Consider the following 54,693-nt stretch of genomic DNA (forward strand, 5'->3'; position numbering starts at 1 on the left):
GCCTGCGCGTACACCTGGGCCGTGGCGAAGGCGATCTCCCGCGCGTACACCAGCAGCGCCTCGCGCAGCACGTTCTCGTCGCCGGGCGCCACCACCTCGTCGATGGCGGACTCCATCACCTCGATGGTGGTGCGCACCATCTCCACGGTCTGCCGCAGCGTGATCGCCCTGGTCAGCTCACGCGGCGCGGTGCCGAAGACGTCGGTGGAGATGGCCTGCGGGGCGTCGGGGTGCCGGAACCACTCGGTGAACGCGGCGATGCCCGCCTGGGCGACCAGGCCGATCCAGGAGCGGTTCTCCGGGGGCATGGCCCGGTACCAGGGCAGCGTCTCGTCCATCCGTGCGATCGCCTGTGCGGCGAGACTGCCGGACGAGCGCTCCAGCCGCTTCAGCGTCGCGGCATGCGGATGGGCGGGGCGTGCTGAGTCTGCGTTGGTGCTGGTTTCGGGTTCGGGCACGGGGACAAGACTGCCTTATCCGGACGGGAGGGCGTCGCCCAGGGTCGGGCCCGGCCCGGGGGATCGGGCCGCGGGCACGGGGCGGGCAGGGCCTACCGTGGGGTGCGTGATGGACGTACGGCGCGCGCACGAGCGCTACCAGGGCGGCGATCCGGCGGCCGGCATCGAGTCCCGCCACGCCTTCTCCTTCGGCCCCCACTACGACCCCGGCAACCTCCGCTTCGGGGCGGTGATCGCCTGCAACGAGGAGCGCCTCGCGCCCGGCGCGGGCTTCGACGAGCATCCGCACAGCCACACCGAGATCGTCACGTGGGTGGTGGAGGGCGAGCTGACCCACCGCGACTCCGCGGGCCACGAGACGGTGATCCGCCCCGGTGACGTACAGCGCCTGAGCGCGGCGTCCGGCGTCCGCCACGTGGAGCGCAACGCGGGCTCGGCCCCCCTGACCTTCCTCCAGATGTGGCTGGCCCCGCTGGAGCCCGGCGGCGAACCCTCCTACGACGTCGTCCGCGGCATAGCGGACGCCACCCCGTACGCCCTGCCGGAGGCGGCCTCGATGCTCCACGTCCGCCGCCTGGCACCGGGGGAGCGCACGGCGGTACCGGACGCGGCGTACGTCTACGTCCATGTCGTACGCGGTGAGGTGACCCTGGGCGGCGAGCTCCTGTCCCCGGGCGACGCGGCCCGGATCACGGACGCCGAGGGCATCGAGGCCCGCGCGTCCGCTCCGGCGGAACTGCTGCTGTGGGAGATGCGGGGCGCCTGAGGCGGACCGGGGGTGGTGCGGCCCCCTCTTTTTTCTTCTTCAGCACAGGGGGCCGCACCGGTGCGGCGTCGAGTGGCGCCTTGGGACATCCATGATGCGGGATCGCGTGCAATTGCAGAGCAGAAGTGCCGTTTCCCCCTCAATGGGGTGAACACACACGCTATGAGGGCCGCGGAGCGGGTGGCGGGGCGTAGCGCGCGGTGGCGAATCTTCTTATTGTTCCGTAATCCCATGATCACATAGCGTGGAGGGGCTGAGTGCGGTCATTCTGACGGTCCCTTCCTGAGGGTGCTTCAGCACCACCTGACGGAGGGCCTGTTAGCCGTTCACTCACAGAAACCGAGTGCGATGTCGAGTAAGAAGGTGGTGGCCGCTGTCGTACTGGCGGCGGCCCTCACGTGGAGCACGGTGATGACCGTGCTGGGGCACGCGGCCGCCGCGGCGGTCCTGCTGCCCTCCCTGGGCCTGCTCGTGCAGCAGGTCGTCCAGGCGGTCACGGCGTCCGACGGACGAGCGCGACCCGCCGACGTCCCCCCGTCCCCGTCCGAGGGCCCGGCCGGCGGGCACGGCGGTCAGGAGGCGCCGCGGTGATGTCGTCGTCCGATGCCGCCCAGCCGCGGCCCCACAGCGCCAGACGGGGCCGCCCGCCGGCCCCCATCTCCCCGGCCGCGGGCCCGCTGCACCGCGCCTGGCTCGAATCCGTCCGCAGCGTGCACCGCACCAGCGGCCTGACCCTCGACGAGCTCGTCGACCTGTCCGGCTACTCCAAGACCCGGATCAGCGAACTCCTGCGCGGCAACGGCTACTACCCCGCCTGGGAGATCACCTTCAGCGTGATCCGCGCCCTGGGCATACCCGCGGCACCCATGTGCCGGCTGTGGGCGGCCGCCGCCCGTGAGGCCGACAAGGGCCCGGACTGGATCCGCCACTGCATCGAGCAGGTCGCCCACGAGGCGGAGCATCCTCCGCTGCCCTACCAGGTGTTCACCGACACCATGCACGAGCCCTACCTGGCCTACGCCCGCGCCTGGCTCCTGACCGAAAAGCGGGCCCGGGGCGTCGTCGCGGAGGCCAACGACATCCTGTGGCTCCGCTGGGACGAGGCCACGGCCAGCGCGAACCTCAACCGCTACGCCTGGCGCCTGCTGCGCTCCCGGGTCATGCTCCGCACCAACCGCTGGGAAGGCCGCCCCGACCTGCGCGCCGCCGTCTTCGCCACCCGGGAGATCCGCACCAGCCACGACCCCGGACACATGATCGCCCTGTCCGAACTGATCGACCTCTTCGCCGCCATCAGCCGCCTGCCCGACGACCAGATGGACGTCGCCGTGCTGCGCCACCTGTGCGGCATCCCCGACCGGACCATCCCCGACGTGCTCGGCCTGAGCCCCGCCATCGCCCGCGCCGTCGACCACCACGCCCGCGCCACCGTCGAGGCCCTCCTCGACGCCCCCGACACCCGGGAGTGACCCCGACCGCCATGTCTGCCATCGACCAGCTCCTCGCCCGAGCCCGACTGCACCACGGCTCCGACGTCCCCGACGACACCGTCCCCCACGACGACGGCACCCGCCCCGCCCCGCTGCCGGCCGCACACCCGCCCGCCGGCGACGGACGCACCGACCCGGCCGCCGCCCGGCAACTCCACACGCTGTGCGAAACGGCCGTCGTCGCGCTCACCCCCGACGTCCTGGCCTTCTTCACCGACCAGGTCCCCGACCACCACAGCGCCTGGCTCCTGGGCTGCGCCCTCCACCTCGCGGGCATCGAGGACGGTGCCCGCTTCTGGTGGCAGTACGCCGCCGGCGACGGCCACCCCCCGGCCTGCTACACCCTCTCCCTGCACCACCGCATCCGCGGCGAGCAGCACGCCGCCGCCTTCTACGCCCGGCAGACCCACCTCGACCGCACCCCCGAGGCCGGTGAACCGGAAACCCTCACCGTCGCCGGAGCGTGCCCGCCCACGGAAATACGCTTCGACGCCGGACTCTCCACCGTGCTCCGCATACTCAGCGAACTCGCCACCCCGGGCAACCGCCGCCGCCCCCACCGCATCGACGCCCTGACCAACTACGTCGCCGACACCGTCACCTCGCACTACCACCGCCACCCCACCATCGAACTCCCCGTCCCCGAACCCCGCTTCGCCGACCGAATCGACTTCCTCCTCACCGCCGTCCCCCCATGGGCCACCCGCAACCACCACTCCCCACGCCCCCCTGCCCCAGCCCCCGCCCTCCCCGTCCGCCCCTCACCGACCACCCCACCGAGTCCCCACAACACCCGCATGACAGGCAAGAGGGCCATAACGGCCCAGCGGTGACCCGTGCCGCCATGGACACCCAGGCCGGTCGTTCGTCCATCTGAACCGAGGTCCGCGGATTGGTGTCGGTGGTCGGTCCGCCGCCCGGTGGCAGCGGTGCCGTGCGGTTTCTCGCCGAGCGGCGCCGGTGCGGTGGCGGTCGGGGGGGGTGAACTGGCAAGTTGCGGGGGCGTGTTGGTGTCTGAGTTGGTTTGCCTGGGGGATGAACCCGGCGCTGTGGATCTCCGTCTTAGCGGTCGCAGACCGTCCAGAGGGCCGACGGGACCAGAACGGTCCGGTTCGGTTCCATTCATAAGGAGAGACAAATGAAGTCGTGGCGTTCGCGTATCGCCGTCGCGTTGGGTACCGCCGCTCTCGCCCTTCCGCTGGCCGCGGGTTCGGCCTCCGCCGCCGAAGCCAACGGGGGGCTGTACCACCCGATCAGCGGTACGCCCAATTATGCCGAGTGCGTGGTGGACGGATGGAATGCCATCGCCTCCGGGCGCTACTCCGATTACCTCTGCGTCTGGGAGGACCCGTACTGGAACCTGTACGTCGTGGACGCCGACCGGCCCATGTGACGGGCACAGTCGTACCGCGCCGACCGGTGGCCCTGAGGGTCGCCGGTCGGCACCACTTGGGTCCGGCCCCTTTCATAAGGAGAGACATATGAAGTCGTGGCGTTCGCGTATCGCCGTCGCGTTGGGTACCGCCGCTCTCGCCCTCCCGCTGGCCGCGGGTTCGGCGGCCGCAGTCGAGGTCGATCAGTGGGGTTATCACAAGATCGCCGGGTGGCGCGACAAGCTCGCCTGTGTGGAGGACGGGCAGTACGCCCTCAGGCACGGGTACCAGAACTACTACTGCGCCTACGAGAACGGGTTCTGGGTGCTGTGGGCCCTGCCCGTTCCGGATGCGCCGCCGACGCGTCCCTGACGGCGCGGTCGTCTCGGGCCTTGTCCGGATCTCGCCTCGGACAAGGCCGTGACCAGGCCGAACAGCGGGGGAGTGTCCGGGACGGCGTCCTGTTCTTGATCCGGGCGTCGCCGGGCCGACACGCTCATCGGGTTCCAGCCACCGGATTGACGGGAGCCCGACGATGAAACTGTTCCGACCCGCTTCGACGGCGGCCGCCGCCGCGGCCGTCGCGGCAGCCGTGGCCTTTGCCCCGACCCCCGCGTACGCCGACGACGGGTGGACGTGGATCACCTACTCCGGCTCCTCGCCCCGCGGCGGCTGGGGCTACAGCGTCGTGACGACCGGCTCGATCATGGAGCAGCTCACCTGCGACGCGGGGGAAAAGGACGGACTCCGTACCGTTTCCCAGCTCACGAGGCCGGACGGGTACGTGGTCACTCTGCATGCGGCGAACGGCACGGGGTCGTGCGCCGAAACCTCCTTCTACGCACAGAACGGCACCTACGTGCTGAAGGTGTGCCTGCGCGACGGAGCGTTCGGCGCCGATCGCCACTGCGACCGGAACTCCTTCTCCTACCCCTGAGCCGCCGGCCGGCCTCAGCCGCGCAGCTCCGCCAGTACCGCGTCCGTGAACGGTGGCCAGACCTCGGTCGCCCAGGGGCCGAAGGCGCGGTCGGTGAGGGCCACGCATGCCGCGCCCGCGTCGGGGTCGATCCACAGGAACGTACCCGACTGGCCGAAGTGGCCGACGGTGCGCGGGGAGGACGAGGTGCCCGTCCAGTGCGGGGACTTGCCGTCGCGGATCTCGAGGCCGAGGCCCCAGTCGTTGGGGTTCTGGTGGCCGTAACCCGGCAGGACACCCTTGGTCCCCGGGTACTGCACGGTCATCGCCTCCGCGACCGTGCGCGGGTCCAGCAGGCGCGGGGCCTGGACTTCGGCGGCGAAGCGCAGCAAGTCGTCCACCGTGGACACGCCGTCCTTGGCCGGCGAGCCCGCCACCGAGGTCGCCGTCATCCCCAGCGGATCCAGCACCGCCTGCCCCACGTAGTCCGTGAACGGGATCTCCGTCGCCTTCGCGACGTGGTCGCCGAGCTGCTCGAACCCGGCGTTCGAGTACAGGCGCCGCTCGCCCGGTGCCGAGGTCACCTTGTGCTCGTCGAAGGCCAGCCCCGAGGTGTGCGCGAGCAGGTGGCGGACCGTCGAGCCCTCCGGGCCCGCCGGTTCGTCCAGCTCGATCGCGCCCTCCTCGTACGCCACCAGCACCGCGTAGGCCGCCAGCGGTTTGGTGACCGAGGCCAGCGGGAAGCGGTGGGCGGCGGGGCCGTGCGTGCCCAGGACGGTACCGTCCGCCCGTACGGCACCCGCCGCGGCGGTGGGAACCGGCCAGTTCTCGATCAGCGCGAGGCTCTTCAGCGACATGCCCCCGAGCCTAAGCGGTGGCCGCGCGGGCACCGCCGGGGGCCCGGACCGGCGAAGCGTCCGTTTCCGGCCCGCGCCGCTTGCCTGGAGTGCACTCCAAGGTTCTAGCGTGGGTCCATGACCGTGACGGAGACGGAGACGGAGACCACGGACACCAGCGCCGACAACTGCGCCGGACCCCCGCAGGGCGACCGGCGGCCGGACGGCGCGGACCGGTACACGATCAGCGAGGTCGCCGCTCTCACCGGGCTGACGGCCCACACCCTGCGCTGGTACGAGCGCATCGGACTGATGCCGCACATCGACCGTTCGCACACCGGACAGCGTCGCTACAGCAACCGCGACCTCGACTGGCTCGCCCTCGTCGGCAAGCTCCGCCTGACCGGAATGCCGGTCGCGGACATGGTGCGGTACGCGGAACTCGTCCGCGCGGGCGAGCACACGTACACCGAGCGCTTCGAGCTGCTCAAGGAGACCCGCGAGGACGTGCTGGCCCGGATCGCCGAGCTCCAGGGCACGCTCGCGGTACTCGACCGGAAGATCAGCTTCTACGCGGACGCGGGGCGGGCCCCGGTGTCTGAGAGGACATGATGACCAACGGCACGATCGGCACGGCGGCACTGGGCGACGGCGGACCGGAGGTGGGCGTCCAGGGCCTCGGCTGCATGGGCATGAGCTTCGCGTACGGCCCGTCGGACGCGGATGCCTCACGGGCGACGCTGGAACGCGCCCTCGAACTGGGCGTCACCCTCTACGACACGGCCGACGCGTACGGCGCGGGCGACAACGAGCGGTTCCTCGCCCCGTTCTTCGCGGCGCACCGGGAGGAGGTGCGCATCGCCACCAAGTTCGCCCTGTCCATCCCCCCGGACGACCCGAGCAGGCGGATCATCCGCAACGACCCGCCGTACATCCGCCGCTCGGTCGAGGCGAGCCTGCGGCGCCTGGGCGTCGATGTGATCGACCTCTACTACATGCACCGGCGCGACATGAACGTGCCGATCGAGGAGACCGTCGGCGTCATGGCCGAGCTGGTGCGCGAGGGCAAGGTCCGGCAGCTGGGCCTGAGCGAGGTCACGGCCGGCGAACTGCGCGCCGCCCACGCGGTGCACCCGATCGCCGCCGTGCAGTCGGAGTGGTCGCTGTTCAGCCGGGACATCGAGGCGAGGGTGGTACCGGCCGCACGCGAACTGGGCGTGACCCTCGTCCCGTACTCCCCGCTCGGCCGGGGCTTCCTCACCGGCTCCTTCACCGACGCCACCCAGGACCTGACGGACGACGACTTCCGCCGCACCATGCCCCGCTTCACCGGTGACAACGCGGCGGCCAACGCGGCCCTGCTGGAGCCGGTCCGCACGGTGGCCGAGGCCCACGGCGCCACCCTCGGGCAGATCGCCCTGGCCTGGGTCCACCAGCAGGCGGCCGTCCACGGCCTCCCGGTGGTCCCCATCCCGGGCACCCGCAAACCGGCCCGCGTGGAGGAGAACACCTCGGCGACCCGTATCACGTTGACGGAGCAGGAACTGGCCCTCCTCGAACTCATCGCCGCGAAGGTCGCGGGCCCCCGCTACGCGAACATGGCGTTCACCTCGGCGGGCAGGGAGTAGCGGAAGGGGTGCCGCTCCGGCGGCACCCCGCTTGGGGGGAGCCTCACAGCTCCGCCAGCAACTCCGCCTTCTTGGAGGAGAACTCCTCATCGGTCACCAGCCCCGCCTGATGAAGCTCCCCCAAGTGCCGGATCCGCTCGGCGATGTCCGCGGGGTCGCGGCGCGCACGCGCCGTGGGTATCGCCGGCACCGGCGCACAGCTGCGCAGCGCCGCCAGCACGGCCGCCGCGAACGGCAGTGACTCGTGCACGGGCCCGTACCCGAGCCCGAACACCACCGCCGCCGGGTCCTGGTCGGGCTGCGCCGGCGGAGCCCCCGCGTCCCGCCGCAGCAGCCGCAGGTGTCCTTCGAACACCTCGGGCGACCGCCACTCCACGCCACTCAGCTCACCGACGGGGAAACGCTGGTCCCCGGCCTTCCACTTGGCCGACGACGCGCCCGTCCAGAACCACCGGAAGGACACCGCCTTCCCGTCGAACGCGGCCTTCCCGTCGTACGCCTTGAACTGCAGCGGCACCCGGGGCGCGGCCACCAGATGGCGTTCGGAGGGGCCGGACTCGGTGAGGCGGGCGCGCAGTTCGTCGGCGTAGTACTCGGCGAGCGTCTCGCGCTCGCCGGGCAGCACCAGCCGGTAGGGGTCGCTGCTCTCCTTCAACTGCCCCGCGGCCGCCTCCATCAGCGGATCCGCGCCCGGCCGCAGCTCGGCGCGCAGCACCACCGTGCCGCGTTTGCCCGGGGTGAGGGTCACCCCCTCGATCGCCTCCAGCGGCACCCGGCGCTGCCCGAGTGCCTGGAACAGCTTGGGTGTTCGAATCCCCCGTTCGTAACGGATGAGCACGGAGTCGGACTCGAACTCCCAGGCGGCATGAAATCCGGCCAGTACATCACCCATGCGGCTCATCGTATGCGGCACGAGCTTCTCCGTCCCCTCCCCGGGCATACCGCAGTATCTCCGTCTCTACGCGCGTCCGGTAGTGGTCGTACGGGACAAACCTGCCCGGCAGACGCCGTCCTCCCGCGCGCAGGAGACCGTGTCATATGCGCCAACGCCGATCCCGGCGAAGTTGCGCAGGCTGTCCGTGCCGGGCACGAAGTACCCGGCGTGACCCTTCGCGTCCCGCGCCGACAGCACCCGCGCGCCGAAGCCGTCGGCCACCGGGTCGGCCCCGTGGCCCAGCCCGCCGAGCTCCAGGTACGGCACGTCCTGGATCCAGTCGTCGGCGTCGCGCATCGCCCACACCCGCGCGGAGGTGCGTAGCTGGGAGGCCTTCTCGGCCCGCATGCCGGGGCTGCCGGCCACCGCGATGTCGGCCACCCGCCCCGGCAGGGAACGCGCGGCGACCCCGCACACCACGGAGCCGTAGCTGTGGCAGAACAGCGCGACCGGCGCGGTCCCGGGCAGGGCGCGCACCAGCGCGTTCAGCCGCCGGGCGCCGTCCTCGGCGCGCATCGCCGTGGCGGCGTCCACACCGATCCCGCTGGGGGTGGTGTAGTCGGCCCAGGCGATCACGGCGGTGCGGGTGGCGGGGACGGCGTCGCGCTCGGCCGCGTACAGTGCCTTCGCCATGCCGACGGGGGCCGAGTACCGGCCGTGCGTGCGCTGGAAGGTGAGCAGGTCGGTGTCGACGCCGGGGACGACCACCGAGACCCGCTCGGCGTCCCGCAGATCGCCGAAGACCTCGGCGACCCGGCCCTGGCCCGCGGGATCGAAGGCGAGGATGTTCCGGCCCGGGCGGGTCAGTTCCGTGAGCCGGTCCAGCCGGCGGGCGGCGTGGTCCTGGCCGGCGGGGGTGAGGCGGCTGTCGTGCACGCGTTCGAGCTCGACCTCGCGGGCCCGTTCCAGCGCGATGCGGTTGGCGTGGTAGCGCAGTTCGACGGGTGCGCCGTTCATGTTGCCGACCGCCAGCGGATAGCGGTGCGCGAGACGGTCGCGCTGTCCCTCGGAGAGGGAGGCGAAGAACCGGGCCAGCCGCGCGGGCGCCGACTGCGGGTCCGGCAGCCGGTGGCCGGCTATGCGGCCCTCCTCCCACGCGGTGAGCGACGCCTGGAGCGGGGCGGGGTGGCGCTGATGACGCGACGCCGTCCAGCCGGTCGTCGCCAGCATCACGAAAACGACGGCGAGCGCGAGCAGCGCGCGCCATACGTTCAGCGGCTGGGAGGTGTCGAAGGAAGTCACTGAAGGGACACACTAGGAGAACGGGAGTGTCTCGCGTGAATCAAGTGACCGGTATCACGTTTCGGTGCGCCGCCTCGGGGATCACTCCGTACGCCAGTTCCCCGCGAGGGCCGGGCCCATATGGTCCAGGCAGGTCGTCATCAGCTCCCGCATGGCCGTGACGGTGAAGTCGTCACCGGCGGACCAGCGCCGCTCCGCCACGCGGATCACTCCGCCGACCGCGGCCACCAGGATGCGCGGCCGGGGGTCGGTGTCCACGTCGAGCCCCTCGCGCTCGGCGATGATCCCGGCCAGCTCCTCCTCCAGCTCGGTCGCGCGGCGCAGATGGGCGGCGAGCAGGGCGGGCGTCGACTCGATGACCCGGTGGATGCGCAGGTGCAGTTCGAGCGGGACCAGTTGCTCCACGGCCTCGTTGATGGTGTCCCAGCTGTCCAGCACGGCCCGGCGCAGTGCCTCCAGCGGCGCCTCGCCCGGCGGGCGGGCGCGCACCGCCTCCACGACGTGCGACTCCGCGAGCCGGGGGACGAAGAACGCCACGTCCTCCTTGCTGGCGAAGTAGCGGAAGAAGGTGCGCTGCGAGACGTCGACGGCCGCGGCGATGTCGTCGACGGTCGTGCCCTCGTACCCGCGCGAGGCGATCAGCTCCAGCGCGGCCCTGACCAGCGCGTCCCGGGTGCGCTGCTTCTTGCGCTCCCGCAGGTTCGGCCGCGGCAGCGTGCCCACGGCGGCCCCGGCCGTCTTCATGTGCCCCTCCTTGAACTGCCCTCGCAGTTCAGGCTATACGCGAGTGTTGTGTCAGTCACCGACTAGTGAACTGGTTTGTCAACTGTCAGCCGCTGACATTAGCCTCATCGCATGACTGGTCAGACCACCATCGACAAGGCGGGCCCGGACGACGGGCCGCCGGCCGCCCCCTCGGGCGCGACGCCGGGCACGGGGCTGCGCGGACATCCCTGGTTCACCCTTGTGACCGTGGCCGTGGGGGTCATGATGGTGGCCCTGGACGGCACCATCGTGGCCATCGCCAACCCGGCCATCGCCAGCGACCTCGGCGCCACCTTCGCCGAGGTGCAGTGGATCACCAACGCGTACTTCCTCGCCCTCGCCGTCTCCCTGATCACCGCGGGCAAGCTCGGTGACCGCTTCGGCCACCGGCAGACCTTCCTCATCGGCGTGGTCGGCTTCGCCGTCGCCTCGGGCGCGATCGGCCTGTCCAACAGCATCGGGCTGGTCATCGGCTTCCGGGTGCTCCAGGGCCTGTTCGGCGCCCTGCTGATGCCGGCCGCGCTCGGCCTGCTGCGGGCCACGTTCCCGGCCGAGAAGCTCAACATGGCGATCGGCATCTGGGGCATGGTCATCGGTGCCTCCACCGCCGGCGGCCCCATCCTCGGCGGTGTGCTCGTCGAGCACGTCAACTGGCAGTCGGTGTTCTTCATCAACGTGCCGGTCGGCATCCTCGCCGTGGCGCTCGGCGCGTGGATCCTGCTCGACCACCGCGCGGAGAACGCCCCGCGCTCCTTCGACGTGCTCGGCATCGCGCTGCTGTCCGCCGCGATGTTCTGCCTCGTCTGGGCGCTGATCAAGGCTCCGGAGTGGGGCTGGGGCTCCCTCGGCACCTGGTCGTTCGTCATCGGCTCGCTGGTCCTGTTCGGGCTCTTCGCCCTCTGGGAGACCAGGGTCGGGGAGCCGCTGATCCCGCTGGCCCTGTTCCGCTCGGTCCCGCTGTCCGCGGGTGTCGTGCTGATGGTCCTGATGGCCATCGCCTTCATGGGCGGCCTGTTCTTCGTCACCTTCTACCTGCAGAACGTGCACGGCATGAGCCCGGTCGACGCCGGACTTCACCTGCTGCCGCTCACCGGCATGATGATCGTCGGCTCGCCGCTGGCGGGCGTGCTGATCACCAAGGTGGGGCCGCGCATCCCGCTGGCCGGCGGCATGGCGTGCACCGCCCTCGCCATGTACGGCATGTCGACGCTGGAGAAGGGCACCGGCAGCGGCGTCATGTCGCTCTGGTTCGCCCTCCTCGGCCTCGGCCTCGCCCCGGTCATGGTCGGTGCCACCGAGGTCATCGTGGGCAACGCGCCGCTGGAGCTGTCCGGTGTCGCCGGCGGTCTCCAGCAGGCCGCCATGCAGGTCGGCGGCAGCCTCGGTACGGCCGTGCTGGGCGCCGTGATGGCCTCGAAGGTGGACCGGGACCTGGAGGGCAACTGGGCGGAGGCGGGCCTTCCGCCGCTCACCCCCGAGCAGGCCGGGAAGGCGTCCGAGGCCGTTCAGGTCGGTGTTCCGCCGGTGACGGAGGGCACACCCGCCCAGATCGCCGCGAAGATCACCGATGTCGCCCACGACACCTTCCTCTCCGGCATGAGCCTGGCGTCCCTGGTCGCCGCCGGAGTCGCCGCGGTGGCGATCCTGGTCGCGTTCCTCACCAAGCGCGGGGCGAACGCGGAGGCCGGCGCGGGCGTCGGCCACATCTGACGGACCGTCGTGTGACGCGGTTTCGCTCATCAGGGTGAACCGATGCGGTGATCCCGCCCCTTCACCGGGCGCCGCAGGTCACATTGGGTCACGTCCTCCGCAGGGCATGGAGGACGCCGGCTGCGGCGCGCTGCTGGAGGGGGGCAGCGCGCATGCAGCGGCCTCAGGCGGCGTACGTACGGCGTGAATTCACCGCCGATGCGGGGGTACCCGCCATGTCAGCCAACCCTTCAGGGAGTTGATGATGGCGAGCTTCGGACACGGAACGCGCAGGCACCCCCGCACACGTGGCCGGACGTGGTCACGGTCCGGGCCGGATCGCGCGACGCTCGGGATCATCGGAGCCATTTGCGCCGTCGCGGGCTTCTTCGTGCTGGGGATCGTCCTCGGCCCGGCCGCGATGGTCTGCGGATGGCTCTCCATGGGCCGCAGCTGGGCGGGTTCCCGCTCACCTTGGGCTCTGGTCGCCCTGGTCCTGGGCGCCATCGACACGCTCCTGGCCCTCCTCCTCCTGACCGGAGCGGCCGGCCAGGGCTACGCCATGCTCTGACCACAAGAGGGCAGAAGGGGGCCTCCGGCACACCACCGAAGGCCCCCTTCCCAACGAGCCAACGACAGGACAGCCCACCTAAGGGGCGCGGGGAACCGCGCGACACCCCCGCAGCAGCCCCCTTCCTGCGGCGCCCCTCCCGCTACCGAGCCGGCGGTAGTACAGCTCACCTGAGGGGCGCGGGGAACTGCGCGCCCGGCCCCGACACCCCCGCAGCAGCCCCCTTCCTGCGGCGCCCCTCCCGCTACCGAGCCGGCGGTAGTACAGCTCACCTGAGGGGCGCGGGGAACTGCGCGCCCGGCCCCGACGCACCCGCAGCCGCCGCTCTACCGTCGGCCCCCCTTCCTGCGGCGTCCGCGCGCCACCGAGCCGACGGCAGGACAGCCCACCTGAGGGGCGCGGGGAACTGCGCGAAAACAGAACCCCCGCACCCGCAGTCGCCCACCCCGCCCCCGCCGGAGGCGCTACGCGTCGCCCCCCGCCGCCCCCGGATCCGCCGCCGCGACATCCAGCAACTGGTACCGGTCGATCGCCTGCTTCAGCACCGACCGGTCGAGGTGCCCCTCCCGCGCCAGCTCCGTCAGCACCGCCACCACGATCGACTGCGCGTCGATGTGGAAGAACCGCCGGGCCGCCCCGCGCGTGTCCGCGAAACCGAAGCCGTCCGCGCCCAGCGACTGGTACGTCCCCGGCACCCAGCGCGCGATCTGGTCCGGCACCGACCGCATCCAGTCGGACACCGCCACCACCGGCCCCCGGGCCGACGCCAGCTTCCGCGTCACGTACGGCGTGCGCTGCTCCTCCTCCGGGTGCAGCAGGTTGTACCGCTCGCAGTCCACCGCCTCGCGCCGCAGCTCGTTCCAGGAGGTCGCCGACCAGACGTCCGCCTTGACGTTCCACTCCTCGGCGAGGATCTGCTGCGCCTCGATCGCCCACGGCAGCGCGACCCCGGACGCCAGGATCTGCGCCGGGAGCGAGCCCGAGGGGCCCTCGCTGAAGCGGTAGAGGCCCTTGATGATGCCCTCCGCGTCCACGTTCTCGGGCTCGGCCGGGTGCCGGATCGGCTCGTTGTAGACGGTCAGGTAGTAGAAGACGTCCTCGCCGTGCGGATGCTGCTCGTCCCCGCCGTACATCCGGCGCAGCCCGTCCCGCACGATGTGCGCGATCTCGTAGCCGAAGGCCGGGTCGTACGCGACGCACGCCGGATTCGTGGACGCCAGCAGCTGCGAGTGGCCGTCCGCGTGCTGGAGCCCCTCACCGGTCAGTGTCGTGCGCCCCGCGGTCGCGCCGAGGACGAAACCGCGGGACATCTGGTCGGCCATCTGCCAGAACTGGTCACCGGTGCGCTGGAAGCCGAACATCGAATAGAAGACGTACACCGGGATCAGCGGCTCGCCGTGCGTGGCGTACGCCGATCCGGCGGCGATCAGCGAGGCCGTGCAGCCGGCCTCGGAGATGCCGTCGTGCAGCATCTGCCCGTTGGGCGACTCCTTGTAGGCGAGCAGCAGCTCCCGGTCCACGGACTCGTACTGCTGGCCGAGCGGGTTGTAGATCTTCGCACTCGGGAAGAACGAGTCCATGCCGAACGTGCGGTACTCGTCCGGCGCGATCAGTACGAACCGCCTGCCGATCTCCTTGTCCCGCATGAGGTCCTTCAGGAGCCGGACAAAGGCCATGGTCGTCGCGATGGACTGCTGACCGGAGCCCTTCTTCACGGTCGCGTACGTCTTGTCCTCGGGCAGCCGCAGCGGCTTCGACCGCACCACCCGCGTCGGCACATAGCCGCCCAGGGACCTGCGGCGGTCGTGCATGTACTGCATCTCCTCCGTGTCCGGGCCCGGGTGGTAGTAGGGCGGCAGACCGGATTCGAGGTCCTTGTCGGAGATCGGCAGGTGCAGCCGGTCCCGGAAGTGCTTGAGGTCGTCGACCGTCAGCTTCTTCATCTGGTGCGTGGCGTTGCGGCCCTCGAAGTTCGGACCCAGCGTCCAGCCCTTGATCGTCTTCGCCAGGATCACCGTCGGCTGGCCCTTGTGCTCCAGGGCCGCCTTGTACGCCGCGTAGATCTTGCGGTGGTCGTGACCGCCGCGCCCCAGGTGCAGGATCTGGTCGTCGGTCATGTGCTCGACCATCGCGCGCAGCCGGTGGTCGTCGCCGAAGAAGTGCTCACGGATGTAGGTGCCCGACTCGGTGGCGTACGTCTGGAACTGCCCGTCCGGCGTGGTGTTCATCTTGTTGACCAGCACCCCGTCGCGGTCCTGGGCCAGCAGCGGGTCCCAGGTGCGGTCCCAGACCAGCTTGATCACGTTCCAGCCGGCGCCCCGGAAGACCGACTCCAGCTCCTGGATGATCTTCCCGTTGCCGCGCACCGGGCCGTCGAGCCGCTGAAGGTTGCAGTTGACCACGAAGGTGAGGTTGTCCAGGCCCTCGCGCGCGGCGATGGTGAGCTGGCCCAGCGACTCCGGCTCGTCCATCTCGCCGTCGCCCAGGAACGCCCACACGTGGGACTTGGAGGTGTCCGCGATCCCGCGCGCGTGCATGTAGCGGTTCATCCGCGCCTGGTAGATCGCGCCGATCGGGCCCAGCCCCATCGACACGGTCGGGAACTCCCAGAAGTCGGGCATCGACCGCGGGTGCGGGTAGGACGACAGCATGTAGGGCGCCTTGGACTTCTCCTGCCGGAAGCCGTCCAGGTGCCGCTCGCTGAGCCGGTCCAGCAGATAGGCGCGGGCGTAGATGCCGGGCGAGGCGTGGCCCTGGAAGAAGACCTGGTCGCCGCCGTCGCCCTCGTCCTTGCCGCGGAAGAAGTGGTTGAACCCCACGTCGTACAGCGACGCGGAGGACGCGAAGGTGGCGATGTGGCCGCCGACCCCGATCCCCGGCCGCTGCGCGCGCGAGACCATCACGGCGGCGTTCCAGCGCGTCGCGTTGAGGATCTTGCGCTCGATCTCCTCGTTGCCCGGGAAGAACGGCTCGGCCCGGGTCGGGATCGTGTTGACGTAGTCCGTGCTGCGCATCTCGGGGACGGCCACGCGCTTCTCACGGGCACGTTCGATCAGTCGCAGCATCAGATAGCGGGCCCGCTCCCGGCCGCGCTCGTCGACCGCGGCGTCGAGGGAGTCGAGCCACTCCTGTGTTTCCTCGGGATCGAAGTCAGGAACCTGACTCGGAAGGCCGCCAATGATGATCGGGTTGCGATCGGATGCGGAAGCCACGCTGTTCCTTACCTGTCAGAGGGCCGTGAAAGGGCCGCCGTTTCGCTGATACGGCCCGGTTTGCGCCGCTCCCCATGGTCCACCCCGGGGCCGCCGACGTCATCTCTACCGGGAGGTAATCCGCTGGTGCGGCCACTACGGTGGGTACGGGGCTCGTCCATTCGAGTCTTCGTACACATGGACGGTTCCCAAAGGGCCAAACGGGGCACAAAGGTGTGGTGTGTGTCACTGCGGGCCATGATGGTGTGCCTGGAGTTGCGGTGACCCGGCCAGGATCGTCACCGTTTCGGCGGTCACCACGGCCGGGTACTTGCGCGATCCGTCCCGCCCGTGTGGACTACGGCCAATGCTTCGCGCACGCGCGTGGCTGAGATATTCCCAAGACATGATCAGGAGGCAACCCGTGAGCGCGACCGCGGACCACGCGGAGGAGCGGACGAACCCTGCCGCCAGGCTGGGGTTCCAGCCCGGGCAGGTGGTCCAGGAGATCGGCTACGACGACGACGTCGACCAGGAGCTCCGCGAGGCCATCGAGGGCGTCATTGAGAGTGACCTGGTCGACGAGGACTACGACGACGTGGCTGACGCCGTTGTGCTGTGGTTCCGCGACGACGACGGCGACCTGACGGATGCGCTGGTGGATGCCGGCACGTACATCGAAGAGGGCGGCGCGATCCTGCTCCTCACGCCGAAGACCGGCCGTGCGGGCTACGTCGAGCCGAGCGACATCTCGGAGGCCGCCACCACTGCGGGGCTGACGGCGTCCAAGAGCGTCAGCGTCGGCAAGGACTGGAGCGGCAGCCGGCTGGCGACGCCCAAGGCGGCCAAGTCCAAGCGGTGAATCACCCCCGGACGGGTCGGCCGCCACAGGCGTCGGCCCATTCGCGGGGCTGTCGTACTCCCTGCGTAGGGTGGGCGCAGTGAACCACCCCGAAGGGATGAACACGACGATGGCGATCCAGGTCGGCGACAAGGCCCCGGACTTCGAACTCAAGGACAACCACGGGGCCACCGTGCGGCTCTCCGACTACCGAGGCCGCAAGAACGTGGTGGTGCTCTTCTACCCGTTCGCCTTCACCGGTGTGTGCACGGGCGAGCTGTGCGAGGTCCGCGACCACCTGCCGCAGTTCTCCGACCGCGAGACCGAGGTGCTCGCGGTGTCCAACGACTCCATCCACACCCTGCGTGTCTTCGCCGAGCAGGAGAATCTGGAGTACCCGCTGCTCAGCGACTTCTGGCCGCACGGCAGCGTCTCGCGGGCCTACGGCGTCTTCGACGAGGACAAGGGATGCGCCGTGCGCGGGACCTTCATCATCGACAAGGAGGGCGTCGTGCGCTGGACCGTGGTCAACGCGCTGCCCGACGCCCGTGACCTGACCGAGTACGTCAAGGCGCTCGACACCCTGTGATTGTTCGCTTCCAGGGTCTGCGAGCTCCGGGAACCCGTCACTAGGATCTACTCGTTGATCCGACATCGAACGCACTACGGGGCACCCCGCCCCTGGACACCAATGGAGGACTCGTGGGAGTCAGCCTCAGCAAGGGCGGCAACGTATCGCTGAGCAAGGAGGCGCCGGGCCTGACCGCGGTCATCGTCGGACTGGGGTGGGACGTCCGTACCACGACCGGCACCGACTTCGACCTGGACGCAAGCGCCCTGCTGCTGACCAGCTCGGGCAAGGTCAGCAGCGACGCCAACTTCGTCTTCTTCAACAACCTCAAGAGCCCGGACGGCTCCGTCGAACACACCGGTGACAACCTCACCGGTGAGGGCGAGGGCGACGACGAGCAGATCAAGGTCAACCTGGCCGGTGTTCCGGCGGAGATCGAGAAGATCGTCTTCCCGGTCTCCATCTACGACGCCGAGAACCGCCAGCAGTCCTTCGGCCAGGTGCGCAACGCGTTCATCCGCGTCGTCAACCAGGCCGGCGGCGCCGAGATCGCCCGCTACGACCTCTCGGAGGACGCCTCCACCGAGACCGCGATGGTCTTCGGCGAGCTGTACCGGCACGGCGCTGAGTGGAAGTTCCGCGCCATCGGCCAGGGCTACGCCTCGGGCCTGCGCGGCATCGCGCAGGACTTCGGCGTGAACGTCTGAGCGTGAACGTCTGAGACATCGACCCGGGCGGCGACGCCCGCATCGGGCCGCCGCCCGCGGCCGCACCGCCCGGCGCCGCACGGTTTACGTGCGGCGCCGGACGCGCAGAAGCACCTGAGAACCATCACAACGGAGGGGGACCAGCAGTATGGGCGTCACGCTTGCCAAGGGAGGAAACGTCTCCCTGTCCAAGGCCGCACCCAACCTCACGCAGGTCATGGTCGGTCTGGGCTGGGACGCGCGCTCCACCACCGGAGCACCCTTCGACCTCGACGCCAGTGCGCTGATGTGCGCCGGCGGCCGGGTCATGGGGGATGAGTGGTTCGTCTTCTACAACCAGCTCAAGAGCCCCGACGGCTCCGTCGAACACACCGGTGACAACCTCACCGGTGAGGGCGACGGCGACGACGAGTCCCTGCTGGTCGACCTCTCGAAGGTGCCGCAGCAGTGCGACAAGATCGTCTTCCCGGTCTCCATCCATATGGCCGACGAGCGCGGTCAGGCCTTCGGCCAGGTCAGCAACGCCTTCATCCGTGTGGTGAACCAGGCGGACGGCCAGGAGCTGGCCCGCTACGACCTGAGTGAGGACGCCTCCACCGAGACCGCGATGATCTTCGGCGAGCTCTACCGCTACCAGGGCGAGTGGAAGTTCCGTGCAGTGGGGCAGGGGTACGCGTCGGGGCTGCGAGGCATCGCTCTAGACTTCGGAGTCAACGTTTCGTAAAGCCGACTACGGCAGCGGGGGAGACCCGTACACACACCTGGGGTAGCCAGTGGTTCTGAAAACCTTCGGCTGGTCGTTCGCGGTCACCGCGCTCGGCCTGGTCGCAGCGATCCTCTTCGGGGGGTGGACCGCCTTCGGAATCGTGGCGATCCTCTCGATCCTCGAGATCTCGCTGTCCTTCGACAACGCGGTGGTCAACGCCGGCATCCTGAAGAAGATGAATGCCTTCTGGCAGAAGATCTTCCTCACCATCGGCATTCTGATCGCCGTCTTCGGTATGCGGCTGGTCTTCCCCGTCGTCATCGTCGCCGTCAGCGCGCAGCTCGGGCCGATCGAGGCCGTTGACCTCGCACTCAGCGACAAGGATCGCTACCAGGAGCTCGTCACCGACGCGCACCCGGCGATCGCCGCGTTCGGCGGCATGTTCCTGCTCATGATCTTCCTCGACTTCATCTTCGAGGAGCGGGAGATCAAGTGGCTGGGCTGGCTGGAGCGCCCGCTGGCCAAGCTCGGCAAGATCGACATGCTGTCCGTCTGCATCGCGCTCATCATCCTGCTGATCTCCGCCATCACCTTCGCCACCAACGCCCACCAGCACGGCGGCGCGCATGTGGACAAGTCGGGCACGGTCCTGCTCTCCGGTATCGCGGGTCTGATCACCTACATGGTCGTGGGCGGCCTCTCCGGATTCTTCGAGGACAAGCTCGAAGAGGAGGAGGAACGTGAACACGAGGAGGAGGAGAAGGCCGAGCGGGAAGGCAAGCCACGCTCGGCGGTCGCCCTCGCCGGCAAGGCCGCGTTCTTCATGTTCCTCTACCTCGAGGTGCTCGACGCGTCCTTCTCCTTCGACGGTGTGATCGGTGCCTTCGCCATCACCAACGACATCGTCCTGATGGCGCTCGGCCTCGGCATCGGCGCCATGTACGTCCGTTCGCTCACGGTCTACCTGGTCCGCCAGGGCACCCTGGACGACTACGTGTACCTGGAGCACGGCGCGCACTACGCGATCGGCGCGCTGGCGATGATCCTGCTCGTCACGATCCAGTACGAGATCAACGAGATTGTCACCGGCCTGATCGGCGTCGTCCTGATCGGTGCCTCCTTCTGGTCCTCCGTGCGCCGCAACCGGGCGCTGGCGGAGGCGGAGGGAAAACCCGAGGAGAAGACTGAGGTCTCCTCGGGGGTGTGACAGCCCTCCGGGTGAGGAACGCTCTCGACGGGGCGGCCACGAGGACCACTCCTCGGGGCCGCCCCGTCGGCCGTCCGCGGCACAGGCGTGCCCGGCGGCCGGGGCGGGGGCCGACAAGCGGACTTGGGGCGGGAATGGGTTTCCTGGACGGACTGCGGCGCGGCAGCGAGAGCGCCTTCGACTCGGGCAACGCGGCCACCAACGCGATCGAGCTGACCAAACGGCACGCTCAGGTGTCACTGACCAAGCAAGGGGCGGCCACCGGCCATCTGCGGATCAATCTGAGCTGGCGGATGCGCACCTCCGATTTCGGCGGCCCCCAGCGGGAGAGCTTGCTGCGCCACCCCTTGAAGGCGCTCAAACCCCCGGAGGTCGTCGGCCACAGCCAGTCCATGGTCAACGTCGACCTCGACCTGGGCTGTCTCTACGAGCTCCAGGACGGCGCCAAGGGCGTGGTCCAGCCCCTGGGCGGTCTGCTCGGCGACGTCAACGCGCCGCCGTACGTCAAGCTCAGCGGCGACGACCGGTTCGGCTCGGCCTCCGGCGAGACGATGTACGTCAACCTCGACCACCGCGAGCAGATCAAACGCCTGCTGATCTTCGCGTACATCTACGACCAGACCCCCGCGTTCGACCGGACGCACGCCGTCGTCACGCTGTACCCGAGCAACGGCCCCCGGATCGAGATCGGCCTCGACGAGCGCCACCCCCAGGCCCGCTCCTGCGCGGTGGTGATGATCGAGAACGTCAAGAACGAGATCCTCGTCCGCCGCGAGGTGAAGTTCGTCTACGGCTTCCAGGCGGAACTGGACCGGTTGTACGGCTGGGGCCTTCAGTGGGGCCGGGGCTTCAAGAGCAAGGCCGGCCGCTGAGCGGACCCTCGCTGCACCGGTCCGTGCCCGCTAACGGCCGATGAACTGCGGTCCCTGCGGCGGGAGGCGGAAGTCCGGGTCGGGGGCCGCCGGGGCCGGCGGCGGGTAGCCGTAGCCCGACGGGGCTCCCGCGGCGGCCGTGGCGGGCGCGGGCGGGTAGCCATGGGCGGGCGGGCCGGCCGGGTGCGGGTAGCCGTAGGCCGGCTGCGTGGCCGGGGGCTGCTGCGGGGGATAGCCGTACGCGGGCTGGGACGGCACGCCCGCCGACACCCCCGCCGGCTGCTCCGGCGGCAGCGGCGCGGACACCTCGGGCGGCACGAGCGGGGCCTGGCGCTGGGTCGGGGCCTCGGAGGAGGACGCGTCGGCCTGGTCCTGGGTCTGGATCGTGGCGGGCGCCTGCTGCGTGGCGTCGGCCGGCTCGGGCCCGTCGGCCTCCGACTCGTCCACCGAGATGCCGAAGTCGGTCGCCAGCCCCTCCAGCCCGTTGCTGTAGCCCTCGCCGAGCGCGCGGAACTTCCAGCCGTCCCCGCGCCGGTACAGCTCACCGCAGATCAGCGCCGTCTCCTCGCCGGTCTCCGGCTTGATGTCGAAGTACGCCAGCGCCTCCCCTTCGGCGGCCTGGGCGTCGTACAGCAGGATGCGCAGCGCGCGCACCTGGTCGAAGGCGACGCCGTCCGCCGACGCGACCAGCAGGATCCGTCCGACGCCGGCGTCGACACCGGCGAGGTCTGTCTGGATCGTGTCGGTCAGCCCCTCGGCCACGCGCTTCTTGCCGAGCCGCCACACCTTCCCGGACGGATGCCGGGGCTGGTTGTAGAAGACGAAGTCCTCGTCGGAGCGCACACGGCCGTCGAGACCGAGGAGCAGCGCGGAGGCGTCGACGTCGGGCACCCCCTGCCCGGGCGACCAGCGCAGCACTGCGCGTACGGTGGTGGCCTCGAGAGGGACGTTCGACCCCTTCAGCATCGCGTGCGTCATGGGATCATCCTGCCCTCTCCGTCCTGGTCACGACAACGCGGGTGGGAACCGCTACGGCTGGGTTACCAGATGTTCATGCCGGGTGGGAACCGCCGACATGGATATCTACGTACTATTACCGGCCACCTTTTGACACATATCACTGATTCCACTAGGCCACGGGGGAGTTCCATGCGTCACTTCGGGCACATCGCCCCTGCTGTGCGGAAACGTCTTTTCCATCAGGAGCCGGGGGAGTTCACACACGATTCCCCGGCCCGGATGCTTTCCGCCGCGCTGGGGGCCACGCTCTACAGTCCGGCCACCAGACCCCGTCTCGCGGACGACGTGGTCAAACAGGCCGGGCGTGGCGTGGTCTCGATGGTGCTGTGCCTGGAGGACTCCATCAACGACGCCGACGTCGCCGCCGGCGAGGAGAACCTCGTACGCCAGTTCGCCGACCTGGCCGCGCGCCCCGGAGCGGACCTGCCGCTGCTGTTCATCCGTGTCCGGTTCCCCGAGCAGATCCCCGACCTCGCCCGGCGGCTCGGTCCCGCCGTCCGGCTGCTGTCCGGATTCGTCCTGCCGAAGTTCACCGCCGAACGCGGCCTGCCCTTCCTCGAGGCGCTCGCCACCGCCGAGTCCGAGACCGGCCACCGGCTGTTCGCGATGCCGGTCCTGGAGTCCCCCGAGCTCCTCTACCGCGAATCCCGCATGGAAACCCTCGAGGGCATCTTCCGCGCCGTCGACAAGTACCGCGACCGCGTCCTCGCCCTGCGCCTGGGCGTCACCGACTTCTGCTCCTCCTACGGCCTGCGCCGGGGCCCCGACATCACGGCCTACGACATCCAGGTCGTCGCCTCCGTCATCTCCGACGTGGTGAACATGCTGGGCCGCGCCGACGGCACCGGGTTCACCGTCACCGGGCCGGTCTGGGAGTACTTCCGGGTCCAGGAGCGCATGTTCAAGCCGTTGCTGCGGCAGAGCCCCTTCCACGAGGTGCAGGCCGTCGCGCTGCGCCAGAAGCTCATCGAGCACGCCATGGACGGCCTGCTGCGCGAGATCTCCCTGGACCGGGCCAACGGACTGCTCGGCAAGACCGTCATCCACCCCTCCCACGTGCTGGCCGTGCACGCACTGTCCGTGGTCAGCCACGAGGAGTACAGCGACGCCCAGGACATCCTGCGTCCGGAACGCGACGGCGGGGGTGTACTCAGGTCGGCGTACACGAACAAGATGAACGAGGTGAAGCCGCACCGCGCCTGGGCCGAGCGGACCCTGCTGCGGGCCGAGGTCTTCGGCGTGGCCAACGAGGACATCGGCTTCGTGGAACTGCTCGCGGCGGGGCTGGGCGACTGACCGGGATGGAGAACGCGGTGAACACATGGTCCGGCAGCTGGGTCACCCGGCGGCTCGGGGTCGAGCTGACCGGCGACGCGAGCCTGCCCGACCTGCTGGGACTGGCGCTGCGCCGCAACCCCAAGCGGGCCCACCTGCTCGTGTCCAACGTCCTGGGCAAGCACGTCCCCCAGTCGCCGTCCGTCGTGTACGGCCACGGTGCCGCCCTCGGCCGCAGGGTGCGGGAGCTGCTGGGCGACTCGGCGGCGGACGCGGTTGTCCTCGGCTACGCCGAGACCGCCACCGGGCTCGGCCACTGCGTCGCCGACGGACTGGGCACGGCGCCGTATCTGCACTCCACCCGCCGCCCGGTCGCGGGGACGGCGACGGCCGGAGGCTTCGAGGAGTCCCACTCCCACGCCACCTCCCACCTGCTGCTCCCCGAGGACCGGCGGCTGCTCGCCGGGGACGGGCCGCTGGTCCTGGTCGACGACGAGTTCTCCACGGGCAACACGGTGCTGAACACGGTGCGCGCGCTGCACGCCCGGTATCCGCGCACGCGGTACGTCGTCGTCGCCCTCGTCGACATGCGCTCGCCCGAGGACGCCGGGCGGCTGGAGGCGTTCGCCCGGGAGATCGGGGCGCGCGTCGACCTGGTGACGACCGCGTCGGGCACGGTGCGGCTGCCGGACGGTGTCCTGGAGAAGGGCCAGGAGCTGGTGGCGCGCTACGAAGGCGCCACGGACGGTGGCGATGCGGATGCGGGCGCGCCGGGGCCGGTCGCGCGGTTCCCCGCGCCCCTGGGCGGGGCGCCCGACCGCCGACCTGGAAGCGCCGGGGAACACCAGCACACGTCAGGGGCGCGGGGAACCGCGCGATCAGCCACCGACGGCCCTCACCCGGACGACAGGCCCGCCCACGACGACCCGCACCCGGACCTTACGGCGACGCACGTCACCCGCGTGGACCTGAGCTGGCCCCCCTGCCTCCCCGACGGCGGCCGCCACGGCTTCACCCCCGCCCACCGAGCCCGCCTCGAAGCCGCCCTCCCCACCCTGGCGGCAAACCTCACCCACGCCCTCCCCGCGACGGCGCACCGCGTCCTCGTCCTCGGTTTCGAGGAGCTGATGTACACCCCGCTCCGCCTCGCCGCCGAGCTGGAGCGCACCGCCGGCCTCGACGTGCGCTTCTCCACCACCACCCGCTCACCCGTCCTCGCCGTCGACGACCCCGGCTACGCGATACGCACCCGCCTGGTCTTCCCCGCCCACGACGACCCCGCCGACGGCCCCGGCGAGCGCTACGCCTACAACGTCGCGGGCGGCGGCTTCGACGCGGTCGTCGCCGTCGTCGACTCGGCCGCCGACACCCCCGCCCTGCACGCCCCCGGCGGCCTCCTCGCCCGGCTGGCCGCGCACACCCCGCACGTCCTCCTCGCGGTCGTACCGTCGTACATACCCGGAGCCCAGGACGTCCCCGAAAGGCCCGCCCCCATGCTGCCCGAGCCCCTCAGAGGCCCCGCCTTCTCCTCGTACGCGCCCGAGGAGGTCGGCTGGCTGCTCCAGGACCTCTCGGACGTGACGCTGGAGGCGCCGACCGAGGAGCGCGAGGAGGCCATCCAGAGCGGCGGCGCCCACTACGCCGAGTCGCTGCCCGTGGAGTACCAGCCCAGCGAGCAGTACCAGGAGCTCTTCCACACGGCGCTGAAGGAGTCGGCGGCCCGCCTGGCCCACGCGGTGGGCGTGGTCACCGAGACCGTCCTCGCCGAGCGCTCCCCCCGCCCGGTGCTGGTCTCCCTGGCCCGCGCGGGCACCCCCGTCGGCATCCTGATGCGCCGCTGGGCCGGGCACCGCCACCAGCTCGACCTGCCGCACTACGCCGTCTCCATCGTCCGCGGCCGCGGCATCGACGCCAACGCGCTGCGCTGGCTGGCCGCCCACCACGACCCCCGTGACGTCGTGTTCGTCGACGGCTGGACCGGCAAGGGCGCCATCACCCGCGAACTCGCCCAGGCGATCGAGGAGTTCGAGAAGACCGGGGGCGGCACCGGCTTCGACCCGCAGATCGCGGTGCTCGCCGACCCCGGCTCCTGCGTACGGACCTACGGCACCCGCGAGGACTATCTGATCCCCTCCGCCTGCCTCAACTCGACCGTCTCCGGCCTGATCTCCCGTACCGTGCTGCGCGCCGACCTGGTCGGCCCGGACGACTTCCACGGCGCCAAGTTCTACCGCGAACTCGCCGGCGTGGACCTGTCCGTGGCGTTCCTGGATGCCGTCTCCGCCCGCTTCCCGGAGGTCGCCGACGCGGCCTGTGCCGAGGCCAAGGAACTCCGCTCCGCCGACCGCACGCCGACGTGGGAGGGCTGGGCGGCCGTCGAGCGCATCAGCGAGGAGTACGGCATCCACGACGTGAACCTCGTCAAGCCGGGCGTCGGCGAGACCACCCGGGTGCTGCTGCGCCGGGTGCCCTGGAAGATACTGGCCCGCACCGGGGCCGGCCGTGACCTCGACCACGTCCGCCTGCTCGCGCGCCAGCGGGGCGTCCCCGTCGAGGAGGTCGACGGCCTGCCGTACACCTGTGTGGGGCTGATCCACCCCCGCTACACCCGGGGCGCGACCGGCGCCGACGGCAAGGCGGTGACCCGCTGATGCCCGCCGTCGTCGCCAGCGACCTCGACCGCACCCTCATCTACTCCGCGGCGGCCCTCGCCCTGACCATGCCGGACGCGCGGGCGCCGAGGCTGCTGTGCGTGGAGGTCCACGAGGCAAGGCCCCTGTCCTTCATGACCGAGACGGCGGCCCAGCTCCTGACCGACCTCGGCGACCAGGCCGTGTTCGTCCCCACGACGACCCGCACCCGCAAGCAGTACCAGCGCATCAACCTCCCCGGCCCGCCGCCCGCGTACGCGATCTGCGCCAACGGCGGCCACCTGCTGGCCGACGGCGAGACGGACCGGGACTGGCACACCCGGGTGCTCGCCCGGCTGGCCGACGAGTGCGCCCCGCTGGCCGAGGTGCAGGAGCACCTGCTGCGGACCGCCGACCCGGTGTGGCTGCGCAAGCACCGCGTCGCCGAGGACCTGTTCGTCTACCTCGTCGTCGAGCGCGAACTGCTGCGCGAGGAGTGGGTGAAGGAACTCGCCGTGTGGGCGGAGAACCGCGGCTGGACGGTGTCCCTCCAGGGGCGCAAGATCTACGCCGTGCCCAAGCCGCTCACCAAGAGCGCGGCCATGCGCGAGGTCGCCCGCCGCACCGGCGCGGACCTCACCCTCGCGGCCGGCGACTCGCTCCTCGACGCCGACCTGCTCCTCGCCGCCGACCGGGGCTGGCGCCCCGGCCACGGCGAACTCGCCGAAGCCGACTGGACGGCCCCCGCGGTCAGGGCCCTCCCCGAACGGGGCGTCCTGGCCGGCGAACGCATCCTCCGCGAGTTCCTGCGAACGGTCCGCAGCCCGCACTGACCGCGCACCGCGACCCGAGCGGGCTGCGCTGCAAGACGACGTGCAACCACGCCCGGTGGCCAGGCCCCGGCACGCACGGTCCAGGGCGGCGGCCCGGAAGCGGCGCCAGGGGGGCTCAAAGCGGGGCGCGGTCCCATGCGGGAGGCAGCGGCCAGGGGTTCGCTCGACGCGGCGGCCCGGGAGGGGCCGGGAAGCGGCCCCTCGGCGGTGGCTCAAGGCGGGGCGCGGCCCGGTGAGGGCCCGGAAGTGACCCCCAGGGCGCCCCAGGCAGGGCGGGATCCGGCGGCGGTCCGGGAGCACCCCCCGGAAGACGGCCCCGGGGCGGTGCCGGCCAGGGCGGTCGTCCGGGGGTCAGGAGGATTCAGGGGGCGTCCGGGGGTCCGGGGGCACCCGGGGTCAGCCGCAGCAGCCGCCGCCGCAGCAGCCGCCACCGCCCGTGGAGGGGGCCGGGGCCGGGGCGGAGGTGGTGCCGCCGACTGCGACCGTGGACAGGAGCTTGACCGTGTCGTCGTGGCCGGACGGGCAGGCCGCGGGTGCGGCGGACTCCGCCATGGGACGGCTCAGTTCGAAGGTGTCGCCGCAGGTCCGGCAGCGGTATTCGTAGCGAGGCATGGGCACAGGTTAACCGGGCAGGACCGCGCCGGTCAGTGCGCGCCGCCGCGCTCCTCGCGGATCTGCGCCACCACGCGGCTCACCGTCGTCCGTACCGCCTCCGTCTCCGTCAGGAAGTGCCAGTAGTCGGGGTGGCGCCCCTCCAGACCGGCGACGGCCCGCTCCAGCCGGGCCACGGAGTCGTCCAGGGGCCGGGCATGGCGCGGATCGGGGGTGGTGCGGCCGGCCATCGCCAGACGCTGGGCGTCCCGGATGGCGAACCGGGTGCGCTCGATCTCCTGCTCCGGGTCCTTCTGCACGGCGTTCAGCCGTTGCAGGCGGTCACTGGCGGCCGACACGGCCTCGTCGGTCGTGTTCAGCAGCGCCCGCGCGGTCGACAGCAGCGACGTCGCGTCCGCCCAGCGCTGCTCCTCGCGGGCGGCCCGGGCCTCGGCGAGCCGCTCCTCGGCCCGGCGCACGTTCTCCCCGGCCACCTCGGGCACGTTCTGCAGGTCCTGCCAGCAGGCGGCGGTGAACCGGCGGCGCAGTTCGCTCAGCACCGGTTCGACCTGCTCGGAGCGGGTGGTGAGGGCCTGCGCGCGGGTGCGCAGGGAGACCAGCCGGCGGTCGATCTCGGCGGCCCGCTCCGGGAGCCGCTCGGCCTCCGCACGGACCGCCTCGGCCTCGCGGGTGACCCGTTCGGCCCGCTCCAGGCTCTGCGGCACGCCGTGCTGTCCGGCGCCCTGGTTCAGCTTGGTCAGCTCCGGGGAGAGCGCGGCGAGCCGGGCGGCGAGGTCGTCGGCGCGCAGCCCCGAGCCGCGTACGGTGTCGAGGGCGTTCGAGGCGGCCAGCAGCGACTGCCGGGCGCGTTCGACGGAGGGCGCGAGCCGGGCCAGCTGGGTCTCCGCCGTGCCGAGGAGAGGGCCGAGCCCTTCGGCGAACCGGTCGAGCTCCTGTCTGACCCGCCCGAGCTCCTCCTTGGCGGCGGTCAGTGCGGCGCGCGCCTGCGAGGCCGCCGACGCCTCCAGATCGTCCCGGTCCAGGTCATGGGCGTCGACGGCGCTGATGTACTGGTGACTGGCCTCGTCGATGCGCCGCCCCAGCGCCTCGAAGTCGGAGACGGCGCGGCGGGCGGCGGGGGAGGCGTCGACGGCGGTGATCGTCTCGATGGAGATCCGCAGGTCGCGCTGGGCGGTGTCGAGCTCGTAGAACGCGGCCGCCGCCGCGTCCTTGGCGGCCTGCGCCTCCGCCCGCTGGTTCTCGGCCCGTCCGCCGAACCAGCGCCGGGTGCCGCCGCCGGCGAACGCGGCGGGCAGCGCCAGCGCCGCCACCAGCGGCAGCCCCACCAGGGTGAGCGCGTCCCGCAGCGGGCCGGGTGCCCGGCGCGGACGTGACCCCGGCCGGAAGGGGGGCACGGCAGGGCGTATGCGAGGCACACCGGCCCCCGACGGCGAGTACGGCCGCGCTGGTGTCGCCGTCACATCCCTCTCCCGTACTGTCGTCCGCCCTGCCCGGTGCCATTCTCCCACCGGCGGCGGACGAACACACGGGCCCCGTCAGTCCGCCGTGCGCACCGTGAGTTTTCCGTCGCCGGTGCGCGCGGTCACCCGGTGGGAGCTGGAGTCGTCGCGGGGCACCGACACCTCCTCGGCGCCGTCCCCGGTGCCGGTGTCCACGCGGTAGCCGGCCCGGGGCAGGTCGATGGTGAGGGAGCCGTCACCGCTGCGGGACTCCACCAGGTCCGGTACGGCACCGAGTTCGAGGTGGATCGAGCCGTCGCCGGTGCGGGCGCGCACCGTGCGCGAGGTGACCTCCGCGCGCACCGAACCGTCGCCCGCGCGCAGCTCCAGCGGCCCGCTGGAGTCCGTGACCCGGACCGAACCGTCCGTCGTGCGGATGCTCAGCGGGTCGCGGAAGCCCCGCGCCCGCACGCTGCCGTCCCTCTCCACGACCTTGACCGACACACCGCGGGGCACCTCGATGCGGTGCTTGGTGGAGCAGTCGGCGATGATGCCCGAGCACTTCTCGCGCAGCACCAGCCGGTCGCCGTCCATGGACCAGGTGACCTTCGCCTTCGAGCCGATGGCGACGCTGCCCTGGAACCACCGGGTGACCGCGATCTTCCCCGAGGCGTGCCCGTCCGCCGCGACGATCTCCAGGGCGGACTCGTCGGAGTCGATGGTGAGGGTGGTGCCGGGCAGGTCGAAGGACCGGTGGTCGGGGTCGTCGTCCTCGGCGGCCGACGCCCCGCAGGCACTCAGCCCGGCGACGAGCACCACGGCCGCCCCGGCCAGGGCCAGCGGCCGTCGCGCGGAACCCGCCCGGCCGGCGGTGGACGTGACGGTGCGGATGCGGGACGTACGGGTCATGACGGTCTCCCCCTGGAACGGACGGCGGCGCTCCCAGCCCTGTTCGAGCGCACTTCGAACCGTACGGACGCGGGGCCCGGCCGGGGATCCGGGCCACTACCGGATCCGGGGTGGGGCTAACCCCCCGATACGGGTTTGCCGCACCGCGCCCCGGGCCATGTAGGCTGTCGACTCGACCTGGGCGCGCCGCCCGGGCATCGGGTGCGTAGCTCAGGGGTAGAGCGCCTGCCTTACAAGCAGGATGTCGGCGGTTCGAAACCGTCCGCGCCCACCGCAGTCCAAGGCCCCCGGAGCGAGCACCGGGGGCCTTCGCGTTCTCCGGTCACCCTACGGTGACTCCTCCGCCCCCTCGGCCACGGCCTCGTGGACGTGCTTCAGCGCGGAGCGGGCGTGTATCCGGTCGGCCCCGGTGAGCTCGGTCCAGTAGCGGTGCGTGCTGACGAACACGGCGAGTTCGTGCTCCCGCCGCCGGAGCTTCTCCACCTCGGCCTGTTCGTCCTCGCTCCAGCCGGGGGACGCGGGGCGCTCGATCTTGCGCCAGCCGTTGTCGTCGCTGAAGCCGTCGAGGGGTTCGACCGACCAGGGGAGCCGCTTCAGCAGGGCCGACAACTCGGCCCGGACCTGATGCAGTTCCTCCTGACCGGCGAGGAGGTCACTCGGAAAGTCATAGGTCGCAGCCACGGCCCAATGATACTCCTGTTCGATTTTGAGTAGCGAGTTACTCGACCGTACGGTCGTGGTCCGCGTCAGACTGGGGGCATGTGCCGGAGTATCAAGACCCTGCGTCCGCCCGTACTTCCCGAGGAGGCCACGGAGGAGGAGATCCGGGCCGCGGCCCTGCAGTACGTGAGAAAGGTGTCCGGCTTCCGGTCACCGGCAGCCCACAACCGTGAGGTGTTCGACGAGGCGGTCGAAACCATCACGCAGGCAACGGCAGCCCTGCTGAACGGCCTGGAAATCCGAGGAGCAAGCAGGGCCTCGTAGCTGCGGGCAGTCGTGCCTCCCTCAGTGCCTCAAGGGCGCCTGGGAGGTCCCCCCAGGGTGATGGGGGTCCCCCGCTCGAGCGGAGCCGGGAGTGGGGGAGGGTGGGCGATGGGAGTACCTCCCTACGAAACCCCCGAAGCCTGCGGCTTCCGCCGCATGAGAAACCCCGCCCCCGCGCCCGCCGCGAACAACGCCCCCACCGACACCGCCGTCGCCAGCCACGTCGCCCCCAGCCACTGCGCCCCGAAGTACCCGAGCGCCACGCTGTACGCGGCCCACGACAGCCCCGCCACCGCGGACCAGGGCAGGAAGTCCCGCGCACGATGGCGCGCGGCGCCCGCGCCGAGGGAGACGACCGAGCGGCCGGCCGGTGCGAACCGCGCGAGCACGACCAGCGCGCCCCCGCCCCGGGCCAGCGCCGCGCCGAGACGTTCCTGCGCTCGGGTCAGCCGCCGGGAGCGGGCGATGGCCCGGTCGAGGCGGGGGCCGCCGCGCCAGGCGAGCCGGTAGGCCACCAGGTCACCGAGGACGGAGGCGGTGGCGGCGCAGAGCGTCAGCACCAGGATGTCGGGCACGTCGGTCGCCGTCCCCGCCGCCGCGGCCGTGGCCGCGGTGATCACCAGTACCCCGCTGGGCAGGACCGGGAGGAACACGTCGAGCAGCACCGACAGGCCCACGACCGCATAGATCCATGGGCTGCCGACCAGCGACCCCAGACTCTCCACCCGAACTCCCCGCAACGCCCCCGTGGGCCAACCGTGCCCGCGCTGTCGCGGAGGGGGCGGCAGAGGTGGCAGGAGTGGCCGTTGACAGCCATACAGCGTACGCCCGGTAGGTGACGGAAGGGTCACGGGGGGCCGGAGCGTCCCGTGACCGATGTGTTCCTGCCCGTGGTGACGGCGTGCGCCCTCCCCGGGGGAGGCGGGGAGGACGCACGCGTTTGCCCGAAGAGGCAGGGTCGGCCGGGACGGCCGGGGTGGCCGGAACGACCGGGGTGGCCGGAACGACCGGGACGATCAGGCGGTCACCGGTGTCTGCTCCGTCGCCCGCCGCCCGTGCGCCGGCGTACGCCGGGTGAGCAGCCGGTCGAGCCCGAAGGCTCCGGAGCCGGTGAACACCAGCAGGAGCATGGCCCAGCAGAACATGGCCGCGCTCTCACCGTGGTTCTCGATCGGCCACAGGGCCTCGGGCTGGTGGACCTTGAAGTACGCGTACGCCATCGAGCCGGACGAGATGAACGCCGCTGCCCGGGTGCCGAGGCCGAACAGGACGAGGGTGCCGCCGACGAGCTGGATCATGGCCGCGTACCAGCTGGGCCAGGCGCCGAGCTCTTCGGTGCCGCCGTTGCCGTCCGTGCCGCCGAGTACGCCGAGCAGGGACACGGCGCCGTGGCAGGCGAAGAGCAGGCCGACGACCATACGGAACATGCCCATGACATAGGGCTGGGCGCTGTTGAGGCGTCCAATCATGCGGAGGGTCTCCTTCGGTCAGGCCGGCCCCGGGAGGGGGTCGGTCCGGAGGGCGGAGCCGAGTCGCACGCTCCACGCTAGGAGCGCCCCTGTCTTACTTGCAAGTTCAACATTCGGCCACGGAATCAGCCGGATTCCGCTGGTCACACGCCTGCCGCCGCATGTCAGCGGGGTCTCCGTCCGGTTGTCCCCTCGCACCGCGTGACCGAATACACCCCATGGTTCACAGCGGGCTCACAGGTTCCGGCGGGCTCACCCGCTCAACCGGGTCTCCGTCACCTTCCTGAGCCGCACCCCGCTCTCTTGGCGCTGCGCGTGCTCCAGCCGCAGTACCGCCGAACGGCCGTGCGTCGTCAGCGTCATGAGCTGGTTGCCGAACCACGGCCCGCCCGCCTTGCGCCAGCCGACCGCGGGCCGGCCCAGGCGGCCGTGCCGCGCGAACGCGCGCCCGAGCGCCCGGGCGGCGGCGCTCCAGCCGAAGCGGAAGCCGAGCCTGATGGACCAGGGGATGGAGTTGTGCACCGGGGAGCAGGTCAGCTGCACGACCCGGGCGTCCGGCGCGGCGCGCCCCGGCCAGTCCGGCTCGGCGACATACGCGTGGTGGACGTCTCCGGAGAGCACGCAGACCGTCGCCGGCGCCCGAGGTCCCGTGCCGGCCTCGGCGAGCAGCTCCGCCAGCTCGTCGAACGACTCCGGGAAGGCCGACCAGTGCTCCAGGTCCGCCGCGCGCCGCAGCTTCTCCCCGAACCGGGCCCAGCGGGGCCCCTTGTCGCCCCGGCACAGCGCGGAACTCCACGCCTCGACGTCGTGCACGAGGTGGGGCAGCAGCCAGGGCAGGGACGTGCCGATGAGCAGGTGGTCGTACGCGCCGCGGTCGTCGAGTGCCTGGGCGCGCAGCCAGGCGGCCTCGGAGCCGTCCAGCATCGCGCGCCGGCCCTCCTCCAGGACGCGGGCCGCGCGGCTGTCGACCATCAGCAGCCGCACCCGGCCGAAGTCGCGCCGGTAGCTCCAGCGCGCGGCGGTCGCGTCCGCCTCGGCCGCGGCGGCGAAGGCGCGCAGCATGTCGGTGCCGTCGGGGCTCTGCGTGACGGACCGGTACAGCGGATCGGCCTCCAGGTCGGCGGGGGAGAGGTTGCCCAGGTGCTGGTACACCCAGTACGACATCAGACCGCTGAGCACCCGCTCGCGCCACCACGGGGTGGCCCGCATGTCCTCGACCCAGGAGGCGGAGGTGTTCCAGTCGTCGATCACGTCGTGGTCGTCGAAGATCATGCAGGTGGGGACGGTGGAGAGCAGCCAGCGCACCTGCGGGTCGAGCCAGGACTCGTAGTAGAGGTGGGTGTACTCCTCGTAGTCCGCCACCTGGTCGCCCGGCGGGTCCTTGAGGTCGCGGCGGGCGGCGAGCCACTTCCGCGTGGCCTCGGAGGTCTCGTCGGCGTACACCTGGTCGCCGAGGAGCAGCAGGACGTCGGGCCGTTCGCCCTGCGGGTCGGCGGCGATGCGCTTGGCCAGCGCGTCCAGGGCGTCGGGCCCGACGGGGTCGTGCTCGCCCCGGGGAGGGGAGGCCCAGCGGCAGGAGCCGAAGGCGACGCGGGTCCGGTCGCCGGGGCCCGGGGTGGTGATCACGGAGGGCGGAAAGGACGGGAACGGGTCCTGGGGCAGCGGCCACACGCGGGCGTCGTCGAGGAATACCTCGTACGGGGTGGCCGTGCCCGGGGTGAGTCCGGTGACCCGCACGAGCGCGTAGTGGTGGCCCGCGATCTGGAAGGTGCCGGCCGTCCCGCCGGGCCCGTCCGGGCAGCGCACCTCCACGGTGCCCGGGCGGTCGGTCTCGACCCAGACGGTCGCGGACGAGCCGTCGGCGTACCTCAGCAGTGGTCCGAGCCGCAGTCCGGCCATGGTGACCCCTTCCCTCCGTCGCCCCGTACGGTACGCAGCGACGGAGGCCGCCGGGGAGATTTGCGCACCCGGCAGTTCACGGGGCGCGCGTCAGCAGGTGGCGAGGTGGCTCTGCAGCGCGGACTTCTCGGCCGCGTCGACGGACAGGTCGTAGTAGTACTTCACCTGCACCCAGGCCCTGACGTACGTGCACCGGTAGGCCGAGCGCGACGGCATCCAGGTGGCCGGGTCCTGGTCGCCCTTGGACTGGTTGACGTTGTCCGTGACGGCGAGGAGCTGCGGGCGGGTCAGGTCGTTGGCGAAGGACTGGCGCCGCGCGGTGGACCAGGCACCGGCGCCGGAGTCCCAGGCCTCGGCGAGCGGAACGAGGTGGTCGATGTCGACGTCGGAGGCGGCGGACCAGGTGGCGCCGTCGTAGGGGGAGTACCAGCTGCCGCTGGTGGCGGCGCAGGAGGAGCCGGTGCGCACGTTGGAGCCGTCGCGCTTGAGGATCGTCTCGCGGGTGTTGCAGGTGCCGCTGATGGTGATCCAGTGCGGGAACAGGTCCCGGTCGTAGCCGGTGCGGTTCTCGGTGCGCACGTCCAGGGTGGCGAGGTAGCCGCGGGCGGTGGCGGCGCTGACCGGGGTGGGCAGGGCGGCGGAGGCGGCCGGGCCGTTGAACAGGCCGGCGGCGGCTATGAGTCCGGTGAGCGCCGCGGCCGTGCCGAGCCGTCGACGCGCGTAGAACTTCGACATGCGAACTCCCTTGTGGGGTGGGGCGTTTGGCGTGCGGGCAGGGGAATGCTCGCCTCGCCGCGTTGCCGGGAGGGGTGGATCCGGTAAGAAGCTAATGACGCGCCCATGACACGTCCATGGTTCGCGTGTGAAGGTTCCGCGCCCGGGGTTCGCGCGGGCCTCGCGTACCATGGGCGGTGCAGAAGGGGAGTAGCCCTGTGCCGGACCGTCGACATACTGCTCAGCCCGCCTGAGCCGGCGCCCGGAGGCGGGCCCCACGACGTGGGGCCGGCCGGCGAGACCTTCGGCAAGCAGTGCACGCCCGTGCCTCCCGGCACGGGCGCCGTGTGTGCTGCCGTGCCGAGGTGTCCCGCGCAGGCCGCACAGCACTCTCGGTGGGGCAGCCCCGACCGATTGAGGAACCGTTGATCAGTCTGACCGTGACGGCCGTCGTCTTCGGCGTCGTCTTCCTCGCCGAACTGCCCGACAAGACCGCGCTCGCCGGACTCGTCCTCGGCACCCGCTACCGGGCCTCCTACGTCTTCGCCGGTGTCGCCGCCGCCTTCGCGGTGCACGTCGCGCTCGCCGTGGCCGCCGGAAGCGTGCTCACCCTGCTGCCGCAGCAGCTCGTGCACGCGCTCACCGGCGTGCTCTTCCTGGGCGGCGCGGCGATGCTGCTGTTCAAGAAGGACGACGGCGAGGAGGACGTCCGCAAGCCGGAGAACCAGTCCTTCTGGAAGGTCTCCGGGGCCGGGTTCATGCTGATCCTCGTCGCCGAGTTCGGTGATCTGACGCAGATCATGACGGCCAACCTCGCCGCCCGCTACGACGATCCGCTCTCCGTCGCCCTGGGGGCGGTGCTCGCCCTGTGGTCGGTGGCCGCGCTCGGTATCGTCGGCGGGAAGGCGCTGATGAAGCGCGTTCCGCTGCGGCTGATCACGCGGATCGCGGCGCTGCTGATGCTCGGGCTCGGGGTGTGGAGCCTGTGGGAGGCGGTCGCCGGCTGACCCGTGCCGGGGCGGGCGTCGCGGGTGCGTCGCGGGTGACGTCCGCCCTACATGTCGGTGAACGGTCGGCGAACGCGGTGGCGGGATGCCCGGACTGTTTTGTACCGTGAGTGAACAAAGTGGCTCCCGCCCGTTCTCCCTGACCGGCGGGCGGGGCCGCCTTGTCCCCTCCCGGCCCACCGCCCCACGCTCCTTGGAGTTGCCGATGACGGCCACCGCCGTACTCACCGCCCGCGCCCTTCTGCTGGACATGGACGGCACCCTCGTCAACTCCGACGCCTCCGTCGAACGGGTCTGGCGGCGCTGGGCCGACCGCAACGGGCTCGACGGGGACGAGGTCATGAAGGTCGTGCACGGACGCCAGGGGTACGCCTCGATGGCCCTGCTGCTGCCCGGCCGGCCCATGGAGCAGAACTACGCCGACAACGCGCGCATGCTCGCCGAGGAGACCGCCGACACCGAGGGCGTCGTCGAGGTCCCGGGCGCCCGCGACTTCCTCGCCTCCCTCGCGGGCCTGCCGCACGCCCTCGTCACCTCCGCCGACGTCGCCCTGTCCACGGCGCGGATGGCCGCCGCCGGGCTGGAGCAGCCCGGGGTGCGGGTGACGGCGGAGTCCGTCGGCGCGAGCAAGCCCGACCCCGAGGGGTTCCTGAAGGGCGCGGCGGAACTGGGCGTCGACCCGGCCGACTGCGTGGTCTTCGAGGACTCCGGCGCGGGCATCACGGCGGCGCGCGCGGCCGGCATGCGCGTCGTGGGCGTCGGCCCCCGGGCGGGCCTCCACGCACCGGACGTCGTCGTACGCGACCTGACCCAGGTACGCGCGGAAGCCGCCCCCGACGGCACGATCCGCCTCCACATCACGCGGTAGCGGGGCCGGGAGCGGGGGCCCGGCGCCGCTCAGAGCTCCGGAGTCTCCGCCTCCAGCCGGGCCCGGGTCTGAGGCCCGTACACCCCCATCTCCTCGCGGATCCCGCGCGTCCACTGGTAGGTGCGAACGGCCTCTTCCACACGGCGGTTGAACTGGCCGTGGAGCTCGTCGTGGTAGAGGAACACCCGCTTCAGACGCTGCTGGAGCTCCACGACCTCCCCGCCCCGGTCGCCGCGGCGCAGTACCGGCGGGGTGTCGTCGCCGTCGTCGCCGCCGTCCTCGTAGCCGGGAGCCTCCACGGGCGCGGAGGACGCCGGCCCCGTCGGGGACGGCTCGGCCGCCCGGTCCGACGCGGTCGGCAAGGCGCTGGACGCGGTGGGCGACGGTGCGGTGGCCGAGGGGCTCGCGCTCGTCGAGGGGGAGCCGGAGGGGGAGGCCGACGTGGTCGGCGCGGTGGCGGACGCACCGCCCGTCGGCTCGGCGGACGGCGCCTCGGAGGACGGATCCGGCACGCCCTCCCGGACCTCCTCGGGCGCCGAGTCGTTCCGGGACGGCGTCTCGTACGAGAACACCCCGCTCGCCCAGCCCGCCGCGCCCACGACGAGGACGACGGCCCCGGCGACCGCGAACAGCACGCCCCGGCGACGCCGGCCCGGCGGCACCTCGTCGGGGCTCTCCGGCGCGGCCACGTCGGGCACCCGTGCGATCGGCTGGGTCCTGTCGAACAGGTCCAGGTCCGTGGCACTCGGCCGCGTCGCCGCCGGCCCCAGGGGCGTCGGCAACACCCTCCCCGCCCCCGGCCCCACGGCCCGCAACGTCATCGTCTCGTCGACCGCCGGAGAAGCACCGTCACCGCCGGTGGACGCGGGGGGCTGCCCGCCGGGGGAGGCGTGGTGCCCGCTCACGGGAGCGTGAGGCGCGCCTGTGGAGAAACCGGTCCCGTCCGGGGAGGGGTTGTGCCCGCTGTCGGGGGTGTCGGGTCCGCCCGGGGACGCGTCGTGGGGGACGTGGTGCCCGCCGGGGGAGGCGTGGTGCCCGCTCACGGGAGCGTGAGGCGCGCCTGTGGAGAAACCGGTCCCGTCCGGGGAGGGGTTGTGCCCGCTGTCGGGGGTGTCGGGTCCGCCCGGGGACGCGTCGTGGGGGACGTGGTGCCCGCCGGGGGAGGCGTGGTGCCCGCCCACGGGAGCGTGAGGCGCGCTCCCCGAGGAACCGGCCCCGCCTGCGGGGGCGCCGGTCCAGCCCGTGGAGGCGTGGGGCTGCCCGCCCGAGGAGGTGTGTGGCCCGCTCGCGGAGGTATGGCGATCGCTCGGGGAGGCGGGGTGCTCGCTCGCAGGGGAGTGAGATGTGCTCACCGGGGAGCCAACCCCGCCGGTGCAGGAGTCACCCCCGCCCGCAGGGGCGCCGGTCCCGCTCACCGAGGTGCGGGGCCCGCCCGGGTACGTGCCGTGTCCGTCTGAGGGGAGGCCGGACCGGCTCGCGGTGGCGTGGGGATCGCTCGGGGAGGCGTCATGCCCGTTCGCGGGTTCGTGGGGCCCGCCGGGAGAGACGTGGTGACCGCTCACGGGGCGCGGGCTCGCCGAGGGGCCGGCCCCGCCCGTGAGGGCGCCGGCCTCGCCGACTGAGGCGTGGGGCCCGTTTGCGGAGGCGCCGTGCCCGTTTGCGGGGCCGCGGGGCACGCCCGTGGAGGCTGGGTTTCCGCTCGCGGAGGCGCCATCCCCGCCCGCGCGGACGTCGGGCCTGCTCACCGAGGCGTGGGGCCCGTTCGCGGGGACGTCGGTGCCGCTCACGGAGGTGTCACGCTCGCCGACCTCCATGTGCGGCCCGCTTGCAGAGTGGCCGGGCCCGCCTGGGGAGGTGCCGTGTCCGTTGGCGGGGAGGCCGGTCCCGCCTGCGGAGGAGCCGCCGCCGCCCGTGTGGGCGCCGGGCCTGCTCACTGAGGGGTGGGGCCCGTTCGCGGGGAGGCTGAGGTCGCCCGTGGGGGCGTGGTGGGGCCCGCTCGCGGAGAGGCCACCCCTGCCTGCGGAGGTGCCGCCACCGCCCGTGTGGGCGCCGGGCCCGTTCGGGGGGACGTCGGGGCCGTCCGTCGAGGTGTCACGTCCGCCGGCCTGGATATGGGGCCCGCTCGTGCCGGCGCTGCCACCGACCGTGAGGGAGTCGCTCTCGCCCGTGGGCGAGGGGTCGCCCTCGTCGGCGGCGGCGCCGGGCGCGGATTCCCGTGGCCGGCCGGAGGCGTCCGTGCGGCTCGGTGCCGGCGACCCGTCCGGCGTACTCCGGGGCGTTCTCGTCGCCCCGTCCAGCTCGACGTACGGCCTGATCCGCAGCGGGTCGAAGTCCTCCGCCGCCGCGGCCTCCGCCGTGCGTGCGTCGCGGAGGGCGTCGGACGCACGCGTCGTGCACGCGCAGGAAGGCGTGTTGTCCCCGTTTCTCCGCGCACCGCACTCCGGGCACGGGGTGCCGTTCGGCTGATCCACGTGTGGTCCCTCCCCTCGCGAACTCCAGAGATTATGCAGATCTTCTTCACACTCCCGCCCGCGCGCCCCCGGAATGCGAACTTCCGGCCGGACTCAACAGGCCATAACAGGTCACACCGATCACGATGGATGGGAAACCAGAACCTGTGGAGGTGTTCATGGCCGGCGACGCGCAGCCCGCCCCCCGCGGCAACGTCCTCATCTCCATCGGCGCCCTGCTGCTCGGCCTGCTGCTCGCCGCCCTCGACCAGACCATCGTGTCCACCGCGCTGCCCACCATCGTCAGCGACCTCGGCGGCCTGGAGCACCTGTCCTGGGTGGTCACCGCCTATCTGCTGGCCTCCACCGCCGCCACCCCGCTGTGGGGCAAACTCGGTGACCAGTACGGACGCAAGCGGCTCTTCCAGACCGCCATCGTCATCTTCCTGGTCGGCTCGGCGCTGTGCGGCGCCGCGCAGGACATGACCCAGCTGATCGGGTTCCGCGCGTTGCAGGGACTGGGCGGCGGCGGACTCATCGTGCTGTCCATGGCGATCGTCGGCGACCTCGTCCCGCCCCGGGAACGCGGCCGCTACCAGGGCCTGTTCGGCGCGGTGTTCGGCACGACCAGCGTGCTCGGGCCGCTGCTCGGCGGACTGTTCACCCAGCATCTGAGCTGGCGCTGGGTGTTCTACATCAACGTCCCCGTCGGGATCGTCGCGCTCGCCGTCATCGCCACGGTGCTGCACATCCCGCGCCGGAGGACCAAGCACGTCATCGACTACCTCGGCACCTTCCTCATCGCCTCCGTCGCCACCTGCCTGGTCCTGGTCGCCTCCCTCGGCGGCACCACGTGGGGCTGGGGCTCGCCCCAGGTGATCGTCCTGTCGGTGCTCGGCGCCGTGCTCCTCGCCGCCTTCGTGGCCGCGGAACGCCGGGCCGCCGAACCCGTACTGCCGCTGAAGCTGTTCCGGGTGCGCACCTTCACCCTCTCCGCCGTGATCAGCTTCATCATCGGCTTCGCCATGTTCGGCGCGATGACGTACCTGCCGACGTTCCTCCAGGTGGTGCACGGCATCACGCCCACCATGTCCGGCGTGCACATGCTGCCGATGGTGGCCGGCATGCTGCTGTCCTCCACCGGCTCCGGCCAGATCGTCAGCCGTACCGGCCGCTGGAAGGTGTTCCCGATCGCCGGCACCGCCGTCACCGCCCTCGGCCTGCTGCTGCTCCACCAGCTCGACGCGCACAGCTCCACCGCGCTGATGAGCACCTTCTTCTTCGTCTTCGGCCTCGGACTCGGCCTGGTGATGCAGGTCCTCGTGCTGATCGTGCAGAACGCCGTCCCCTACGAGGATCTCGGCGTCGCCACCTCCGGCGCGACCTTCTTCCGCTCCATCGGCGCCTCGTTCGGCGTCGCCATCTTCGGCACGATCTTCGCCACCCGCCTCGGCGACGAACTCACCGCGGCGCTGCGGGGAACGGACCTGCCGCCCGGCGTGTCCCCCGGAACCCTGGAGGCCGACCCGCGCGGCATCCAGGCCCTGCCGGCCGCGCTGCGCCCGCCCGCGCTCGACGCCTACTCCAACGCCATCACCGACGTCTTCCTGTACGCCGTCCCGGTCGCCCTCCTCGGCTTCGCGCTCGCCTGGTTCCTCAAGGAGGACCGGCTGCGCGCCTCGGTCACCGCGCCCGACGTGTCCGAGACCCTGGCCAGCAACCCCGTGGAGCGGTCCTCCTACGACGAGGTGTGCCGCGCGCTGTCGGTGCTCGGCACCCGCGAGGGACGGCGCGAGATCTACCGGAAGATCACCGACCGCGCGGGCTACGACCTGCTGCCCGCGGCGAGCTGGCTGCTGCTGCGGATGAGGAAGCACGGCTCGGTCGAGCCGGCCCGGCTCGCGGAGCGCACCCCGGTCCCGCTGAGCGTCGTCCTCGAGGCCACCCGCCAGGTGGAGAGCCGGCACCTCGCCGTGCGCCGGGGCGTCGACATGGTGCTGACCGAGGAGGGCCGCGAGACGGCCGAGCGGCTGGCGCGGGCCCGGGAGGAGTCCCTGGCCGAGCTGCTCGGCGACTGGTGGGGGCCGGACCGCCCGACGGACCTGGTGCGGCTGGTCCACGAACTGAACGACGAACTGTGCGGCTCGCGTGGGGAACGCCCGCAGGACGAGCACGCGGTGCAGCCGGCCGGCTGACGTCCCGTCAGCCGAGCCGCTTGGCGAACCAGTGCTCGGCGTACGGTTCGGCGTTGTGCGGCGCGGTCTCCGTGTAGCCCAGCCGCGCGTACAGCGCCCGAGCCTCCACGAGGTCACCGCGCGTGTCGAGCACCATCCGGGTCGCCCCCGCCGCCCGTGCCGCGTCCTCGGCGGCCCCCACCAGCAGCCCCGCCCCGCCCCTGCCCCGCATTCCCGCGTACAGGAACACCCGGGTCAGCTCGGCGGTGGCGCCGTCCAGCAGCCGGAAACCCGCGCTCCCGGCGGGCTCACCCGCGTACCGGGCGACCAGCAGCCGCCCCCGCGGCGGCACGAGGCCGGCCCCCGTCCCGGCGGCGATCTCCCGCTCCAGCTCCCGGGGGTCGGTCCGGCGGCCCTCGTGCAGCAGATACCAGCGGTCGCTGACCTCCGTGTAGTACGCCCGCCAGAGCGCGAGGGCGACGGGCGAGTCGTACGGTTCCGGGGCGACGGTCCAGGTCATGCGCGCATTCTCGACGCGCCGCACGGGGGGCGCGCAAGTGAATTCGGCGTGCGTGTGCGGGGCTCCGCGGCCCGGTCGCGGTGACGCCTGCACCGCGCAGTTTGTGCGCGTCGCATCGGGCAACCCGGAGGAGGAACCGGCTCGCGAGGAGTGCCGGTCCGGTTGAGAACGCGGAAGGCATCCATGTCCACTGGCCTGATCATTGCGTTGATCGTGATTGTCGCGGTCGTTGTCGCCGCCGCGGCCGTACTGACCCTGCGGGCCCGCGGTCCGCGGCACGGCGCGAGCCTGAAGCGGCGCTTCGGCCCCGAGTACGACCGTGCCCTGACCCGGCACGACGGGGACGCCAAGGCCGCCGAGCGGGAGCTCGCCGAGCGCGTCGAGCGCCACGGCGACCTGCGCGCACGGGCGTTGGAGCCCGGCGAGCGCGAGCGGTACGAGGCGCGCTGGACGGCCGCGCAGGAGCGGTTCGTCGACGCGCCGCGCGACGCCGTCGCCGAGGCGGACCGGCTGATCGCCGAACTCGCCGGCGCGCGGGGCTTCCCCGCCGACGGGCACTACGAGGACCAGCTCGCGGCGCTGTCCGTGCACCACGCCCACCACGTTGAGGGCTACCGGCGCGTGCACCGCGTGGCCCAGGCCCGCGCGAACGGCGCGCAGGACGGCGGCGCGGGCACCGAGGAGATGCGCGAGGCGATGGTCGAGGCCCGCGCGCTCTTCGACGAGCTGGTCCGGCCCTCCCGGCCCGACGGCGACCGCACGGCCCCGGCCGCCCGGCGCGGCCACCGCACCCCGTCCCCGCTCCACCGGCGCCAGGCGAAGGAGAGCTGACCACCATGCCCCACCGGACCCAACGCCACCCCACCACCCCGAACCGGCCCGGCCCCGACGGAGAAGCGCGCCGCGCGGCCACGGCCCCGGACACGGGCCCCGGCGCCGAGAGCCTGCCGGCCCCGGACATCCGGGGAGACGCCTCCGGTGTGCGCGAGGCGACGGGCACGTCGTACCAGGGCGAGGACGCGACCCGCCCCGGCCCGGGTGGCGAGCACCCCGAAGGAGGCGCGCGCCCTACGGCCTCCGCCCCCGGGCACCCGCTCCTTCCCCACGACGACACCGACCCGCTCACCGCGCGGCTGCACGATGCCGTCGCCGGATTCGTCGACGCCCCGCGTGACGCCGTACGGGAGGCCGATCACGTCCTGCAGGAGCTGGCCGAGCGCTTCGCGGACGCCGTGACCGAACGGCGCCGTACGCTCCGCCGGTCCTGGCAGACCGGCGACGGGGAGCACGCCGCGGCGACCGACACCGAGCAACTGCGCCTCGCCCTGCGGGACTACCGCGAGCTGGCGGACCGGCTGCTCCACGTCTGAAGCCGTCCCGGCCCTCCCCGCCTCAGTCGCCCGCCGCCGTCCGGCGCTCCCGCCACCGCCGTACGACGTCCTCGACGTCGTACGGCTTCTTGCCCAGCGGGGGCCCGGGCGGCGGCTTGAACATCATGTCGCTGATCCTGGCGTTGATCTCCGTGATGATCTTCCGGACGATCCGCTCCGAAGGGGCCGCGAGCGCGGCCTCCAGCGCGTCCTCCGCCTCCTTGCGCAGCGCCAGCGCCGGCGGCAGCACCGAGAACCCCTCGCGGGCCATCTTCCGCTTGACCCACCACAGTTCGTCGTACGTGCCCTCGACCTCGCGGGGAAGCGGCTTGCCCACTCCCGCCAGCTGCTCGAACTCGCCGCGCGCGTCCGCGTCGCGGATCTGCTTGTCGACCCAGCTCTCGAAGTCGACGCCGGGTGGCTTTCGCTCGGTCATGAGTTCATTGTGCCGGACGCCACGCGGCCGGGCGTTTTATCATTCGGCGGCGGCGAGCCGACCCGGCCCGCACGATGTCTCAGGAGGAGCAGAGTGCTCGAACTCACCATGGCCGCGGTGTCCGCGGAGGAAGCCGGTGCCACGGCGGGCATGCTCATGGCCGACGCGCCCAGCGAGCCGGGCGCCGTACTGCGGGTGGGCCGGGACAAGTCGGTGTGCCGGCTCTCGACGCCGGACGACTGGCTGTTCGTCTCGCGGGTCCATCTGGAGTTCAGCTGCGCGCAGGACGGCACCTGGCAGGTGACCTGGCTGCGCGGCTCCCTGCCCGAGCCCTCCTCCGACGTCCGGCTGACCATCGGCGAGTACGCCCACCCGGTCACCTACGGCGGCACCGTCCCGCTGCCCCGGGGCGGCAGCGGTGAGATCGTCATCCACGACCGCACCGCCCCGCGCAGCGTCAACGTGGGCTTCTACCACGAGGTCTAGTGCCGCGGCAGGCAACGTTCGCCCCGTCGCGACGCCCGGCACGCACTCTCGCCGCACCGGCCGAAAGCCCAAGTACGTCCAGTACGAGGACTTCCGGCCGGCACGCCGAGAGCACGCACCGGACGCCGCTCCTTGACGGGCAAACGTTGCCTGCCGCGGCACTAGACGAGTCATTCCGATGTGATCAGTGGTCGTAGGCGATCAGGGATCGCATGACCGGCTGTCCGGTCTTGTGGTTGTGCCAGATCGCCGCAGCCAGCGCGAGGACGCGCTGAGCGACGCGGGTAGCGACGCCCTCGAAGGTCCGGCCGCCGTGCTGTTCCAGGTCGAGCTGGCCCTTGAGGGTGTCGTTCACCGACTCGATCAGCTGCCGCACCGACTTCAGCAGCGACTCGCCCGCGCGGCGCTTCTCCCGTTTGAACGACGGCCGCAGCAACGCCGCCCCGCGCAAGGCCAGATCGGCCTCGAACTCCTTGGAGGCGAAGCCCTTGTCCGCGATGAACAGCAGGCCGGGCCGGCCGGTGACCGCGTCCGGCTCGCGATCCAGCATCGCCATCAACACTTCGCGCTCGTCCAGCTTGGGGTTGGCCAAGGCCCACAGGATCGGCATGCCGGTCGGGGTGCACACCAGGTACAGCCGCAGGCCCCAGAAGAACCGCGAGTGGCTGGCGCAGTACCCGTATCCGGCCCAGCCGGCCATGTCCGACCGCTTCACCGTGGGCCGCGAGCGGCCGCACTCCACCGGGGTCGAGTCGATGATCCAGTGGTTGTCGAACCAGAAGTCGGTGTCCGCTGCAAGGAGTCGTATCACGCGCTTGACCAGCGGCAACGCTGCCCGCAGCCGCTTGTTCCAGCCCGGCTGCTTCGGCACGTACGGGAACATCGCGCCCAGCCGGGAGTGGACGAACCGCAGCCATCTGGACTCCGAGGCGAAACCCAGCATGGCCTGGGCGACGGCGAGGCAGACGAGTTCGGAGTCCGTCAATCGCGGCGGGCGGCCCAGCCATCGGGTATCTCCAATCTCGTCATCGATCTTCACGTACAGTGCGGTCAGCAGGGCGTCCAGGTCATTCGTCACAGATCGATCTTGGACGCCCTGTCTGTGTTCCCGGACGCACCGTCAGCATTCGGAATAACTCGTCTAGGAGGCAGCGGCCGCCGCGCTCACGCCAGGACGCGCGCCAGCGCGAACCCGTCCCAGCCCTTGGAACCGACGGTCTGGATCGCCGTGCCCGTCAGGCGGGGGTGGGTGCCGATCATGTCGAGGGCGGCGCGGGTGCCCACCACGTCCGGGTCCGTGTTGTCCGGGTCGGCCACCCGGCCGCCCCGGGTGACGTTGTCCAGGACGATCAGGCTGCCCGCGCTGGTCAGCCTGAGCGCCCACTCCATGTAGTGCGGGTTGTTCGCCTTGTCCGCGTCGATGAAGACCAGGTCGAACGGCGGCGGGTTCTCGTCCGCCAGCCGGGGCAGCGACTCCAGCGCCGCCCCGACCCGCACCTCCACCTGCTTGTCGAGCCCCGCGCGGGCGATGTTGCGCACGGCGACCTCGGCGTGCCGGGGGTCGTACTCCAGGGAGACCAGCCGCCCGTCGGCGGGCAGGGCGCGGCCCAGCCAGATGGTGCTGTAACCGCCGAGCGTGCCGATCTCCAGGATGTGCCGGGAGCCCTGCACCTGGGCGAGGAGCTGGAGCAGCTTGCCCGCGGGCGCGGAGACCGCGATGGGCGGAAGCCCGGCCGCGTCGCTGTCGCGCAGCGCCGCGGCCAGGGCGTCGTCGGGGGCGTCGGTCAGCAGGCGGTCGGCGAAGTAGTCGTCCACCGTGCGCCAGACCTGCGGCTCGCTCATGCGCCTTGCACCTTCCGTACGACTGGTCAGCCCGTCCCACCGGTAACGCTGCGAAGATACGCCGCACGTCCGCTCCCCGTCCGTCGCCTCACCGGTGTGTCCCGGCCTCCGGGGCGGCCGGTGCGCCCACGTCCGCCCCGGGCTCCAGCGACGGCGGCGACCCCGGCAGCGGGCGGCCCGCCGACTCGGCCATCCGCCACACCGCGAACCCGCCGATCACGGCCGCCGCCATCATGTAGTAGGCGGGCATCATCACATCGCCGGTCGCGCCGATCAGTGCCGTGACCACCAGCGGGGTCGTGCCGCCGAACACGGACACCGAGACGTTGAAGCCGATCAGCTGCATACTGCATGGAAATGCGGCGTCAACAGGCACGCGGCGGTGCGCCGGGCGGCCCGCACCCGTGTCCGGTTGTGATCCTTCTCGCGTCGCCCCCGGGCGATCGCACACTGCGCGGACTATCGTCATCCGGACAAAAGTGAGAGGGCCGTCAGGTGAAGCCGCGGTTTCCCGCGTCCCTGTCCAGGGGTGGTGCGACCCCATAGGGTGCGCAAGAGCGAACCCCCGCGCATGGGACGCGCGGGGCGAAACGGGGCGGGAGGCCGACGAGGCGTGGCGAACGCGGAGCACAGTGGGCGACCGACGGATGCTCTCGGGGCGACCGCGGTCGACGGCACTCAGGGACGGCTGCGCGCGGCGCGCCTCGGACTGTGGCTGCTCGCCGCCGTCCTCGTCGTCCGCCAGGTCGCCGTCGTCCTGAGCACCCCCAGCACGGAGCGGCTGACCGTCCTCGACACCTGGGTGGGCCCCGAGGGCGTCCTGCACCTCAGCGGCTCCCTCTACGACTCCACCGAGTTCACCGGCACCCCCTTCAGCGGGCTCGTGCTCAAACCCCTCACCCGGACGGCCGAGCAGGCCCTCGGCTGGGGCTGGACCTTCGGCACCCTGCTGCTGGTCGTCGCCCTCGGCCTGATCGCCGCCCGCGCCCTGCCCCAGCCGGTCGGCCGCCGCACCGCGATCCTCGCCGCACCGGTCGCCGTCAGCCTGCTGATGCTCTCCCTCCCGGTCCGCAGCACCCTCTGGCTCGGCCAGACCAGCATCATCCCGGTCCTGCTCGTCCTGCTCGGCTGCTTCGTGGCCCGCGGGCAGCGCGCCGGCGGCGCCCTCATCGGCGTCGCGGCCGCCCTCCAGCCCACCCTGCTCCTCTTCGCCCCGCTGCTGTGGTTCACCGGCCGCCGCCGGGCCGCCGCCGCCACTGGCGCCACCTTCGCCGTCACCACCGCGCTCGCCTGGGCCGCGATGCCGCGGGACTCCTACACCTACTGGGTGCACCACCTCGCGGGCACCGGCCTCGGCGGCCCCGCCGACGACCTCGCCAACCAGTCCCTGCACGGCGCGCTGCTCCGCCTCGGCCTCGAAGGCCCCCTGGAGATCGGCCTCTTTTTCCTCCTCGGCGCCGCCGTCGTGACCCTCGCCCTCAGGCGCGCCGTCCGCTACGCCCACGACGGCCAGCTGCTGCTCGCCGTCGCCGTCACCGGCTGCGCCGCCATAGCGGTCGCCCCCACCGCATGGCAGCACCAGCTGCTGTGGGTGCTCCTCGCCGTCGTCGGCCGGGCCGGCAGACGCGCCCGCGACCGCATGGTCTGGCCCGTCACCGTCGTCCTCGTGATGACGCTGCCGGCCAAGATGATGCTGCCGAACATGGCTTTCCTGTACCCGGTGCGCGACAACGTCGTCCTGCTCGCCGCCTTGGCCGCCGCCACCGCGGTCCCCTTCCTCTCCCGCACCTCGGAGTACTTCCGCGCACCCGTTCCCACCCCGTACGCCCCGCCCGTCCCGGCCCGCTTCTCCTTCGTCCCGCTGGTGCCGTTCCTGCGCCGGGTGCTGCTGCGCCCGAACATCCTCCTCGAGCTCCTGCTGATCCGCGTCACCTACGCCGCGTACGCCAGGATCCGCCTCGCCGCGACCGGCGGCAGCAACTCGGCGGGCCGGGACCGTGCCGAGGAGCACGGACAGCAGATCCTCGACCTCGAACGCGTGCTCCACATGGACATCGAGCACGCCGTCAACCACGCCGTGGTGAAGATCGGCTGGCTGCGGGAGTTCTTCGACTTCTACTACACGTCGTTCCACTTCCTCGTCCCGCTGACCGTCCTCGGCCTGCTCCTGTGGCGCCGCCCCGTCGACTACCGCTGGGCCCGCTCGGCGCTCGGCTTCGCCACGATCCTCGCCCTGGTCGGCTTCTGGCTCTACCCGCTCGCCCCGCCCCGCCTCATGCCGGGCCTGGGCATCATCGACACCGTCCACGGCGTCCAGGACTTCTCCAAGCCGGACTACGGCACCCTGACCCACCTCACCAACCAGTACGCGGCGATGCCGTCCCTGCACTTCGGCTGGTCCCTGTGGTGCGGGCTGGTGATCGCGATCCTCGCGCCGAAGCTGTGGATGAAGGCCCTGGGCCTGCTCCACCCGCTGTTCACGGCCGCCGCGATCGTCGCCACCGGCAACCACTGGATCCTGGACGCGGTCGGCGGCGCGCTCGTCGTCGGCGGCGGCTTCGGCCTGACGTACCTCCTCCAGGGCCCGCGCGCCCGTACGACGACGGCGGCGGCCGAGGGGCTCAGCAGCGAACCGCCGGTCCCGGCGAAGGGCCGTACTCCGAGCTGATCCGGTACTCGCCGGGCGCCGACACGGTGAGCCGGGTGAACTCGCCCTCCCGGCTCAGACATCCGCCGCCGTCGGCGCGCAGCCACGGCGAATAGGCCACCCGCACGGTCACCGTGCCCGGCCGCGGCACGCGCAGCACCAGCTCCGCGCCGGAGGTCCGCACGACGCGCCCGGGCGCGGAGACGAGCGGTACGGCGTCGCGGACCCGGAACACCTGCCAGTGGGCGTCGCGCCAGACGGGCACCAGCCAGTCGGGCCGGTGGTGGCGGATCAGCCGGGCCTCCTCCTCGGCGAACCCGTCGGGCGTGCCGTCCGGCAGCACGACGAACCCCACCGCCCAGCGGTCCAGCCACGCCCGGTAGGAGGCGGCGGAGAAGGACCCGTCGTAGAACAGCCGCGCCCGCTCCATGTCCAGCTGCCGGTTCCAGCCGCGCGCGAGGTGCACATGGGGCGCGAGGGCGGAGGCCTCCCGGTGGTTGCGCGCGGGGACGACCTCGACGCGGGTGGTGTCCGCGCCGAGCCGTTCGAGCGCCTCGACGACGCCCCGGGTCCCGGCCGCCCAGTCGGGCACGGCCGTGGAGACCTTCAGGTCGTCGACGGTCTTCTGGCCCGTCCACGCCACGGAGAACACCAGGACGGCCACCAGCGCACCGCGCCGCGGCCCGCGCGGCCCCGGCCGGGCGAGGAGCGCGAGGAGCAGGGCGACGGGCGCGGCGTACTCGGCGAACCGCTCGATGTTCGTACCGATCGGGGACGGCACGAGATACACCGCCACGGTCCCGGCGGCGTACACGACGCCGCTCCACCGGACCACGCGCCAGGAGGCGGGGGTGAGCAGCGCGACGGCGGCGCCCAGGAGCACGGGCGGCCAGATGCGGGCCGCGGGCATGAGCTGCTCGCCGTGGAAGGGGAACAGGAGAGCGGTCGCCCCGACGACGGCGGCGGGCGGCAGCAGCAGGGCGGCGGCACGGCCGGGCCGCCGGGCGAGCAGGTACCCGGCGCCGGTGACGGCGAGGAACAGCCCGGCGACCGGGGACGCCATGGTGGCGAGGGCGGCGTAGGAACCGGCGATGACGAGACGTTTCTCCTGGCCCAGGAAGAGAAACGCGGCGAGCCCGAAGGCGACGCCGAGAGCGAAGGTCGTCCGCCCGGAGGCGACGTTGCACCACAGCGCGAGGGCGGCGAGCAGGGCGGGTCCGAGGGCTCTTCGCCGCTGGGCACGCCGGACCAGGACGGCCGCGATCCAGGTGGCGGCGAGACCGGACGCGACGGTCAGGCCGGGCACGCCGAGCGCGGCCATCAAGTACGGCGATATCAGGCTGTAGTTGGCGGTGTGCATCCCGCCGTACCAGAACAGGCAGTACGCCGAACTCCCGTGCCGCGCCACGAACTCGGCCCACGCCACCTGCGCCGCGAGATCACCGCCGCCGGTGGCGAGGAAACCCCACCAGAAGGCGTAGAGGGGAAGCGCGGAGAGCGTCGCGACGAGCGGAACACGATGACGCCGGCAGAAGTCGCGAAGGGGGCGCGCCCGCCCGGAGGTCGTCTCCGCGCGCTGGATCAGGGCGAGTTCGGCAGGGGGCACGATCAAGTAGACGTGGAAAAGGCCGGAGACGTTGTTCCGCGCGGTGTGGGGCGCCTACGCGTTGTCTACGTGAGCACCAGCCACCGCCGGCCGTCCATGAGCTCCTGTGAGGTGCTGGACGGCCGGCCGACAACTCCAGCCCGACGGTAGCGCTGGACGCCGCACCGAAGGTAAACCCGCTCACGGCCGGACGGCGACGGCGCACTCAAACCACACCGACTTCCCGCCGCAGGGCCGGAGTTGGACGCCCCACTTCTCGCTCACCGCGTCCACCAGCACGAGGCCCCGCCCGCTCTCGGTATCCGGCGCCGACCCGACCCGCGCACACGGAAGTTCCTCACTCCCGTCGGCCACCTCCACGCGCACCCCGCCCGGCTGCCTGAGCAACAGCAGCGCACAGCGCCGGCCGGGCACATGGCGTACGACGTTGGCGAGCAGCTCGGTGACGCCGAGTTCGACGTCGTCGGACAGTTCGGCCATCTCCCACTCGCGCAGGAACGACCGGACGATGCGCCGGACGTGCCGCGCGGAGTGCTCACCGGCGGTGAGCCGCATGGCGTACCGGTCGCTGCGGGGCGCGAGCAGGGTGGGGGGACCGAGGTCAATGTCTTCGTTCACCCCTCAAGGCTGACCTCCGCTGACTACGCTCGGCTACGGAACGAATACAACCGGTCCCGCTGTGGGCCGAGTTGCGCGAGAGGGGCTCCCCGTGACCCACATCAACGTCCTCGACCCGGGCGCGTCACCGCTGGACTACTACGGCTTCGAACTCCGCCGCCACCGAGAGGCCGCCGGCCTGACACAGCGGCAACTGGGGGACATCGTCAACTACACGGGCTCACTGGTGGGCCAGATCGAAACGGCAAGGAAGCTGCCGACGCAGGAGTTCAGCGAACGGGTGGATGCGGCGCTGGGTACGGGGGGATTGCTGTCGCGGCTCGTCGCGCTGGTGATGCGGCATCAACTTCCGGGATGGTTCCGCCAGGTGGCGGAGTTGCAGGCGAGGGCGACCGGCATCTACTCCTTCGAGATGGGCATGGTGCCCGGTCTGCTGCAGACCAGGGCGTACGCGCGTGCCGTGCTGGGAGCTTTGGACACGTCCGACCTCGACGACCGGACCGCCGTGCGGCTGGACCGTCAGCGCATCTTCGAGCGGGAGAATCCGCCCCTTTACTGGGTGATCCTCTTCGAGGGGGCGCTGTACCTGGAGATCGACGGTCCGGGGACCATGCGTGAACAACTGGCCCATCTGTTGTCGTTCGAGCACAACCCGGCGGTCAACATTCAGGTGTTGCCGTTCAGGTGCGGGGCGCACGCGGGGATGACCGGCTCGTTCGACGTCTACCGGTTCGCGCACGACCCGGCCATCGTCTATACCGAGGGCTACGGCAGCGCACACCCAACCGCACATCCGGACACTGTGGATGACTGTTCGCTCCGTTACGATCATCTCCAGGCTGCCGCACTCTCACTCAGGGACTCGGCGGAGTTGATCCGGCGTGTGATGGAGGAACGCTATGGAGATGAACTGGCGTAAGTCCAGCTACAGCAGTGACCAGGGTGGCAACTGTGTGGAGGTGGCGGTGACCCCTCGCCGCATAGCCGTCCGCGACTCCAAGGTTCCGGCCGACGTGACCGTCACGGCCAGCCCCACCGCCTTCACCGCCTTCCTGAACTGGACGACCGCCACCGAACGGCCCTGATGGATCACTTCTCACGCTCCTGGACGGTGCTGCTCGCCGCAGTCGCCGAGGTACCGGACGAGGACTTCGACCGGCCGTCCGGCTGCCGGGGCTGGCTGGTACGCGACCTGGTCTGTCACCTGGTCATCGACGCGCAGGACGTCCTGATCACGCTGGTCACACCGGCCGACACGGAACCGACGGCGGACGCGACGACGTACTGGAACCTGGTGGATCCGCCGACGGGCGACGACCCGCTGGACGCGTTGATCCCGCGCCTGGCGGCGGCGTACGGCGACCCGGCCCTGCTGAAGTTCCACCTGGACGACGTGGGCTCGGCGGCCGCCCGCGCCGCGGTACTGGCCGACCGGACGGCCCGCGTGAGTACGCAGGGAAAGGTCCTGACCGCGGCCGACTACCTCTCGGCGTACGTCCTGGAATGGACCCTGCACCACCTGGACCTGATCGCCCACCTGCCGTCGTCCCCCAAGCCCCCCGCGGAAACCCTCTCGGCAGCCCGCGAGGCCCTGGAACGCATCGCCGGCACGGCGTTCCCCACCGGCCTCCCCGACACGGACGCCCTCCTCATCGGCACAGGCCGCCGCCCACCGACCACCGGGGAACTCACCACCCTCGGCCCCCTGGCGAACAGAATCCCGTTCATCCTCGGCTGAGCCGTCCGACGCGTCCCACTTCTCACGTTCTGTGCGTCCGGGCGAGTAGCCGTTTTCTGTCGCGTCGTCCCCGTCACCGATAGAGAGGGAAAAGGTCACACACCCGGCACCTCTCCGTGATAGTGCCCTAGCAGACTGCCCACCATGGACACCGAAACATTCTGGCGCGTGCTGGAGGCTGCTCAGGACAGTGGCAAGCCACTCGACGTGTCGTCGACCATCTGTCGGCCTTGCCTGCCCCGACTCACTCGCCGAGCATCCTGCGGTGCGTAGCGCAGCGGCGGACAGGGATCAGGACGTCATTTTCGATGAAGGCTTCAACTTCGTAGTGTCCACGGCGTATGGCGACTGACCGGTGACTCGGAGGTCTTCTGGGAGGACTGGGTGGCCTACACCGATGCTTGCGCCACCACCGAAGCGGAGGACGGTGAGGGCATGGGGGAGTTGTTCGACTTCGACGATGACGAACAGATGCGCCAACGCCTGCCGAGGCTTTCGGCGCTCCATCTCGGTCCCGGAGTGCTGCATACACGTTTCAGCTGTTGAGGTTAAGAGGGGAACGCTTCAACCTGCGTGTTCCCGGCGAATAAATACCAGGTTGGTCAACACCTCATTGCGGAAGTTCGTTGACTGCGTTGCCGGAGCTGCGTAGCTCTATCCGCACTATTCCCCTGAATCGGATTGGGATGACTGGGAGCGAGGTGCGCAGCCCGTTGAGGAAGTCATCCGCAGGATCCCTGGCTCGGCTTCCCTGAACCTGGGTTGGCGACGGCCAGGATGCCGAGTCGGCATGCCGATCGCGGCCGCGCTGTTCGTCGTCGATGTTCCTGGTGTATAACACCTGAGCCATATATCATCGACGTTATGACAGGTGAGCGGTACACGATCGAGATCGAGCCCGAGGTTCGCCTCTGGCTGGAGAACCTACCCGCCCACCACTACGTGATAGCCGAGCAGAAGGTGGACCGCCTCGCCGAGAACGCGACCACTCTCGGGGAGCCCTACACCCGCCACCTCGGTGGCAAGCTTCGCGAACTGCGCTTCGACCTCGGCGGCAACGCTCAGCGCATCGCCTACTGGCTGGCCCCCGACCGCCGTGTCGTACTTCTGACCGTCTTCCGTAAGACGAAGATGCGTGAGACGGCAGAGGTGGATCGGGCCCGCGCCGTGCAGGCCGCATGCGAGGCCGGTCACGCCCCGGCGGCTGACCATGACATCTACAGCCGCCCGATCAAGGAGGAACTGCGATGAAGCACGCAGAGTGGAGGACCCGCCGCCACCGCAAGCTCCTCGGTGAAGCGGTCGAGGAGAACACCGAATACGACCGACTGTACGAGGAGGCCGAACTGGCTCATGATCTCGGCCAGATGGTCTACGACCGCCGCACCGCCCTGGGTCTGTCCCAGACCGAACTGGCCGAACGCTGTGGGATGAAGCAGCCTCAGATTTCCCGGATCGAAGGCGGCGGTACCGTGCCCACCATCCCGCTCCTGCGACGCCTGGCCCGCGCCCTCGATGCCGACCTGACCATCGAGCTCACCCCGCATCACGAGGCCGCATGAGAGGTCTCCGGCAGGGCGCTTGCCCTGCTTTCCTTGAATGGTGAAGGTGGCGGCCCCGGCGACAGCGGGGCCGCCACCTTCCGTATGGGGTGGGTGCGCGACGGCTTTCCGGCGGGGAAAGGGTGCCTTGCCGGTGGGTGTCTTGTTCGGGGTGTCGTCGCTGGCCAAGGTGGGCCCACACGGTGGGCGGGCGCTTGGACGAGGTGTCCGGTCACCTCTGCACACATTGATCACGTGCATCCAGCAGCCTCCAGTACGGTGGCGGTGCGAAGGGACGACCCCATGACGACGATGACGTCCGAAGGGCAGCGACAAGGGACCAGACGTATTACGTTCCTGGTCGCTCTGGCGGTGTTCGCCCAGGAGTCGACGTGGAACTTCTACGAATCACAGGTCCCCCCGCTCCTGAAGGAGCACCTCACCAGCGCGGCCCTCGTCGGCCTGCTGATGGGCATGGACAACCTGCTCGGCATCTTCATCCAGCCGTGGATCGGCAACCGGTCCGACCGCACCCGGACCTCCTGGGGCCGGCGCATCCCCTACCTGGTCGTCGGCATGCCGATCGCCGCCGCCCTGTTCGTCGTCATACCGCACACGGCGGCGTCACTGCCGCTGCTCGTCCTGATCATGTTCAGCTACGCACTCGTGGCCAACACCTTCAAACCGATCGCCGAGGCGCTCGTCCCCGACTTCATCCCGCCCGGGAGACGCAGCCGCGCCAACGCCGCCGTCAAGATCGCCTCCAGCGTCACGGCCATCGTCGCCGCGCTCCTGAGCATCTTCCTGGTCGACGACCACCCGAACGTGGCGTTCGCCGTCCCC

General features: G+C 71.6%; 57 protein-coding genes, 1 tRNA gene and 1 pseudogene (2 of these 59 running past the window's edge). 36 read left to right on the top strand and 23 right to left on the bottom strand.

What is annotated here, in order from left to right:
- Nucleotides 1–458 carry the 5' portion of a fatty acid biosynthesis transcriptional regulator FasR gene (gene fasR, locus AC5L3C_RS26385; RefSeq protein ID WP_493651301.1) on the bottom strand. Its footprint begins 748 nt before the window's first position, so the window shows 458 of its 1,206 coding nt (coding positions 1–458); it begins with the start codon at nt 456–458; its stop codon lies beyond the left edge, outside the window.
- A 109-nt stretch (nt 459–567) separates the two neighbouring features.
- Here fasR and AC5L3C_RS26390 point away from each other — a divergent pair, with 109 nt between their 5' ends.
- From AC5L3C_RS26390 to AC5L3C_RS26420, 7 genes are all read left to right on the top strand, one after another.
- The gene (locus AC5L3C_RS26390; protein ID WP_493654031.1) at nt 568–1,224 is read left to right on the top strand and encodes a pirin family protein; all 657 of its coding nucleotides are present in this window, start codon (nt 568–570) and stop codon (nt 1,222–1,224) included.
- Between the two features lie 348 nt (nt 1,225–1,572).
- On the top strand, nt 1,573–1,815 hold the full coding sequence (locus AC5L3C_RS26395) for a hypothetical protein (RefSeq protein ID WP_493651302.1): 243 nt from the start codon (nt 1,573–1,575) through the stop codon (nt 1,813–1,815).
- Nucleotides 1,815–2,693 (top strand): SigE family RNA polymerase sigma factor, encoded by an 879-nt coding sequence (locus AC5L3C_RS26400; RefSeq protein ID WP_493651304.1) that lies wholly within the window; start codon nt 1,815–1,817, stop codon nt 2,691–2,693. Before AC5L3C_RS26395 ends, AC5L3C_RS26400 begins: the two co-directional genes overlap by 1 nt.
- A gap of 11 nt (nt 2,694–2,704) precedes the next feature.
- A complete protein-coding gene (locus tag AC5L3C_RS26405) occupies nt 2,705–3,547 on the top strand; it encodes a DUF6207 family protein (protein WP_493651305.1) in 843 nt (280 codons plus the stop codon).
- Nucleotides 3,548–3,852: 305 nt separating this feature from the next.
- Nucleotides 3,853–4,107, top strand: coding sequence for a hypothetical protein (locus AC5L3C_RS26410; RefSeq protein ID WP_493651307.1), 255 nt, complete (start codon nt 3,853–3,855; stop codon nt 4,105–4,107).
- A gap of 88 nt (nt 4,108–4,195) precedes the next feature.
- A complete protein-coding gene (locus tag AC5L3C_RS26415) occupies nt 4,196–4,459 on the top strand; it encodes a hypothetical protein (protein ID WP_493651309.1) in 264 nt (87 codons plus the stop codon).
- Nucleotides 4,460–4,622: 163 nt separating this feature from the next.
- Entirely contained in the window at nt 4,623–5,024 is a 402-nt protein-coding gene (locus AC5L3C_RS26420) for a hypothetical protein (RefSeq protein ID WP_493651310.1), read from the top strand.
- A 14-nt stretch (nt 5,025–5,038) separates the two neighbouring features.
- On the opposite strand, the gene AC5L3C_RS26425 is transcribed toward AC5L3C_RS26420, so the two are convergent.
- A complete protein-coding gene (locus AC5L3C_RS26425) occupies nt 5,039–5,860 on the bottom strand; it encodes a serine hydrolase domain-containing protein (protein WP_493651311.1) in 822 nt (273 codons plus the stop codon).
- A gap of 117 nt (nt 5,861–5,977) precedes the next feature.
- Here AC5L3C_RS26425 and AC5L3C_RS26430 point away from each other — a divergent pair, with 117 nt between their 5' ends.
- Both AC5L3C_RS26430 and AC5L3C_RS26435 read left to right on the top strand, forming a co-directional pair.
- Entirely contained in the window at nt 5,978–6,451 is a 474-nt protein-coding gene (locus tag AC5L3C_RS26430; protein ID WP_493651312.1) for a MerR family transcriptional regulator, read from the top strand.
- Entirely contained in the window at nt 6,451–7,467 is a 1,017-nt protein-coding gene (locus AC5L3C_RS26435; protein ID WP_493654033.1) for an aldo/keto reductase, read from the top strand. Before AC5L3C_RS26430 ends, AC5L3C_RS26435 begins: the two co-directional genes overlap by 1 nt.
- A 43-nt stretch (nt 7,468–7,510) precedes the next feature.
- Here the strand turns inward: AC5L3C_RS26435 and AC5L3C_RS26440 are convergent, their stop codons facing one another.
- The 3 genes from AC5L3C_RS26440 to AC5L3C_RS26450 all read right to left on the bottom strand — a co-directional run bounded on the left by AC5L3C_RS26440 (nt 7,511) and on the right by AC5L3C_RS26450 (nt 10,387).
- The gene (locus AC5L3C_RS26440) at nt 7,511–8,359 is read right to left on the bottom strand and encodes a DUF4429 domain-containing protein (protein ID WP_493651313.1); all 849 of its coding nucleotides are present in this window, start codon (nt 8,357–8,359) and stop codon (nt 7,511–7,513) included.
- A gap of 66 nt (nt 8,360–8,425) precedes the next feature.
- The gene (locus AC5L3C_RS26445) at nt 8,426–9,643 is read right to left on the bottom strand and encodes an alpha/beta hydrolase (protein ID WP_493651314.1); all 1,218 of its coding nucleotides are present in this window, start codon (nt 9,641–9,643) and stop codon (nt 8,426–8,428) included.
- An 81-nt stretch (nt 9,644–9,724) separates the two neighbouring features.
- On the bottom strand, nt 9,725–10,387 hold the full coding sequence (locus tag AC5L3C_RS26450; RefSeq protein ID WP_493651316.1) for a TetR family transcriptional regulator: 663 nt from the start codon (nt 10,385–10,387) through the stop codon (nt 9,725–9,727).
- Between the two features lie 111 nt (nt 10,388–10,498).
- Here AC5L3C_RS26450 and AC5L3C_RS26455 point away from each other — a divergent pair, with 111 nt between their 5' ends.
- Both AC5L3C_RS26455 and AC5L3C_RS26460 read left to right on the top strand, forming a co-directional pair.
- Nucleotides 10,499–12,118: an MFS transporter gene (locus AC5L3C_RS26455; RefSeq protein ID WP_493651317.1), complete on the top strand. Its 1,620-nt coding sequence runs from the start codon at nt 10,499–10,501 to the stop codon at nt 12,116–12,118.
- Nucleotides 12,119–12,359: 241 nt separating this feature from the next.
- Nucleotides 12,360–12,668, top strand: a complete 309-nt coding sequence (locus AC5L3C_RS26460) for a small hydrophobic protein (RefSeq protein WP_493651318.1) — start codon at nt 12,360–12,362, stop codon at nt 12,666–12,668.
- Nucleotides 12,669–13,132: 464 nt separating this feature from the next.
- Here AC5L3C_RS26460 and aceE read toward each other — a convergent pair whose 3' ends face one another.
- Complete coding sequence (gene aceE / locus AC5L3C_RS26465) at nt 13,133–15,880, bottom strand: pyruvate dehydrogenase (acetyl-transferring), homodimeric type (protein ID WP_493651319.1); 2,748 nt, start codon at nt 15,878–15,880, stop codon at nt 13,133–13,135.
- Between the two features lie 403 nt (nt 15,881–16,283).
- Here aceE and AC5L3C_RS26470 point away from each other — a divergent pair, with 403 nt between their 5' ends.
- The 6 genes from AC5L3C_RS26470 (at nt 16,284) to AC5L3C_RS26495 (ending at nt 20,763) form a co-directional block, all read left to right on the top strand.
- Nucleotides 16,284–16,721 (top strand): DUF3052 domain-containing protein, encoded by a 438-nt coding sequence (locus AC5L3C_RS26470; RefSeq protein ID WP_185931050.1) that lies wholly within the window; start codon nt 16,284–16,286, stop codon nt 16,719–16,721.
- A 109-nt stretch (nt 16,722–16,830) separates the two neighbouring features.
- Nucleotides 16,831–17,289 carry a peroxiredoxin gene (locus AC5L3C_RS26475; RefSeq protein WP_493654034.1) on the top strand — a complete coding sequence of 153 codons (459 nt, stop codon included), beginning with the start codon at nt 16,831–16,833 and terminating at the stop codon, nt 17,287–17,289.
- A gap of 113 nt (nt 17,290–17,402) precedes the next feature.
- Nucleotides 17,403–17,978 (top strand): TerD family protein, encoded by a 576-nt coding sequence (locus AC5L3C_RS26480; protein WP_493651320.1) that lies wholly within the window; start codon nt 17,403–17,405, stop codon nt 17,976–17,978.
- Nucleotides 17,979–18,126: 148 nt separating this feature from the next.
- Nucleotides 18,127–18,702 carry a TerD family protein gene (locus AC5L3C_RS26485; protein WP_125506707.1) on the top strand — a complete coding sequence of 192 codons (576 nt, stop codon included), beginning with the start codon at nt 18,127–18,129 and terminating at the stop codon, nt 18,700–18,702.
- Nucleotides 18,703–18,751: 49 nt separating this feature from the next.
- A complete protein-coding gene (locus tag AC5L3C_RS26490) occupies nt 18,752–19,891 on the top strand; it encodes a DUF475 domain-containing protein (RefSeq protein ID WP_493651322.1) in 1,140 nt (379 codons plus the stop codon).
- Nucleotides 19,892–20,025: 134 nt separating this feature from the next.
- Entirely contained in the window at nt 20,026–20,763 is a 738-nt protein-coding gene (locus AC5L3C_RS26495; RefSeq protein ID WP_493651323.1) for a TerD family protein, read from the top strand.
- Nucleotides 20,764–20,793: 30 nt separating this feature from the next.
- Here the strand turns inward: AC5L3C_RS26495 and AC5L3C_RS26500 are convergent, their stop codons facing one another.
- Nucleotides 20,794–21,741, bottom strand: coding sequence for a TerD family protein (locus AC5L3C_RS26500; protein WP_493651325.1), 948 nt, complete (start codon nt 21,739–21,741; stop codon nt 20,794–20,796).
- Between the two features lie 171 nt (nt 21,742–21,912).
- On the opposite strand from AC5L3C_RS26500, the gene AC5L3C_RS26505 reads away from it, so the two are divergent.
- Genes AC5L3C_RS26505 through AC5L3C_RS26515 form a run of 3 tightly spaced genes read left to right on the top strand, consistent with a single transcriptional unit; the run spans nt 21,913 to nt 26,521 of the window.
- Nucleotides 21,913–23,079, top strand: a complete 1,167-nt coding sequence (locus tag AC5L3C_RS26505; RefSeq protein ID WP_493651327.1) for an HpcH/HpaI aldolase/citrate lyase family protein — start codon at nt 21,913–21,915, stop codon at nt 23,077–23,079.
- 5 nt (nt 23,080–23,084) lie between these two features.
- A complete protein-coding gene (locus tag AC5L3C_RS26510; protein WP_493651328.1) occupies nt 23,085–25,709 on the top strand; it encodes a phosphoribosyltransferase in 2,625 nt (874 codons plus the stop codon).
- Nucleotides 25,709–26,521: an HAD family hydrolase gene (locus AC5L3C_RS26515; RefSeq protein ID WP_493651330.1), complete on the top strand. Its 813-nt coding sequence runs from the start codon at nt 25,709–25,711 to the stop codon at nt 26,519–26,521. The genes AC5L3C_RS26510 and AC5L3C_RS26515 overlap by 1 nt, the downstream gene beginning before the upstream one ends.
- Before the next feature lie 396 nt (nt 26,522–26,917).
- Here the strand turns inward: AC5L3C_RS26515 and AC5L3C_RS26520 are convergent, their stop codons facing one another.
- From AC5L3C_RS26520 to AC5L3C_RS26530, 3 genes are all read right to left on the bottom strand, one after another.
- Complete coding sequence (locus tag AC5L3C_RS26520; RefSeq protein WP_493651332.1) at nt 26,918–27,133, bottom strand: FmdB family zinc ribbon protein; 216 nt, start codon at nt 27,131–27,133, stop codon at nt 26,918–26,920.
- A gap of 32 nt (nt 27,134–27,165) precedes the next feature.
- Entirely contained in the window at nt 27,166–28,593 is a 1,428-nt protein-coding gene (locus tag AC5L3C_RS26525; protein WP_493651334.1) for a hypothetical protein, read from the bottom strand.
- 75 nt (nt 28,594–28,668) lie between these two features.
- Nucleotides 28,669–29,481: a DUF4097 family beta strand repeat-containing protein gene (locus tag AC5L3C_RS26530; protein WP_493651335.1), complete on the bottom strand. Its 813-nt coding sequence runs from the start codon at nt 29,479–29,481 to the stop codon at nt 28,669–28,671.
- 199 nt (nt 29,482–29,680) lie between these two features.
- Between AC5L3C_RS26530 and AC5L3C_RS26535 the strand changes: the two genes are divergently transcribed.
- A tRNA-Val gene (locus tag AC5L3C_RS26535) sits at nt 29,681–29,752 on the top strand.
- A gap of 56 nt (nt 29,753–29,808) precedes the next feature.
- On the opposite strand, the gene AC5L3C_RS26540 is transcribed toward AC5L3C_RS26535, so the two are convergent.
- A complete protein-coding gene (locus AC5L3C_RS26540) occupies nt 29,809–30,162 on the bottom strand; it encodes a DUF8825 domain-containing protein (protein ID WP_125506716.1) in 354 nt (117 codons plus the stop codon).
- Nucleotides 30,163–30,240: 78 nt separating this feature from the next.
- Here AC5L3C_RS26540 and AC5L3C_RS26545 point away from each other — a divergent pair, with 78 nt between their 5' ends.
- Complete coding sequence (locus AC5L3C_RS26545) at nt 30,241–30,465, top strand: DUF2277 domain-containing protein (protein WP_125506717.1); 225 nt, start codon at nt 30,241–30,243, stop codon at nt 30,463–30,465.
- 122 nt (nt 30,466–30,587) lie between these two features.
- On the opposite strand, the gene AC5L3C_RS26550 is transcribed toward AC5L3C_RS26545, so the two are convergent.
- From AC5L3C_RS26550 to AC5L3C_RS26565, 4 genes are all read right to left on the bottom strand, one after another.
- On the bottom strand, nt 30,588–31,190 hold the full coding sequence (locus AC5L3C_RS26550) for a DedA family protein (RefSeq protein WP_164555729.1): 603 nt from the start codon (nt 31,188–31,190) through the stop codon (nt 30,588–30,590).
- Between the two features lie 291 nt (nt 31,191–31,481).
- A complete protein-coding gene (locus AC5L3C_RS26555) occupies nt 31,482–31,934 on the bottom strand; it encodes a DoxX family protein (protein WP_493651336.1) in 453 nt (150 codons plus the stop codon).
- Between the two features lie 252 nt (nt 31,935–32,186).
- Nucleotides 32,187–33,833, bottom strand: a complete 1,647-nt coding sequence (locus AC5L3C_RS26560; RefSeq protein ID WP_493651337.1) for an alkaline phosphatase D family protein — start codon at nt 33,831–33,833, stop codon at nt 32,187–32,189.
- A 90-nt stretch (nt 33,834–33,923) separates the two neighbouring features.
- Nucleotides 33,924–34,568, bottom strand: a complete 645-nt coding sequence (locus tag AC5L3C_RS26565; protein ID WP_493651339.1) for an HNH endonuclease family protein — start codon at nt 34,566–34,568, stop codon at nt 33,924–33,926.
- Nucleotides 34,569–34,972: 404 nt separating this feature from the next.
- Here AC5L3C_RS26565 and AC5L3C_RS26570 point away from each other — a divergent pair, with 404 nt between their 5' ends.
- Entirely contained in the window at nt 34,973–35,554 is a 582-nt protein-coding gene (locus tag AC5L3C_RS26570) for a TMEM165/GDT1 family protein (RefSeq protein WP_125506723.1), read from the top strand.
- 205 nt (nt 35,555–35,759) lie between these two features.
- On the top strand, nt 35,760–36,422 hold the full coding sequence (locus AC5L3C_RS26575; protein WP_493651341.1) for an HAD family hydrolase: 663 nt from the start codon (nt 35,760–35,762) through the stop codon (nt 36,420–36,422).
- Between the two features lie 29 nt (nt 36,423–36,451).
- Here the strand turns inward: AC5L3C_RS26575 and AC5L3C_RS26580 are convergent, their stop codons facing one another.
- Nucleotides 36,452–37,327: a peptidoglycan-binding domain-containing protein gene (locus tag AC5L3C_RS26580; protein ID WP_493651343.1), complete on the bottom strand. Its 876-nt coding sequence runs from the start codon at nt 37,325–37,327 to the stop codon at nt 36,452–36,454.
- Between the two features lie 1,724 nt (nt 37,328–39,051).
- Between AC5L3C_RS26580 and AC5L3C_RS26585 the strand changes: the two genes are divergently transcribed.
- A complete protein-coding gene (locus tag AC5L3C_RS26585) occupies nt 39,052–41,067 on the top strand; it encodes an MDR family MFS transporter (RefSeq protein ID WP_493651344.1) in 2,016 nt (671 codons plus the stop codon).
- 7 nt (nt 41,068–41,074) lie between these two features.
- Here the strand turns inward: AC5L3C_RS26585 and AC5L3C_RS26590 are convergent, their stop codons facing one another.
- Nucleotides 41,075–41,566, bottom strand: coding sequence for a GNAT family N-acetyltransferase (locus AC5L3C_RS26590; RefSeq protein ID WP_493651346.1), 492 nt, complete (start codon nt 41,564–41,566; stop codon nt 41,075–41,077).
- 183 nt (nt 41,567–41,749) lie between these two features.
- Between AC5L3C_RS26590 and AC5L3C_RS26595 the strand changes: the two genes are divergently transcribed.
- Nucleotides 41,750–42,397, top strand: coding sequence for a hypothetical protein (locus tag AC5L3C_RS26595; protein ID WP_493651348.1), 648 nt, complete (start codon nt 41,750–41,752; stop codon nt 42,395–42,397).
- A gap of 5 nt (nt 42,398–42,402) precedes the next feature.
- Nucleotides 42,403–42,936: a hypothetical protein gene (locus tag AC5L3C_RS26600; RefSeq protein ID WP_493651349.1), complete on the top strand. Its 534-nt coding sequence runs from the start codon at nt 42,403–42,405 to the stop codon at nt 42,934–42,936.
- 22 nt (nt 42,937–42,958) lie between these two features.
- On the opposite strand, the gene AC5L3C_RS26605 is transcribed toward AC5L3C_RS26600, so the two are convergent.
- Entirely contained in the window at nt 42,959–43,372 is a 414-nt protein-coding gene (locus tag AC5L3C_RS26605) for a DnaJ family domain-containing protein (protein ID WP_493651351.1), read from the bottom strand.
- Nucleotides 43,373–43,465: 93 nt separating this feature from the next.
- Between AC5L3C_RS26605 and AC5L3C_RS26610 the strand changes: the two genes are divergently transcribed.
- Nucleotides 43,466–43,858, top strand: a complete 393-nt coding sequence (locus AC5L3C_RS26610) for an FHA domain-containing protein (RefSeq protein WP_493651352.1) — start codon at nt 43,466–43,468, stop codon at nt 43,856–43,858.
- 184 nt (nt 43,859–44,042) lie between these two features.
- Here the strand turns inward: AC5L3C_RS26610 and AC5L3C_RS26615 are convergent, their stop codons facing one another.
- The 3 genes and pseudogenes from AC5L3C_RS26615 to AC5L3C_RS26625 all read right to left on the bottom strand — a co-directional run.
- Nucleotides 44,043–44,936: an IS982 family transposase gene (locus tag AC5L3C_RS26615; protein ID WP_493651354.1), complete on the bottom strand. Its 894-nt coding sequence runs from the start codon at nt 44,934–44,936 to the stop codon at nt 44,043–44,045.
- Between the two features lie 86 nt (nt 44,937–45,022).
- Nucleotides 45,023–45,700, bottom strand: a complete 678-nt coding sequence (locus AC5L3C_RS26620; RefSeq protein ID WP_493651356.1) for an O-methyltransferase — start codon at nt 45,698–45,700, stop codon at nt 45,023–45,025.
- Between the two features lie 88 nt (nt 45,701–45,788).
- Nucleotides 45,789–46,037, bottom strand: a pseudogene (locus tag AC5L3C_RS26625) (hypothetical protein); the annotation flags it as partial.
- Between the two features lie 276 nt (nt 46,038–46,313).
- On the opposite strand from AC5L3C_RS26625, the gene AC5L3C_RS26630 reads away from it, so the two are divergent.
- Complete coding sequence (locus AC5L3C_RS26630; protein ID WP_493651358.1) at nt 46,314–48,368, top strand: bifunctional glycosyltransferase 87/phosphatase PAP2 family protein; 2,055 nt, start codon at nt 46,314–46,316, stop codon at nt 48,366–48,368.
- Here the strand turns inward: AC5L3C_RS26630 and AC5L3C_RS26635 are convergent.
- Entirely contained in the window at nt 48,322–49,953 is a 1,632-nt protein-coding gene (locus AC5L3C_RS26635; protein WP_493654036.1) for a DUF8823 domain-containing protein, read from the bottom strand. The two genes, AC5L3C_RS26630 and AC5L3C_RS26635, sit on opposite strands and share 47 nt — an antisense overlap.
- Nucleotides 49,954–50,133: 180 nt before the next feature.
- Nucleotides 50,134–50,508 carry an ATP-binding protein gene (locus tag AC5L3C_RS26640; protein ID WP_125506735.1) on the bottom strand — a complete coding sequence of 125 codons (375 nt, stop codon included), beginning with the start codon at nt 50,506–50,508 and terminating at the stop codon, nt 50,134–50,136.
- A 154-nt stretch (nt 50,509–50,662) separates the two neighbouring features.
- Between AC5L3C_RS26640 and AC5L3C_RS26645 the strand changes: the two genes are divergently transcribed.
- The 7 genes from AC5L3C_RS26645 to AC5L3C_RS26675 form a co-directional block, all read left to right on the top strand.
- Nucleotides 50,663–51,490 carry a helix-turn-helix domain-containing protein gene (locus tag AC5L3C_RS26645; RefSeq protein WP_125506736.1) on the top strand — a complete coding sequence of 276 codons (828 nt, stop codon included), beginning with the start codon at nt 50,663–50,665 and terminating at the stop codon, nt 51,488–51,490.
- The gene (locus AC5L3C_RS26650; protein WP_411573121.1) at nt 51,477–51,656 is read left to right on the top strand and encodes a DUF397 domain-containing protein; all 180 of its coding nucleotides are present in this window, start codon (nt 51,477–51,479) and stop codon (nt 51,654–51,656) included. The genes AC5L3C_RS26645 and AC5L3C_RS26650 overlap by 14 nt, the downstream gene beginning before the upstream one ends.
- Nucleotides 51,656–52,309 carry a maleylpyruvate isomerase N-terminal domain-containing protein gene (locus AC5L3C_RS26655; RefSeq protein WP_493651361.1) on the top strand — a complete coding sequence of 218 codons (654 nt, stop codon included), beginning with the start codon at nt 51,656–51,658 and terminating at the stop codon, nt 52,307–52,309. The genes AC5L3C_RS26650 and AC5L3C_RS26655 overlap by 1 nt, the downstream gene beginning before the upstream one ends.
- 384 nt (nt 52,310–52,693) lie before the next feature.
- The gene (locus AC5L3C_RS26660) at nt 52,694–52,855 is read left to right on the top strand and encodes a hypothetical protein (protein ID WP_164555731.1); all 162 of its coding nucleotides are present in this window, start codon (nt 52,694–52,696) and stop codon (nt 52,853–52,855) included.
- Nucleotides 52,856–53,173: 318 nt separating this feature from the next.
- Complete coding sequence (locus AC5L3C_RS26665; protein ID WP_125506739.1) at nt 53,174–53,560, top strand: type II toxin-antitoxin system RelE/ParE family toxin; 387 nt, start codon at nt 53,174–53,176, stop codon at nt 53,558–53,560.
- On the top strand, nt 53,557–53,871 hold the full coding sequence (locus tag AC5L3C_RS26670) for a helix-turn-helix domain-containing protein (RefSeq protein ID WP_125506740.1): 315 nt from the start codon (nt 53,557–53,559) through the stop codon (nt 53,869–53,871). The genes AC5L3C_RS26665 and AC5L3C_RS26670 overlap by 4 nt, the downstream gene beginning before the upstream one ends.
- A 282-nt stretch (nt 53,872–54,153) precedes the next feature.
- On the top strand, nt 54,154–54,693 hold the beginning of the coding sequence (locus tag AC5L3C_RS26675) for an MFS transporter (RefSeq protein ID WP_493651363.1). Its footprint extends 738 nt past the window's final position; the window shows 540 of its 1,278 coding nt (coding positions 1–540); the start codon lies at nt 54,154–54,156; the stop codon falls past the right edge of the window.

Source organism: Streptomyces speibonae, from assembly GCF_984686075.1.

Bases quoted from the DNA above. Each gene is read 5' to 3' on its own strand.
- AC5L3C_RS26390 (WP_493654031.1), top strand. From the start codon at position 568: ATGGACGTACGGCGCGCGCACGAGCGCTACCAGGGCGGCGATCCGGCG.
- AC5L3C_RS26395 (WP_493651302.1), top strand. From the start codon at position 1,573: ATGTCGAGTAAGAAGGTGGTGGCCGCTGTCGTACTGGCGGCGGCCCTC.
- AC5L3C_RS26400 (WP_493651304.1), top strand. From the start codon at position 1,815: ATGTCGTCGTCCGATGCCGCCCAGCCGCGGCCCCACAGCGCCAGACGG.
- AC5L3C_RS26405 (WP_493651305.1), top strand. From the start codon at position 2,705: ATGTCTGCCATCGACCAGCTCCTCGCCCGAGCCCGACTGCACCACGGC.
- AC5L3C_RS26410 (WP_493651307.1), top strand. From the start codon at position 3,853: ATGAAGTCGTGGCGTTCGCGTATCGCCGTCGCGTTGGGTACCGCCGCT.
- AC5L3C_RS26415 (WP_493651309.1), top strand. From the start codon at position 4,196: ATGAAGTCGTGGCGTTCGCGTATCGCCGTCGCGTTGGGTACCGCCGCT.
- AC5L3C_RS26420 (WP_493651310.1), top strand. From the start codon at position 4,623: ATGAAACTGTTCCGACCCGCTTCGACGGCGGCCGCCGCCGCGGCCGTC.
- AC5L3C_RS26425 (WP_493651311.1), bottom strand. From the start codon at position 5,860: ATGTCGCTGAAGAGCCTCGCGCTGATCGAGAACTGGCCGGTTCCCACC.
- AC5L3C_RS26430 (WP_493651312.1), top strand. From the start codon at position 5,978: ATGACCGTGACGGAGACGGAGACGGAGACCACGGACACCAGCGCCGAC.
- AC5L3C_RS26435 (WP_493654033.1), top strand. From the start codon at position 6,451: ATGACCAACGGCACGATCGGCACGGCGGCACTGGGCGACGGCGGACCG.
- AC5L3C_RS26440 (WP_493651313.1), bottom strand. From the start codon at position 8,359: ATGGGTGATGTACTGGCCGGATTTCATGCCGCCTGGGAGTTCGAGTCC.
- AC5L3C_RS26450 (WP_493651316.1), bottom strand. From the start codon at position 10,387: ATGAAGACGGCCGGGGCCGCCGTGGGCACGCTGCCGCGGCCGAACCTG.
- AC5L3C_RS26455 (WP_493651317.1), top strand. From the start codon at position 10,499: ATGACTGGTCAGACCACCATCGACAAGGCGGGCCCGGACGACGGGCCG.
- AC5L3C_RS26460 (WP_493651318.1), top strand. From the start codon at position 12,360: ATGATGGCGAGCTTCGGACACGGAACGCGCAGGCACCCCCGCACACGT.
- AC5L3C_RS26475 (WP_493654034.1), top strand. From the start codon at position 16,831: ATGGCGATCCAGGTCGGCGACAAGGCCCCGGACTTCGAACTCAAGGAC.
- AC5L3C_RS26485 (WP_125506707.1), top strand. From the start codon at position 18,127: ATGGGCGTCACGCTTGCCAAGGGAGGAAACGTCTCCCTGTCCAAGGCC.
- AC5L3C_RS26495 (WP_493651323.1), top strand. From the start codon at position 20,026: ATGGGTTTCCTGGACGGACTGCGGCGCGGCAGCGAGAGCGCCTTCGAC.
- AC5L3C_RS26500 (WP_493651325.1), bottom strand. From the start codon at position 21,741: ATGACGCACGCGATGCTGAAGGGGTCGAACGTCCCTCTCGAGGCCACC.
- AC5L3C_RS26505 (WP_493651327.1), top strand. From the start codon at position 21,913: ATGCGTCACTTCGGGCACATCGCCCCTGCTGTGCGGAAACGTCTTTTC.
- AC5L3C_RS26510 (WP_493651328.1), top strand. From the start codon at position 23,085: ATGGAGAACGCGGTGAACACATGGTCCGGCAGCTGGGTCACCCGGCGG.
- AC5L3C_RS26515 (WP_493651330.1), top strand. From the start codon at position 25,709: ATGCCCGCCGTCGTCGCCAGCGACCTCGACCGCACCCTCATCTACTCC.
- AC5L3C_RS26520 (WP_493651332.1), bottom strand. From the start codon at position 27,133: ATGCCTCGCTACGAATACCGCTGCCGGACCTGCGGCGACACCTTCGAA.
- AC5L3C_RS26530 (WP_493651335.1), bottom strand. From the start codon at position 29,481: ATGACCCGTACGTCCCGCATCCGCACCGTCACGTCCACCGCCGGCCGG.
- AC5L3C_RS26545 (WP_125506717.1), top strand. From the start codon at position 30,241: ATGTGCCGGAGTATCAAGACCCTGCGTCCGCCCGTACTTCCCGAGGAG.
- AC5L3C_RS26555 (WP_493651336.1), bottom strand. From the start codon at position 31,934: ATGATTGGACGCCTCAACAGCGCCCAGCCCTATGTCATGGGCATGTTC.
- AC5L3C_RS26560 (WP_493651337.1), bottom strand. From the start codon at position 33,833: ATGGCCGGACTGCGGCTCGGACCACTGCTGAGGTACGCCGACGGCTCG.
- AC5L3C_RS26565 (WP_493651339.1), bottom strand. From the start codon at position 34,568: ATGTCGAAGTTCTACGCGCGTCGACGGCTCGGCACGGCCGCGGCGCTC.
- AC5L3C_RS26575 (WP_493651341.1), top strand. From the start codon at position 35,760: ATGACGGCCACCGCCGTACTCACCGCCCGCGCCCTTCTGCTGGACATG.
- AC5L3C_RS26585 (WP_493651344.1), top strand. From the start codon at position 39,052: ATGGCCGGCGACGCGCAGCCCGCCCCCCGCGGCAACGTCCTCATCTCC.
- AC5L3C_RS26590 (WP_493651346.1), bottom strand. From the start codon at position 41,566: ATGACCTGGACCGTCGCCCCGGAACCGTACGACTCGCCCGTCGCCCTC.
- AC5L3C_RS26595 (WP_493651348.1), top strand. From the start codon at position 41,750: ATGTCCACTGGCCTGATCATTGCGTTGATCGTGATTGTCGCGGTCGTT.
- AC5L3C_RS26600 (WP_493651349.1), top strand. From the start codon at position 42,403: ATGCCCCACCGGACCCAACGCCACCCCACCACCCCGAACCGGCCCGGC.
- AC5L3C_RS26605 (WP_493651351.1), bottom strand. From the start codon at position 43,372: ATGACCGAGCGAAAGCCACCCGGCGTCGACTTCGAGAGCTGGGTCGAC.
- AC5L3C_RS26620 (WP_493651356.1), bottom strand. From the start codon at position 45,700: ATGAGCGAGCCGCAGGTCTGGCGCACGGTGGACGACTACTTCGCCGAC.
- AC5L3C_RS26640 (WP_125506735.1), bottom strand. From the start codon at position 50,508: ATGCGGCTCACCGCCGGTGAGCACTCCGCGCGGCACGTCCGGCGCATC.
- AC5L3C_RS26650 (WP_411573121.1), top strand. From the start codon at position 51,477: ATGAACTGGCGTAAGTCCAGCTACAGCAGTGACCAGGGTGGCAACTGT.
- AC5L3C_RS26655 (WP_493651361.1), top strand. From the start codon at position 51,656: ATGGATCACTTCTCACGCTCCTGGACGGTGCTGCTCGCCGCAGTCGCC.
- AC5L3C_RS26665 (WP_125506739.1), top strand. From the start codon at position 53,174: ATGACAGGTGAGCGGTACACGATCGAGATCGAGCCCGAGGTTCGCCTC.
- AC5L3C_RS26670 (WP_125506740.1), top strand. From the start codon at position 53,557: ATGAAGCACGCAGAGTGGAGGACCCGCCGCCACCGCAAGCTCCTCGGT.